The organism is Mesorhizobium sp. B1-1-8, assembly GCF_006442795.2.
Classification (GTDB): domain Bacteria; phylum Pseudomonadota; class Alphaproteobacteria; order Rhizobiales; family Rhizobiaceae; genus Mesorhizobium.
The window spans coordinates 4,395,493-4,448,065 of sequence record NZ_CP083956.1; the positions used below are offsets into that span (position 1 = coordinate 4,395,493).

Sequence of the window (52,573 nt, forward strand, 5' to 3'; positions counted from 1 at the left end):
CGACGTGCCGTTGACCGGCACCAGGATCCGGCCCGACTCGGGGCCGAGCCTCGGCATCTGGCGGCCCGCGCCTGCCGGCTTCAGCACCAGGCATAGCGGACCGTCGAAGGCGCCGGCGATCTCGTTCAAGCGGTGCGAGAAGCCGCCCTTCGAGGTCACCGAGCGGCCGAGCCCGATCAAGAGCATGCCGTAGCCCTTGCGGGCCTCTTTGGCGACCGCCTCCGCCGAGAGCGGCAAGTCCTGACGGCGGCGGGTGACGGGCGCCTCGCGGGCCGGTTCCTCGTCGATCCTTTTTGCCGCCTCGCGTCCCTCCTCAGCGCCCTTCTCGATCTCCTTCAGATGCGACGCGTCATCGGGCTCGGCCTCGCTCTCGCCATGGGTATGCAGCACCGTGGTCGGCTTGCCGGCGCCGATCACGCCGGCAAGGTAGGCGGCGAAGCGGCCGACGACGCCTTCGTCGACCACCACCAGAAGCCGCTCCAGATTGGCGACGAAGCCGCGCTGGTCGACCTCCTCGCGCTCCAGCCTGATCTTCTCGTTCTCGCCGATCGGCAGGCGGCCGAGCGCCCAGCGCAGCATCGGCGGCATGGCCAAAGTGGTGATGACGGCCATGGTGACGATCATGGTGAAGAGGTTGTGCGAGAGCACGCTCATCGACAGGCCGATCGAGGCGACGATGACCTCGGTCGAGCCGCGCGCATTCATGCCGCTGCCGACCGCGATCGCCTCGGCACGGCTCATGCCGGAAAGCTCGGCTCCGATGAAGGCGCCGCCGAATTTGCCGAGGCTGGCGATCGCCACCAGCGCCACGGTAAGCAGCGCCAGCTGCGGGTCGGCAAGCACAGTGAGGTCGGCCGAGAGACCGGCGACGCCGAAGAACACCGGCATGAACAGCGCGGTGATGACCCCACGCAGCTGCCCCTCGATATGGCGCGAGAGGATCGGCGACTCGCCGACCAGGATGCCGGCGACGAAGGCGCCGAGCACGGTGTGGACGCCGATCAGGTCGGTAATCAGCGCCATGGCGCCCATGATGGCGAGGATGACGGTGACGACGGCATATTCCGAGCGGAACGTATCGTTGGTCCAGCGGATGGCGTCGAAGACGATGCGGCGGCCGAGCGTGAAGGAGAACGCCATGAAGACGGCGACGCCGGCGAGCGTGAAGACCAGGCTGCTAAGTTCGATGCGGCCCTTAGTGGCGATGCCGATGGTGATGGCGATGATGACCCAGCCGATCGTGTCCTCGATGATGGCCGAGGAGACGATGATCTGGCCGAGGTCGCGGCGCATGAAATTCATCTCGCGCACCACCATGGCGACTATCTTGACCGAGGAGATCGACAGCGCCGTGCCGAGGAAGAGGCCGGCGACGATGCGCTCGCTGCCTTCGGCCAGCAGCGAGGCCGGCATGAACTGCGCCGCCACGAAGCCGAGCGCGAAAGGCACCGCCACGCCCGCTGCGGAGATGGAAAAGCAGGCGCGGCCGACGCGGCGCACCAGTCTGAGATCGGTCTCCATGCCGGTCAGCAGGAGCAGCATCAGCACGCCGAACTGGGCGATCGCGTTGATCATCGACTTTTGCGCGGCGTCACCTGCAAAGACCACGCGCTCGGCGTCCGGCCACAGCCAGCCGAGCAGCGAGGGGCCGAGCAGAATGCCGCCGATGAGCTGACCCATTACCGCCGGTTGGCCGAGGCGCTCGAGCAATTCGCCAATGCCGCGGCCGACCAGAAGCAGCAGGATGATTTCGAGAACGAAGATGCCTTCGCTCGACATGCCGGTTTTTTCTGCCGCCCAGGCCACAACCGGCATCAGCGACAACGCTGCCGCCGCAGTGGCGACCGACCAGCGCCGATTGAGCATGAAGGACAAGAGCTTGCACCCCCCGATTTTGCCTGGCGATAACGGTTTTGCGCCCGCATCGGTTGCACGGAAAACGAGGCTCCGGCCGCGCCCGTCGGCGCCAAGACAATTCGATTCAAATGCGGCCGTCGAAGTTTGCCTGCCGGTAAGTCGAGTCGCGCATCTTCGCGCCGTGGCGGGCAATAAGGAGAAGCTGATGAAAAGCGACTTTGCCGCCGCGCACCTGCATCTGGAGCGCGCCTGCCACTATCTCAGAGGTGATGACCAAACCAGCCGCACCACGCTTGCGGCGCTCGACCTTTTGATCGAGGCGGTGGCCGCCGCCCAATACGCCCGCCCTTTGGGCGAGGTGGTGGAATTTCCGGGATCCACCAGGCAGGGCTGGGTCCCGCTCGCCAACACCAAGTAACGGGCCAATACCAAGCAGCAATACCAAAGCCCGCCTGTTCCAAACAGCGGGCCAGCGCGAACGGCGGGAACGTTCCAGCCGGCCGCGCGTTGTGGTTTCCGGGCGATGGCCGGTCCTTTGGCCGGCCATTGCCCGTCGGGTGGCAGGGGATGTCGCAGGCTCAGACCATAAAGCCCGCCGAGGCGGCAGCGGCGCCACGCGCGTCGGATACGTTCGCGATGAAGCTCACTTCATCCGAATTCGCAGCGACGATGTCGCATTTCCATCGCGCCGAGATCGCCCGCATGGCCGGCTGGCGCGACAGGATCGACCGCACCAGCAACTGGGCGATCACGGTTGTGGCCGCGATGCTGTCGGTATCGCTGTCGACGCCCAGCGCCCATCACGGCGTGCTGCTCTTCGCCATGCTTTTGATCACGCTTCTGTTGTGGATCGAGGCGCGGCGTTACCGCTTCTTCGACGTCTACCGCGCCAGGGTGCGCCAGTTCGAGCGCTACTACTTCGCCCAGATATTCTCGCCACAGCCGGATTTCGCCTCCAACTGGCTGGCCATCCTCGGCGAGGGCCTGCGCGCCCCGCGGTTCCTGATCTCGCAACGCGCGGCGCTGATCAGGCGGCTGCGGCGCAACTACATCTTCATGTACACGATCCTGCTGCTGGCCTGGGTGCTGAAGATCACCACGCCAAGCCTGCAGCGCGACGGCTCGCCGATCGGCTTCAGCGCGTCGCTCGTCGACACTTTTAGGGTGGCGACGCTGGGCCCCCTGCCCGGCGTCGTGGTGGTGTGCGGTGTCGTGGTCTTCTATCTCGCTCTGCTCGCTGCCGCCTTCCTTCTGCGTTCCGACGACGGCGAGCTTGCCTTCGGTGACGTGCATGTGTGAGCAGCAGGCCTTGCCCTGAAGTTGGCCGCTATCGCTTTAAAAGCGCCGATTGGAATTCCCTGGCATTGTTGCGGTTTGGGTAAGGCTCGGCTGGCACTGGGACGCCGAGATGGGCGCAGAGCGGCTCCCAGCCGTCGCCGAGCTTGTGGATCAGAAGGCGCTTGGGCGGCACGGTCTTCAGCACCGCCTCGACATTGGCCTCGTAAACGGCAATCGCATGCGCACGGTCATGCGGGCGGCCGTCGAAGACCTGCTTTGAGACAAGGGCGATGCCCAACGACTCCTGATCCTGGCTGTCAATGATCGCCGGCAGGATGGTCTTTTGGAAACTCTCCCACCAGCTTTCGGGCGAGCGCCAGGTGAGGATGACGCGCGCCTGGGGGTAGGCTTCGATCAGTTCGCGCCAGTAGTGCACGGAGGGCCAGTCGACGCAGGATTTATAACCGGCAAAGAGCCGATCCCAATCCGGCGCGACACCCCTGGCGAGCGCCCGCCAGAGCCGCTTCTGCTCCTCATGCGCCATGACCTCCGACATGTGATGGCAAGGGCCGAAGCCGAGCTTCGTCAGCGCCTCGCGCATCGAGTCCGTGCCGGTCCGGCCGAAGCCAGTCCCTATCACCGCGAGAGTCATTTTTTCCCCACTTCTTCCTTGTGAGCTCGAAGCCGACGGTCAACCTCCCAGGACAGCGAGCCGCAAGCGATTGCCCTCCGGATCGGCGGCTTCAATCGCGCCACCGGCCTTTTTCGCCTGCACGTTGGCGGCGTCGAGCCTTTGTGCCACAGCGGCTAGCTCATCCTCCGAAGCGATCTCGACCGTGAAATGATGGAGGCCGGCAGCACCCGGCGGCGGCTCCTGCAATTCGTCGCGGGCCCAGATGTTGAATGCAATCATATGCGGGCGCTGGTCGGTGCCGCAGTCGAACATGCCGAAGGCTCTCGACTGGATGTGCGGGTTGAAGCCGAGGGTGCCCAGATAGAAGTCCATAAGCGCCTCGGGTGAGCGGGCGCGCATATGGATGTGGCCGATGAAGGTATCCGCCGGCAGGCGGGGCTCGACACGGCCGGAGTCGCCCAACCAGCGCGACAAGGCGACAAGATCCAGCGGTTCGAGCCCGGAATGTGCGCTGCCGTCCGTGGCGATCAGCGCGACGCGGCCTTCCGTTTGTTCCTGCCGCGCAAGGCGTTCGGGCGTATCAAAACAGATTTCGATGCCGTTGCCGGAAGGGTCCGACACATAAAGAGATTCCGAGACAAGGTGATCCTGGGCGCCGTATCTCAGGCCCGACGCCTCGAGGCGGGCGGCGGCGTGGGCAAGGTCGCGGCGGCTGGTGACATGGATCGCGACGTGAAAGAGGTCGCGCGCCTTCTGCGGCAAAGGGCCATTCGCTCCGCCGTGCAGCACGATCAGCGGCTTGCCGTCGACGCCGAGTTCGGCTGTGGAACCGTCCTCACCCAGCAAGGTAAGCCCGACGGCGTCACACCAGGTTGCCAAGGCCGCCGTGCTGTCGATCACCCGCAGATGAACCGGTCCAAGGCGTGTGGCGGTGGCCAGCAATCCTTTGCTCATTGTCGACGACCCAAGCGAAGCCGATAGACCTGTGAATGATGTGGCTGTCTCGCGTCAAGTTCGGGTTGACCGCCTTCGGATGGAAGGCGACTATCCGGGACAAGCCGCATGGCCAGGAGGAGATTTCATGGACGAGCCCGATCGCTGGCGCAACATGGCGAGCGCGCCGAGGGACGGCAGCCGTATTCTGGTCACGGTGCGCTCGTCCGAGCAGGGACCGGCCGAGGTCGACATGGCCTATTGGTCGCGCGCCGACCAGTTCGGCGAGGAAGGCTGGCGGGCCTCTGACTCTTCGCCCGGCCGTATCGTCGAATATGCCGATCCTGAGCTCAGATGCTGGATGCCGCTGCCGTCCGCCGGACGCGGGGCGATGCCCACCCCGTGGGAAGGCGACGACGTGCCGCTGGTCGATGGAGAAGGGATTTAGCGCCCCTTCTCCCCTCGTGGGAGCGTCAGAACAAAAACGCCGCCGTGGCCGGGTCCGGTCCCGTCCGCCCGTCGCGTGAATCCATGCCGCGGATGGTCTCCATATCCTGCGCATCCAGCTCGAAACCGAAGACGTCGAAATTTCCCGCGATGCGGTCCTGGTGGATCGATTTCGGGATGACGATCAGCCCTTGCCGCAGGTGCCAGCGGATGATCACCTGCGCCACCGACTTGCCGTGCTTTTTGGCGATGGCGTCCAGCGTCGGGTCACTAAGCAGCCGTCCGCTGCCCAGCGGGCTCCAGCTTTCGATGCGGATGTCATGCCTGGCGTGAAAGTCGCGCTTGTCGCGCTGCTGGAAGCGCGGATGCAGCTCAATCTGGTTGACGACCGGCGTCACGCCGGTCTCGCCGATGATGCGTTCCAGATGATCCTGGTTGAAATTCGACACGCCGACCGATTTGATCCGGCCGGCCTCTTTCAGCTCGACCAGCGTCTTCCACGCCTCGACATATTGGTTCTGGCTGGGCACTGGCCAATGGATGAGGAACAGGTCGATCCGATCGATACCGAGCTTTTCCATCGTGTCGTCGAAGGCGCGCAACGCGGCGTCGCGCTGATGGGCGCCATTGCGCAGTTTTGAGGTGATGAACAGTTCGCCGCGCGGCACGCCCGCCGCGCGGATCGCTTCGCCCACCCCTTCCTCGTTGCGATAGCCCTCGGCGGTGTCGATCAGCCGGTAGCCGGCCTCGATCCCCCAGCGCACGACCCTGGCGGTGATGCCGGGGTCGACCTGCCAGACGCCGAGGCCTATCTGGGGAATGGCGGAGCCGTCGTTCAATGCAATCTGTTCAGGCATGGTCAGTCCTTCTGCAACGGTGTTTTGCCCCGCCCTATCTAGGCTGCGCTTTCGGCAATGCCAGTTGATGACGGCGGGAATGTTTTGGTGGTGCAGGCGGGCGGGCGGCACTAATACTTCGAAGCTCTGTTGAAGGGAGTTCGGCATGCGTCCCAAAATCATATGCCACATGGTCAGCTCGATCGACGGGCGCCTGCTTCCCGGTCGCTGGACGCCGCCCGCCGCCGGCATCGCGCCCGGCTGGGAGCATCGCCATTATGAAGCGGTGGCGGCGCGGCTCGATGCCGATGGCTGGATGGTCGGCCGCAAGTCCATGCAGGATTTTGCCAAGGGGACCACGCGGGCCTCCGCAATCATTCCGGATAATCTGCGCGACACCTACGTTGCCGACCGCAAGGGCCGCGATGTTGCCGTCGGCATCGATCCGCATGGCCGACTGCACTACGGACGGGACAATGCAGGCGGCGACCACATCATCGCCGTCCTCGGCCAACAGGTTTCCGACGACTACCTGGCCGAGCTGCGCGCGGACGGCGTCTCCTACCTGTTTGCCGGCGCCGACGGGACCGACCTGCACCATGCCATGGAAGTGCTCGGCGAGGCCTTCGGTATCAGAACCATCCTGCTGGAAGGCGGCGGCATCACCAATGGCGCCTTTCTAAAAGCCGGGCTGATCGACGAGATCAGCCTGCTCGTCTATCCCGGCATCGACGGGCTGGCCGGCGTGCCGAGCATCTTCGAGTTTTTAGGCCCCGCCGATGACCGACCGGCGGCTGGAAAAGCGCTACGGCATTTCGCGACGGAGACGCTGGAGGGCGGCGTGGTGTGGCTGCACTATGCGGTGGAGGCGGCGCCCGCGGCGTGAGACAGAACATTTTGGCATGCCTGGCCAACGGACGGCTCACCCGGCCTTCTTCGCCCCGAAGCGCAAGCCATCCATCAAGAGCTTGACCAGCCGGCCGGAGCGGTCGCGCCAGTCGGGCGTGTTGGGGGCGGAGTAGATGCCGCCCAGCGCATGCAGCACGTCGGAGGCGTCGACGTCGGCGCGGATCGCGCCTGAGGCGGCTGCCTGTTCGACCAGCCCCCGCAGCGCATTCGAGACGCGGCCGGAGGTGTCGGAGAACAGCGTCGAGTTGGTGGTGAGCAGCAGCCGCAGGCTGGTGGCCAGCCCGCGCTTGGTTGCGATGTAATCGACGAAGCGCTGCATCCACAGTTCCAGCGCGACATCGGCCGGATGATCGCGGGCAAGTTCTTCCGCCGCGTGGCAGAGCCCCTCCACCTCGCGTCGATAGACCACCTCGACCAGATGCTCGCGGGTCGGGAAGTGCCGGTAGAGCGTGCCGATGCCGACCCCTGCCCTTTTTGCGATTTCTTCCAGCGAGGCGTCGACGCCGTCTTTCGTGAAAGCCGCCGCCGCAACCTCGACCAGCCGGTCGCGGTTGCGTTGCGCATCGGCGCGCAGCGGCTTTTGCGCTGGCGCGTCGCGCTTCTCGTCGGCGGTCGGTTCGAACGTCAATTTTTTCTCCACCCACGCAATATGGGGCTTGAACCCGACCGGGTCAGCCCCCACGTAAATAAACGGAGGCGCCTCCGTTTTAGTGGAGTAGTCTTATCATATAACCAGGGGAGCCGGTATGTCACGTGCTGAGAGCTTAAAGGCCAAAGCCTCCCCGTCCCGCTGGAGAATGGCGAGGCGCAATCTCCCCCCTTGAGGGGGAGATGTCGCCGCAGGCGACAGAGGGGGTCGCCGCGCGTGAAGCGCCAATCTCCATTCGTCGTAGTAGGCCGAGCCCCGTCAAACCGACCCCCTCTGGCCTGCCGGCCATCTCCCCCTCGAGGGGGAGATTACGCTCTTCGCCGCTTGCCCCTACCCTTCCAAGCGCCATTTCAATCCGCCTAGCGTCAAGCAATCGGAGCCAGACGCCTCATGACTGACCAGACCCGCCCGACCACCATCCCTCTCCATCTCACCATCAACAGCCGCGAGCATTCGCTCGAGGTCGAGCCGCGCGTGACGCTGCTCGATGCACTGCGCGAGCGGCTCGATCTCACCGGCACTAAGAAAGGCTGCGACCACGGCCAGTGCGGCGCCTGCACCGTCCATGTCGACGGCGAGCGGGTGCTTGCCTGCCTGACGTTGGCCGCCCAGGTTGAAGGCCGCGAAATCACCACCATCGAGGGGCTTGCCGCCGTGGACGGCACGCTCAACGCCGTGCAGGCCGCCTTCCTCGAGCAGGACGCCTTCCAGTGCGGCTATTGCACGCCGGGACAGATCATGTCGGCGGTCGCCTGCATCCGCGAGGGCCACGCCGGCTCCGACGAAGAAATCCGCGAATACATGGCCGGCAATCTCTGCCGCTGCGGCGCCTATCCGCACATCGTCGCCGCCGTCCGCCAGGCAGCACAGGAGCTTCGCTCATGAAAGATTTTTCCTATGTCCGCGCCGACAGCGTCGAGGCCGCGCGCAATGCATCGGCGCTCCCCGGCGCCGTGCTGCTTGCCGGCGGCACGACGCTGATCGACCTCGCCAAATGCGGCGTCGCCGAGCCTCAGACCGTCATCGACATCAGTCATATCGAGGGGCTCAGCGCTATCGACGTCGACGCCAACCGCGCGCTCATCGGCGCGCTGGCGAAGATGAGCCATGTCGCCGATCATGCAGAGATCAAGAGCCACTTCCCTGCCGTCTCGGAAGCATTGTGGCAGGCGGCTTCGGCGCAGTTGCGCAACATGGCCACAATCGGCGGCAATCTGATGCAGCGCACGCGCTGCCCCTACTTTCGTGATCCGCAGAATTTCCCCGCTTGCAACAAGCGCGCGTCGGGCAGCGGCTGCTCGGCGATCGGCGGAGTGACGCGCGGCCACGCAGTGCTCGGCACCAGCGAAGCCTGCATCGCCACCTATCCCGGCGACCTCGCGGTCGCCCTTGTCGCCTTCGAGGCCGAGATCGATGTCGGCGAGCGGCGACTGAAGGTGGAGGACTTCTTCCTGGCGCCCGGCGCCAGCGCCGAGCGCGAACATGACATCGGCCCCGGCGAGGTGATCACGGCCATCGAAATCCCCGGCTCGGCCGCGGCGCGGCGCTCGACCTATCTCAAGGTGCGCGATCGCCAGTCCTACGAGTTCGCCGCCGCAAGCGCCGCAGTCGGACTGGAACTGGAAAGCGACGGCCGCACCATCAGGGATATCCGCGTCGCGCTCGGCGGCGTGGCGACAAAACCGTGGCGGGCGCGCGCCGTCGAAGAGGCACTCAAGGGCAAGGTGCTGACCGAAGACACGGTGCGGCAGGCCAGCCTGCTCGCCATGGACGGCGCCGTCGACCATGGCGCCAACCACTACAAGATCGAGCTCGCGCCGCGCGTCGTCGCGCGCGCCATCCTCAAATTGGGAGAGACGGCATGACGGTTCATGACATGAAACACGCAGCTTCCGACAGCGCGCGCCTCGAAGCGGTCGGCGGGCGGCTGTCGCGCGTCGATGGTCCGGCCAAGATCACGGGTGCTGCAAAATATGCCTTCGAGCAGCAGCTCGACCGGCTCGCGCATGCGGTGATGGTCGAAAGCACCATTGCCGCCGGCAAGGTCGTTGCGATCGACGCGCGCGCGGCCGAAACCGCGCCGGGCGTGCTCATGGTGCTGACGCCGGACACCATCATGACGCTGAAAGGCGCATCGGACTGGCTGGGCAACCCGCCGTCGCAACAGACCTACTCGCCCCTCGCCCGCGAGGTCACCTATTCCGGCCAGCATATCGCCGCCGTGGTGGCCGAGACCTTCGAGCAGGCAGTCGCGGCGGCAGCACTTGTCAAGGTCAGCTATGATGAGACGCCGGCCATCGTCGACCTCAGCGACGCCAAGGCCGGCGACGGCATCCCGATCGATGCGATGACCAAGGAATGGGGCGACGCGGAAGCGGCGTTCGCCGCCGCACCGGTGCGCATCTGCGCGGCCTACAACACGCCGCGCGAATACCAGGCGGCGATGGAGCCGCACGGGCTGATCGCGCGCTGGCAGGGCGACGAGCTGACCATCTGGGAGCCCAGCCAGTGGCTGGACGGCATGGCGCGCACCTATGCCGAATGGTTCGGTGTGCCGTTCGAGAATGTGCGGCTGGTGTCGCCCTATATCGGCGGCGGCTTCGGCTCCAAGGCCCTGGCGCTCGCCCACAGCGCCGTGGCGGCGGCTGCGGCAAAGATGCTTGGGCGGCCGGTGAAGCTGGTGCTGACGAGGCCGCAGAATTTTACCTCCTATGGCGGCCGCGCCGCGACCCGCCAGACGGTGACGATCGGCGCCGATCGCGACGGCAGGATCCAGTCGATCGTGCATCGCGGCGTCAACGAGACCGCCGTCGACGGCATGTGGGTCGAGCCGCTCGGCTCGGTCACCTCGATCATGTATGCGACGCCGAACTTTTCCTCGAGGCAGAATGTCGTGCGGGTGAATACGGTGGTGCCGGGCGCCAAGCGCGCGCCCGGCGAAAACCCCAGCGCCTTCGGCATCGAAAGCGCCATCGACGAGCTTGCCTATGAGCTCGGCATGGACCCTCTGGAGGTGCGGCTGATCAATTATGCCGAGCAGGATCCGCATGCGAAGAAGCCGTGGTCGACCAGGCAGCTGCGCGAGGCCTTCGCCATCGGTGCCGAGACCTTCGGCTGGGCGAAGCGCTCGCCACAGCCGCGCTCGATGCGCGACGGCCACCAACTGATCGGCTGGGGCATGGCGGCCGGCACCTATCCGGTGCGGCGCGCCCATGGCGAGGCGGTGGTGAAGATCCTCGCCGATGGGTCGGTCGAGGTCGAAAGCTCCTCGATCGACATGGGCCAGGGCACCTACACGATCCTGGCGCAGACAGCAGCCGAGACGCTCGGCGTGCCGGTCGAGCAGGTCTGCGTGAAGCTCGGCGACTCGCATTTCGCCCGCGCCGGTGTGACCGGCGGCTCGCGGCTTGCCGGCGTCATGACCGGCGCGGTCTACAAGGCCGCAGGCCAGGCGCTGGACGAACTGATCGGGCTGGCGATCGCCGATCCGCGCTCGCCGTTCCATACGCTGCAGGCGAACACGCTGACGGTGAAGGACGGCCGCATCGCCTCGCCGCGCGGCGAGGGGCCGGAACTGTCGATCGCTGAGCTGATGAGCGCCGTCGGCCGCGAGCGGATCGAGGCCAAGGGCGACACCTTGCCGGCCAATTCTACGCCGGAGGAGCGCTACAAGAACTACACCACCATCGCCATGGCGATCCCGCACACCGAGGGCGACTATTCGCGCCATTCCTGGTGCGCGCATTTCGTCGAGGTCCGCGTCGACGAGGATTTCGGCACGGTGCGCGTGTCGCGCGTGGTCTCGGCGCTGGATTCGGGCCGGCTTTACAACCCGAAGCTGGCGGAAAGCCAGTGGAAAGGCGGCATCATCATGGGCATCGGCCAGGCGCTGCTTGAAGAAGGCATCGTCGACCGCCGGCACGGCCGCATCGTCAACAACAATCTCGCCGACTACATGCTGCCGACCAATGCCGACATTCCCGATATCCAGACGATCTCGGTCGGCGTCCCCGATCCGCATTCCTCGGCGCTCGGCGGCAAGGGCGTGGGCGAACTCGCCATCGTCGGCATCGCGCCGGCGATCGCCAATGCGGTGTTCCATGCGACGGGCAAGAGGATCAGGGATCTGCCGATCACGCTGGAGAAGCTGATCGGGTAATCTCCTCCCTTGAGGGGGAGATGGCCGCGAAGCGGTCAGAGGGGGGCGGTCCGACCGGGCTCGGCATTCTACGGCAGATGGAGGTTGGCGCTTCAAGCGCGGCGCCCCCCTCTGTCGCCTTCGGCGACATCTCCCCCTCGAGGGGGGAGATTACGCGCTCGGCCGCGGAACCCGCGTTCCATCGCCGGCGTTTGCAGCGGAGCACTCCACGAAAACGGAGATGGACAATGGCAAGCGCAGCCGACCGCGATCCGCGGCACCACACCCAGAAAATGCTGAAAGCCTTCCAGGAGCTGCAGGATCACCTCCGGGAAGATATAACCAAGGTCGACGAGCCCCGGTTCAAGGCAATGTTCGAAACGTCGGCGGAAGTGGTGGGCGGCCTGATGAAGGCGTTCCGCGATTATGAGCAGAAGAATGAAGCAGCCTGGCGATAGCCGGGCTCGGCCGTCGTGAAGAAGATTGACGAGGCAAGAGCCGATCCTTCCGGCAATCTGGTGGAACTGTTCCAGCCGGCCCGGTGAGGGTGCTTATCGCTGCAAGACTGCGGAACAGCGCCCCCCAATCCACGCGGCGGAGCGGACGGCCCCCGTCATTTCACGCTCAAATTCTTCACTTCGTTGGGCCGATAGGTGTCCATGGTCGCGCCGTTGCGATCCTCGTCCAGCAGCGACTTGCTGCCGAAGGAGGCGCGCAGGCCCACCAGGTATTTGTGGGTCTCGCCAATGTCGGTTGAACCGATCTTCATGTGCTCCAATTGATAGCGCGCGAACACTGACCACGGTGTGTCGTTGAACCGATACATGGCCTGGAGAGCCGCGCCGGATAGGTCCAGGTTCACCCCCTGGTCCGTTCTGCTGAAGCTGAATTCGGCGTCCAGGCGAAGGTTGTCCTGGACGAAGTAGCGTGCGACGGCGCGGACGTTCCAATGGTCGGAGTTGAGGGAATCCTCGTTTGAACGGCCAAAGGACGCCTGCCCGTAAAGGGTAAGATTGCCAAAGTAGATCTGGGCTTCCGGGCCGGCCGCCCAGGAACTCGTCTTCGCGTCGAAATCGCCAAAGTCCACCGACGTGTAGGTCGCGAACACGCCGGCGGCAAATCTGTCGGGGTCGCGATAGTATCCGTGGATCGCGCCGCCGACGCCACCCCAATGAGCGAAGTCGTCGTCCCAGATCCGGTCATAGGTCAGGTCGCCCTGGAGGTTCCAGCGCTGGGCGAACGGAATGTTGACGCGGGCGGCGCCCCCGGCGGACCGGACGGTGTCGTCGATAGCGGTGAAGCGGAGCCCGCCAAGGTAGATTTCGCCGTAGCCGGAGATATGCGGCCCCACCACTGTCTCTGCGGCCAGCGGCTGCGGTGCGTCGGCGGCGTAGGCGGACGTCGTGGCGACCAGCGACGCGGCGATGATTGAAAAGCGATGCATTAAGAGCCCCCGAATTCGAATATGCGTCCTGCGGTCCGGACAAGTGCCCGGGCCCGGTGTTGCATTGTCCGCCGTCCGGCGTCTTGGGCTGGACCGCACCGGAATTGTCCTGGAAAGCGCCGCCGCACTTGTCGCGCCAGTGTGGCCATTCGGCCACCAGCCGACAGGCCCGCTCGCCTTTCCGGCACCGGACAAACCCCCGGCGCGCGGCCGGGGTTTGTCCGGTCCGGCAGATCAGAACTTGTAGCTAAGGCCAGCCCGTACGTCGTGCGTCTTCAGATCGATGTTCGCAACGGTGCCAGGACCGAAAAGCGGCACCGAGATATCCTTTTTGCCGAAGTCGGAGTAGCGATATTCGACGCGAGCGATCCACCTGTCGGTGAAGGCGTGCTCGACGCCGGCTCCAACCGTCCAGCCAACATGGGTTTCGTCGTGGATCGGTATTGAGCCGCTGGTGGCGATCACAGTCATTTCGTACTTGGCCGCGGCCACGCCCGCGGTGACGTAAGGCAAGGTCCGATCGAAAGCGTAGCCGGCCCGCAGCCGCGCCGACCCCGACCACTGGAGTTCGGTCTTGAGCAACGCGCCGGCACCGGTGAAGGTCCCCTCCCCATCCACCTTGTTGTAGGCAATGTCCGCCTCGGCGCCGAGCACGAAGCGGTTCGCCATCTCCTGATCGAAGCCGATATGGACGCCGCCAATGAAACCGCTGGGATCGAGGGGAGCGTTAATGTCGGCACCCCCAGGGCCGGCGCCGCCGATGAAGAGATTGGACTTTCCGGCGACGTAGCCGAAGTGAGCGCCAGCATAGAGGCCGGACCAGGTGTAGTCGGCGGCCACGGGCAAGGTTTCACCGATGTCCGCGGCGCATGCCATGCCGACGGGCGCGAGAATGAAGGCTGTAGCGAGAAGAATCATTTTCATTGTTATTTGCCGCCCAAAAAGGTGTTGCGCCCCCCGCTGCGGAAATGCTTGGCGGAGGTCCGGTTGTTGCCGAGAACGCCGGTGTTACATTATTCGCCGCGCGCGTCTTGGGCTGAGCCGCACCGGAATTGTCCTGGAAAGCGTTGCCGCGCTTGCCATGCCAGTGTGGCACTTCGGCACCAGCCGACAGGCGCGCGCTCAACTTCCGGCCGGCTGCAGCGCTGGCGCCTCCCGGCTCACGCCGCGTAAAACAATTTTCAGGTGCAGCAAAAACCCGGCGCGCCGCTGTGCACGCAACCGAGATCAGCGCGGCAGCGCAAGCCGCATGTGGTCCTGCGGCCGGCGAGGCTATCGGGCGCCGCTCGGCGTCGAGCCGAAGCGGCGGCGGAAGCAGCGGTTGAAATAGGAGACGTCGGAGAAGCCGCTGAGCAGCGCGATCTCGCTGATGCGCATGCGGTCATTGCGGCGGTCGGAGAGCATGCGATGGGCCCTTTGCAGCCGCAATTCGAGAATGCGCTCGGCGAAACTCACCCCGGTTTCCTGCAGGAGATCGTGGACATAGCGCACGGAGAGCCGCAATTGCTGGGCGACCCGCTGGGCCGAGATGGCCGGATCGGCGAAATCGTCGCGCATCTTGTCGAGGATCGCCTGCAGCCTTGCCGCGCGCAGGCCGCGCATGCCGGCGAGCTCGGCGGGCTCGCCCTTGGCGCCTGTTGCCAGGCCGATCAGATCGACGATTGTTTCGGTGGCATGGGTGACAAGATCCGGCGACACCAGAGCCGGCCCAGCTTCCAGGAAGTTGCAATAGCGTCTGAGCATGCCGAGCGCCTCGTTGTCGGCCGCCACGGTCAGCGCCAGACGGTCCTCGACATGGGCGAAGGCACTCTGCAGGATCTCGCGCGGGACGACAATGTTGGCCCAGACATTGCTGTCGCCGCCGCTCATTTCCAGCGCCTCCGAGGCCGAGACCAGCGCGGCCTCGCCCTTGCCCACGCTGTAGTCGCGGCCGGCCTGGGCGCCGCTCAGCCTGGTGTCGCCATGGTTGATCAAGAGGAGATAGCCGTCGCGGCCGTCGTCGGCGATGTTGCGGGCCTTGCGGCTGGCATGCTGGATGGTTCCGGCCATCTGCCCCAGCACCACCGGTCCGACGGCCGTGGCTTCGATCGCGGCCGCGAACGGCCGATTGGCCGAGATGGCATATTCGACCGACCATATCTCGGCGACGTGGATGTCCTGCCAGAGCGCGAAGCGTGCGCCGTCGTCGAGATGTCCGGGCAGGTCGAGCGACGAGAAGACGTTCTTTTTCAAGGGCAACCGGGCCTTTCCGCGCGCGCGTCTTCACTTGGACGGGCACCGTATTGGACCAGTTCACATCTTGTCCAGAGCCTGAAAATATCTATGCATGCCAGGACAATTTGATTGCTGTTCTGGACAAGAATTCACCCGAATTTCACCGACCCGGCCGGGAAAATTTCAAAATACCTGGGAATGTCAGCGCGAATCGGCTGCGCCCTGCCGATCGCAGCGGAAAGCGTATCCAGGCTGGAGCCGGCGGCAAAGCCAATCTCCAGCACAAGCTCTTCCTACCAATCCAGCCCGAACACCAGCTTGCCAAAATGCAGGCCGCCCGCGGCCATGTGGGTGTAGGCCTCGGTCGCCTCGTTTTGTGAAAACACCTTGTCAACGACCGGCTTGATCCCGGCGGCGCCGATGGCGCGGGCGGCGTCGCGCAGGTCGGACACCGATCCGGTGTTGTTGCCCACCACCTTCAGCGCCTTGATGATGATCGGCAGCAGATCGATCGTGGCCTCGGCGCCGGTGACGAAGCCGATGGTGAATAATGTGCCGCCGGGCGCGGTGGCGTTGACGGCACGGGCGAAGGTTGCCGAGCCGCCGGTCTCGACGACGAGATCGGCACCGAGCCCGTCGGTCAATTCCAGCACCTTGCCGTCCCAGTCCGGCGTCGCGCGGTAGTTGATCAGGTGATCGGCGCCGAGCGCCTTTGCCCGTTCCAGTTTCTCGTCCGAAGAGGAAGTGATGATGACGGTGGCGCCGGCGGCCTTGGCCAGTTGCAGCGTGAGGATAGAGACACCGCCGGTGCCGAGCAGGACGACCGCCGAGCCCGGCCCGACATCGGCAGCGCGGATCGCGTTCCAGGCGGTGGTGCCGGCGATCGGCAGCGTCGCCGCCGCCTCGAAGGAAAGATGCGCCGGAACCGGCACGACCGAATTGGCCGGCAGCGCCACATATTCGGCGAGCGAGCCGGGCAGCGAGATGCCGCGCATCTGCGTCATCTCATAAGGCCTCGGCCGGCCGCCGATCCAGCGCGGCTTGGCGTGGGCGACGACGCGGTCGCCGACGCTGAACCGGGTCACACCCTCGCCCAGTGCTGCGATCTCGCCGGCGGCATCGGCGACCGGAATGAGCGGGAAGCTCGGTCCGGGATAGTTGCCGCTCGCCACCGCGATATCGACGAAGTTGAGGCTCGCGGCGCGCTGGCGGATCAGCACCTCGCCGCGCTGCGGCTCGGGCGTGGCGACGGTGGCGGCGCGGAAGGCGTCCAGCCTGGGTTGGCTCAGTTCGATGGCTTTCATGATTTCGCTCCGATGCGATGGCTGAGGGGTTGAGCGAAGATAGCTGCTGCGGTATCTCTGCATAATGCACGCATTTCACAGATGAGCTCTGCGTTTCATGCAGCAATCCCATGAACCGGCGGCACTTGCAGAAATGGCGGCCTTCGCTGCTATCGCCGAGGCGCGCTCGTTCACCAAGGCGGCGGCGCGCGTCGGGCGCGACGCCACCATTCTGTCGCGGCGCCTCCAATCGTTGGAGGAGCGGCTGGGCGTCAGGCTGCTCAACCGCACGACGCGCAGCGTATCGCTGACCGAGGCCGGCGCTGAATTCCTGCAGCGCGTACGCGCCATTCTGGCCTTAGTCGAGGAGGCCGTGGCGGCTGCGTCGGCGCATGCTGGCGGAGGCCCGCGCGGTCTGTTGCGGCTGGCGCTGCCCGGCACGTTCGGACGTATGTGGATCGGACCGATGCTGCCCGAATTCCTCGCCGAATTCCCGGATGTGCGCATCGAGGCCGAGTTCTCCAACCGCTTCGCCGATCTCGTCGCCGAGAATTTCGACGTCGCGGTAAGGCTCGGCGTGCTGGAGGATTCGCGCCTGGTGGCACGCAAAGTGGCGACACGGCGGCGGCTGCTTTGCGCCGCTCCCTCCTACCTCGCCCAAAGGGGCAGGCCGGAAACACCGCAGGCGCTTCTGGAGCATTCCTGCCTCGGCTTCTCCGGCTTCCAGACCTTTCCGGCCTGGGAGATGACCGACCGCGAGGGCCACCATGTCAGCATCGAGGTGTCGGGACCGTTGATCAGCGACGACGCCGAGGTGCTGGTCGAGGCCGCGGTGCAAGGCGTCGGCCTAATGATGAGCACAGACTGGCTGGTCGGACGCGAGCTCGCCGACGGGCGGCTGGTGCCGGTCCTGGAGGACTGGACGCTGGCCGACGAAGGGGCGGTCTATGTCGTCATGCCCTCGGCGAAGGGGCAGGCCGCCAAGACGCGCGCCTTCGTCGACTGGATCGGGAAGCGCTTTTCGCCCGAGCCTCCCTGGCGGCGGTGAGGGACCCCAGCCTGCTCGGCTGGCGCTGGGCATTCCTCATGCTGCCGCCTGGTCCGTTTGCCGGCATGGCCGCGATGCTTTCGCTTCGGCGATTGCCGGCGCGCTGAGCATGGCAGGCGGCAAGCGGTGAACATGGTGGGAGTCAAGCCTCAGCCCGGCTCACCGCTCAGTGCGCGGGAGCCGGGCTGGGAAGCCGTCAATAGTCGGTGTTGCTCTCGATGGTAACCGGACGGCGATGGTACCGGTGATGGCGTTCGATGGAGCCCGTGACCACGACAGTGTCCGAGCGGTGATGGCGATGCCAGGCGCGCCGGCCGTTGTCGTAGAATGCGACCGTGCCATGGCGGCGATGATGGAGGCGGTGGCCCTCGTCATTGATGACGACGGCGGTGCCGTTGTGATGATAGTGGTGCCTGTGATGCGTCCTGACGACGACATCGGCCTCGGCCGCGGAAGCGACGACGGGTGCCGCGACGCAGAGCGCCAAGACAGCGAAAAGCACTGTTTTCATTGAGGTATTCCTGGGTCCCGAAACGTCCCTTCGTTCCATAAACCGCTGCCTGGCTGTTTAGTTCCGGCCCGGCCCAGGCGCGCGCCATCTGCTTTCGCCGGCTGTCGAGATCGGGCGGGACGGTGCGTTAAGGACGAATAAGGCCGGTGTCGCAGTGGGTGGGGTATCGTTGGGGTAGCTGAGACACCGGCCGAAGGCGGAATGGGCACCGCCGCATGACGAAGATAGGCCTTGCGGGCAGCCGCGAAATTACGTGATCGCGGAATGGCCAAAGCGGGTGCGCTGCGCCCGCTTTTCCTTATGCCTCCGGACTGCCGTTCACGAACCGACCCCTCTGTCGCCCTCGGCGGCATCTCTCTCGAGGGGGAGATAAGGCGCAAGCCGCGCTATTTGCCTTGCTCCTTCAGGAATTGCCGCAGCAAATCCACCGGCAGCGGGAAGACCACCGTGGAGGAGCGCTCGCCGGCGATGTCGTGCAGGGCCTCGAAGTAGCGGAGCTGCATGGCTTGCGGCTCCTCGGCCAGCATGCGGCCGGCCTCGACGAGCTTCGCCGCGGCCTGCTGCTCGCCATCGGCATTGATCACCTTGGCGCGGCGCAGGCGCTCGGCCTCGGCCTGCCTGGCGATGGCGCGGACCATGCTCTCGTTCAAATCGACATGCTTGATCTCGACATTGGACACCTTGATGCCCCAGGCGTCGGTGCGCTGATCGAGGATCTCCTGGATGTCGCTGTTGAGCTTGTCGCGCTCGGCCAGCATCTCGTCGAGCTCGTGCTTGCCGAGCACCGAGCGCAGCGTGGTCTGCGCCAGCTGGTTGGTGGCGGCCATGAAGTCCTCGACCTGAATGATCGCCCGCTCGGCATCGACAATGCGGAAATAGAGCACGGCGTTGACCTTCACCGAGACGTTGTCGCGCGAAATCACATCCTGCGGCGGCACGTCCTGCACCACGACGCGCAGATCCACCCGCACCATCTGCTGGACGAAGGGCACGAGGATGATGAGGCCGGGACCCTTGACCCCGGTGAAGCGGCCGAGCGTGAAGACCACGCCGCGCTCATATTCCCTGAGGATGCGGATGGCCGCGGACAAGAACATGACCACGACCAGCGCGAGTATGAGATAGGCTATATAATCGACCATCATCGCCTTGCTCCGTTAGCAGAGCCTGTCGCCAAAAGTGCGCAGCGGTTTTGGGACAACATGCTCAAGACAAAGATTCACTTCCTGCGCCGCACGGTCAGCACGAGGTCCCTGACACCGGTCACCTCGGCGCTTTCGCCCTCAACGAGCGGCTCGTCTGCCCTCGCCCGCCAGCGCTCGCCCAGGGCAAGCACATGGCCCTCGCCGCCCTGCCAGTCGAGGATCTCGACCCGAAGTCCGCGCATCGCCTCGCCGCCGACGCGCGGCAGCCTCTTGCGCGCGGCCCAGAGATAGGTGCCGGTGAGCAGCGCCAGCCCAAGCGTCAGCGCCGCGGCCGGCGCGATGACGGCCCACGATACGGCAAAGCCCGGCCCCTCGGTCCTAAGCAGCATGGCGGCGCCGAACAGAAAGGCGGCCACGCCGCCCAGGCCAAGCACGACGGTGGGGTTGAAGGCCTCGATGACGAGGAAGGCGACGCCGAGCAGCATCAGGGCAAGGCCGGTATAGTTGATCGGCAGGAGATTGAGCGCATAGAGGCCGAGCACCAGGCAGATGGTGCCGATCACGCCGGGCGCCACCGCACCCGGGCTGGTGAACTCAAAGACGATGCCATAGACGCCGATCAGCATCAGGATGATTGCGGTGTTCGGATCGGTGATGACGGCAAGCAGCCGGATGAACCAGCCGGGCTCCAGCGTCTCGACCGGCAGCCCTTTCGTTGCCAGAACGCGCTTGGTGCCGGCCACCTCGACGGTGCGCCCGTCGGCGAGCAGCAAGAGCTCGGTCGTGTCGCGGGCGACAAAGTCGATGACATGCTCCTGCAATGCCGCATTGGCCGAGAGGCTCGCCGCCTCGCGCACCGCCTTCTCGCCCCAGTCGCCATTGCGCCCGCGCAGTTCGGCGAGCGAGCGGATCAGGGCGACGGCATCGTTGGTCACCTTTGCCATCATCGCATCACCGGCCGGCCGCCCGGTGGCGTCCTTCTGGTCCTTGCTGTCTTCGCCGCCCGGAAGCGATGGCAGGCCGCCGACCTCGACCGGCGTCGCCGCACCCAGATTGGTGCCCGGCGCCATCGCCGCGACATGGGTCGAATAGAGGATGTAGGTGCCGGCGCTGGCGGCATGGCCGCCGGCCGGCGCGACATAGCCGATGACGGGAACCGGCGAGGCCAGTATGTCGGCGATCATCTCGCGCATCGAGGTGACCAGCCCGCCAGGCGTGTTGAGCTGCAGGATGAGAACCTCGGCATTCCGCTCGGCGGCAGTGCTCAGCGCCTCCTTGAACTGGCGTGCACTCGCCGGACCGATGGCGCCGTCGATGGCGATGCTCAACGCCGCCTTTTGCCCGGTCACCGCGCCGGTGGTCGAGGAAAAAGGAAAAAGCATCGCGCCGGCCATGAAGGCCGCGGCTAGAATTGCCACCCGCGCGCGTTTCACACTCAAAGCTCCTCGATTCAATATGGGTTCGATTTTGGCGAAGTCCATGAAGGGGGCGAAGCGGACGCAGCGCCGCCTCCAATTCGAATTTAAAAACCGGCCAGCCTTGCCGCTGATAGAATTTCGCGCTATTTGTAAGATGTCGATCTTGTTGAACGAACGTTGTTTCCGCGCTTTTGCGCTGACGATCTTCCCTCTCAATTTCGAAAACAGCGACGTTTGGCGTGAAGCCAGGCGGCGGTAATTTGCGTCGATTTGAAAGGAAATCGTATGACTACTGGAACCGTGAAGTTCTTCAACACGACCAAAGGCTTTGGCTTTATCGAACAGGGCAACGGCCAGCCGGACGTGTTCGTCCACATCTCCGCCGTGGAGCGGGCCGGAATGCGTTCGCTGGTCGAAGGCCAGAAGGTGAGCTTTGACGTCGTGAAGGATCAGCGCAGCGGCAAGAGCGCGGCTGAAAACCTTCAGGCCGCATGACCGAACCGCGCCTTTGGTGTTTGACCACGGATGTACTGGCAAATAGCCGTGAGGCGCTGCAAAAGGTCGGGTTCGCCCGGCCTTTTTCATAGACCGGAACGGTTCGGCCCCTGAATCCACGAACCGCTCCAATTGTTGGGCTTACAAGGAAAACTGCGATGCCGGAATTGTTCAAGCCGAAGGGCGATGCCAAGAACGAGGCAACTACAAAGACGGCACGCGCCATAATCGACAGCGAAGCGGCGGCCAGGGATGCAAAGACGGCACGGCTGCGCGCCGCAAGGCTCGCCCGCGGCCCTGCGGAAGAGCCGCCGGCCAAGAAAAAGGCGCCTCGACGCAAGTAGCTCAGAGCTTACTGGTCTCTTCGCGCGGGAACCTCCGGCGAAGCGGGCGCCGCATAGCCGGCTGCCTCGGCGCTGCAAGGGCGCACAGCAATCCGCCTCCCGTCAGTCCGGACATGATCCCCGTCAGCCCTATGGATCTCGGCGCGCGAAAATGTATTTCTTTCTCATTTAGCTATTGCTAATAATACGGCTGGGTAACAAGGGTTATTGCGCTCCGCACCGGCCGGCGCTTTGATCCCTTTTTTGAACCTGGCCCGCGGTTCCGGCGCTAACAGACCCGTTTGGGACGGCCGGAGGCTGATGTTGAGCGACTTCAGAAAATTCGCTTGTCCGCGATGCCAGGGGGTGGGCAAGGTCTTCGAGTGCCAGACCCGAATCGCGTCCAACGGAACATGCTGTCCGGCCGGCGCCCGCCGCGATAATTGCGAGGGCCAGCGGCTCATCTGCGCGGGCTGCAACGGAACCGGTCTTCGCGGCTACGGCGCGCCAGCGATCAGCCAGGAATAGCCGCATCCGGCAAGGTGGCGCTCGGCGACAGAATATTGGCGTTGAAGGTGGCGACGCGAACCGTTTCCACCTCCTGCGCGCGGGCGCCGCCCATCAGCGCGGCAATGAGCGTCACCAGGAAGACAAGCAGCCCCAATGGAATTCGATGCAGCCAGGAACCGCGCCTGGAAAGAACCTGCAGCACCCGATCGCCCATAGCAGCCTCCCGCTCGCATCGCGCATTCTAGCATGCCAGCACGATAGCACCATGAAGCGGTTCACATTGCGAAGCGGCCCGCGAAATCAGGGTGCCCGCCCAACCTGGCGAACTGATTTGCTGCACTGCGCAAATACACCCAAAAAAAGTCAGGGGTAAACAGGGAACTTCAAAACCCTCATGTGACGAAAAACAAGCCCATTCAAGTGCATAGACGGCAACGCTGTTGTTGCCTCGCGCTGCGCTCAAAAAGCCCGGAAATCCGGCATTTGCGGGCATCCGGCAACAGCAATGATGTGATCGCGGCAGTGCGGCGCGGGTCTTCCGGAAGCGTCGGAACGCTCGGCCGCAAGCTCGTCGGGCAGCGTTGACAGGACGCAACGGCAATGGCACTCCGCAGCCACTGGTCACGCCATGACCGTTGCTGTTGGGGACGGACGGGGTTTCAGCAGCTTGGCGGCGGCGCCGGACGGGCGGGCACCCTGCGCGGTGCACCGCCCGCTCCTGGCCGGGCGCTCAGAAAGCGCCTATTATATTAATCGGTCGATACCACCACGTTGGCCGTGACGGCGGAGAGCTTTTGGCGCCTTTCGAGCGTCGGCCTGCTGTAGATTTTCTTCATGGATATCCCCCCTGAAACCACCCGGGCAAGGGAACCCAGCTCGATCTTTTTGTCAAGCTCGCGCTAAAATAGTTGCGGTGAAGCAGCAGTTCAGAAGGCAAAGCCAGAGGGCGGCACGGCTGCGGTGAGAGCCGAAAGCCTGCCGCGCTTGTCGAGCGTCGGCCTCTCATAGGTCTTCTTCATCGCCAGTTCCTAGTCAACGACCGGCCAAGGGAGCGCGCTGCGGCGACCCTGTCAAGGTACGGCAAGTGAACCGGCCAAATTGCCGGCCAGCTTTTGCGTCGGTGCGACTATTTTTGCGGTGGGTGCCGGAAGTCTTGCCAGCCTTATTGCGCCGTCCCTCAACCGCCCTCTGGGCACCTTCTCCCGTGAACTGCCCATGAACGGGAGAAGGAAGGCTCCCCTTATGTTGCACTGCGTTAGATTTGTTGCATTGCGATATGGGAGCGGAGGCGCAAGTCTTGTCCAAGGCGGGATACGAACGAACAAGGCGAGGTTCGTCTTCGTGTCAGCCCCATCGCAAAGTTTTAGGCCCGATATCGAAGGTCTGCGCGCGCTGGCCGTGGCGGGCGTCATCGCCTTCCATTTCGGGCTGACGGGCCTGCCCGGCGGCTTTGCCGGCGTCGACATCTTCTTCGTCATCTCGGGCTATCTCATCACGCGCCATCTCGCCGGCGAGATCGCCGAGACCGGCCGGCTGAATTTTTGGCGGTTCTACGCCCGGCGCGCCCGGCGGCTGCTGCCGGCGGCGCTTTTCGTCATCGCCGCCACGCTCGCCGCCGGCGCCGTCATCCTGTCGCCGGAGGAGCAGGCGCTCTATTCCAAGGGCGCGATGTTCGCCTCGGCCTACATGATCAATCTGTGGCTGATCCGCTGGTCGTTCGACTATTTCGCCAACGACGCCGCCAACAACCCGTTCATCCACTATTGGTCATTGTCGGTGGAGGAGCAGTTCTACCTCGCCTGGCCGGCGTTGCTGATGCTGGCGGCATGGCTGAAGCCCGGCCGGCGCACGATCATCCTCACCGTCGGCATTGCCGGCCTCGTCTCCTTCGCCGTCTGCGCCTGGCTCACCCAGGTGTCGCAGCCCTGGGCGTTTTATTTTTCACCGCTGAGAGCCTGGGAATTCGCCGCCGGCGGCCTCGCCGCAATGGCGCCGGCACGGCTTTTCGAGAACCGACCGCGGCTCGGCGCGGCATCCGGCCTGATCGGTCTGCTGCTGATCGCCGTCGCCTACCTCACCTTCAGCGAGGACGCTCCCTTCCCCGGTTTCCTGGCGCTGGCACCGGTGGCCGGCACGGTCCTTTTGCTGCTGGCGGGCGCGGCCGGCGCCAGGGAAGGCGTAAATGCCGCCCTGGCGCTGCCGCCCTTGCAGGTCGTCGGAAAGCTTTCCTATTCGCTCTATCTCTGGCACTGGCCGGTCATCGTCTATGCCGGCATGCTGGTGCAGGATCTCACCGTTGCCGAGCGTCTCTTCTGCCTGGCGCTGACGCTGGCGCTGTCGGTCTTCAGCTATCACCTGATCGAGAACCCGATCCGCCGCAATGGCTGGCTGATGGCCAATGCGGCGCGGGCGCTGGTGCCGGCCCTCCTCCTGACCGGCACCGGCGTCGCAGCCGCCTATGGCAACGCCAAATTTGCCGTCGCCGACCTCGATCCCCAGCAGCGCAGCATCGCCGCAAGCGCCGCTATACCGGCCACCGCGCGCGCCAGCGCCTGCGTCGAAGGCTACGATGCGGTGAAACCGAAAACCTGCGTGTTCGGAACCGGCCGGCGCGCCATCGCGCTGTTCGGCGATTCCCATGCCGAGCACTGGTCGACGCCGCTGATCGATGCCGCCAAGAAGAACGGCTACCGCGTCGAGACATGGCTGAAGAGTTCGTGCCGGCCCTCGCGCTTCTCCTTCTTCGTGGCCAAGCTCAAGCGCAACTACGACGAGTGCGACCAGTGGCGCGAGCAGGCGATCGCCGAGATCATCCAGGCGAAGCCTTCGCTGGTGGTCATTTCGGAGCTGGCGCTGACCAGCGCGCGCAAGATGGCGGCCGGCAAGGGCGAGCCGGACACGCCGGACGCCGCCTGGCGTGCGGGCCTGCGCTCGACGCTGACCAGCTTGAGCAAGGCCGGGCTGAAGATCGCCTTCATCCGCGACGTGCCCTTCAATGACGAGAATGTCGACACCTGCGTATCGCGCGCGCTTTGGCGCAACCAGGCGCCCTCGCTCTGCGACCAGACGCGCGCCGATGCCGCCAACGACAAGATGGCCGCGGTGGAGCGCGCGATCGTCACCAGCGTGCCGAACGCCAGCTATATCGACCTGACCGACCGCTTCTGCAACGCCACCATCTGCCATGTCTTCATCAACGGCAAGCTAGCCTTCCGCGATCAGCACCATCTGGCGACACCGTTCGCGAAATCGCTGGAGCCGGATGTGGAAAAGCGGGTGATTTCGAAGGTGGGAAGGTAGAGCGCTGGAGCGCCCGCCCACGTTTTCCGGCGCGCTCCCGGCCTCCTCTTATGTTGCATCGCGTTAGATTTGTTGCATTGCGGCAAGACCGCATGCGGTCAACTCTTCGCTTTGGGCGGACTGCAAACGACCAAACGCGAGGTTGATCGTGTCAGCACCGTTGCGGGGTTCGTTCCGGCCCGACATCGAAGGTCTGCGCGCGCTGGCCGTAGCGGGCGTCGTGGCCTTCCATTTCGGGCTTACGGCGCTCCCCGGGGGCTTTGTCGGGGTCGACATATTCTTCGTCATCTCGGGCTATCTCATCACCCGTCACCTGGTCGGTGAGATTTCCGAGACCGGGCGGCTCGACTTCTTCCGCTTCTATGCCCGCCGCGCCCGGCGGCTGCTGCCGGCCTCGCTGTTCGTCATCCTCGCCTCGCTGATGGCCGGCTACTTCATTCTATCACCGGAAGAGCAGGCGCTCTATTCGAAGGGCGCGATGTTCGCCTCGGCCTACACGATCAATCTGTGGCTGATCCGATGGTCGTTCGACTATTTCGCCGCGGACGCGGTCAACAACCCCTACATCCATTTCTGGTCGCTGTCGGTGGAGGAGCAGTTCTACCTCGCCTGGCCGGCGCTGCTGGTCTTCGCCGCCTGGCTGAGACCGGGCAAACGGGCGATCATGCTAACGATCGGCGTCACCGGCCTTGTCGCCTTCGCCGTCTGCGCCTGGCTCACCAGTGTGTCGCAGCCCTGGGCATTCTATTTCTCGCCGCTCAGGGGCTGGGAGTTCGCCGCCGGCGGCCTTGCCTCGATGGCGCCGGCTCGGTTGTTCGAGAACCGCCCGCGGCTCGGCGCGGCATCCGGCCTGACCGGCCTGGCGCTGATTGCGATCGCCTACCTCACCATCAGCGAGGACTCACCCTTTCCCGGTTTTCTGGCCCTGGTGCCGGTTGCCGGCTCGGTCCTTCTGCTCACGACGGGCGCGGCCGGCGCCAGGCAGGGAGCTTTGCGCAATACCGGACAGAAGACCGCCGCGGACTTTTCCTGGAATTGGGCGAATGCCGCCCTGGCGCTGCCACCCTTGCAGGTGATCGGCAAACTTTCCTATTCGCTCTATCTCTGGCACTGGCCCGTCATCGTCTATGCGGGCATGCTGGTTCCGGAGCTTACCCTTGCCGAGCGCCTTGGCTGTCTGGCGCTGACATTGGCGCTGTCCTTCCTCAGCTATCACCTGATCGAGAACCCGATCCGTCGCAATCACTGGCTGATGGTCAATGCGCCGCGGGCGCTGGTGCCGGCCCTGCTCCTGACCGGCACCGGCGTCGCGGCTGCCTATGCAAATACCAGATTCGCCGTGCGAGACCTCGACCGCGAACAGCGCGCCATTGCCGACAGCGCGGCGCAGCTTTCCACCGTGCGCGCCAGCGACGGCGGCTGCGTGCTCGATTTCGAGACGGTCAAGCCGAACCCTTGCGTGTTCGGCGCCAAGAATGCCGGGCGCTCGGTCGTCCTGTTCGGCGACTCGCATGCCGACCATTGGTCGACACCGCTGATCGAGGCAGCGAGGAAGAACAACTACCGCGTCGTCACCTACCTCAAATCGTCATGCCGGGCCTCGCGGATAACGACCTGGAACTGGCAGCTTAAGCGCGACTATACCGAATGCGATCAATGGCGCGAGCAATCGGTCCAGGACATCGTCAGGCTTCATCCGGACCTGGTGGTTATCTCGGAATTCTCGATCGGCAATGTGATCAGGGAATCGCCAGAGGAACTGAGGCACGCCAATTGGAATGAGGAGTGGAAGGCCGGCCTGCGCTGGACGCTGGGGGCATTCAGCCGGGCCGGAATCAAGGTCGCGGTGATCAGGGATGTGCCTTACAACGCAAGCTATGTCGACAAATGCGTGGCGCGGGCGCTGTGGCGAGGCCGGGCGCCGGGCGTCTGCGACACGCCCCGGACGGCGGCGGCGAATGACGACATAGCCGCGGTCGAGCGCGACATCGTGCGCGGCACGCCGAACGCCACCTATATCGACGTGACGAACCGCTTTTGCGACCAGACCACCTGCCACGTCTTCATCGACGGCATGCTGGCCTTCCGCGACCGCCACCACCTGGCCACACCCTTCGCGGCGTCGCTGGAGCCGGTGGTGGAGCACGCGCTGTTCAGGCAAGTGGTGGCCGGGAATTAGGGGGAATGCAATCTCCCCCTTGAGGGGGAGATGGCCGCAAAGCGGCCAGAGGGGGTCGGTCCGACTGGGCTCGGCCTGCTGGCGTGGAAGAGGTTGGCGCTCTACGTGAGGCGACCCCCTCTGTCGCCTTCGGCGACATCTCCCCCTCGAGGGGGGAGATAACCTCTTCACCCCACCACGACCACAAAATGCTTGGTCACCGGCTCGAGGATCTGCCAGGTGCCTTTGAAATCGGCCTCGACCACGAAGGCGTCGCCGGGGCCGACCTCGACCGGGGCGCCGCCATCCGGCGTGATGACGATGCGGCCGGCGATCATGTGGACGAATTCATAGTCGCTATAGGTGGCGTGATAGGTGCCGGGCGTAGCGCGCCAGGTGCCCGACATCACCTTGCCGTCGGCGGTGGTGTGTTGCACCGCGGTCTGCATGGTCGGCCGGCCCTCGACCGCGATCCAGCCCGGCAGGTCGCCGGCCTCGGCATGGCCGACGGCGCCGAATTTAACGATGGTATTGTTGGTCATTCGCGTGCTCCTTATCGAGGTGTCGGGGCTTGCATAGTGGATGTGCCGGCCATTTGCGCGTAGTGCCGCGACAACAGGTGGCGATATGGCGACGCCCAATCTTTCTCGGGAACATCGCCCACTCCGAAACCGTTTATCAGTCGAAGGGGCATCCATTGAAACCTCAAAGGAGGTTGCCATGAGAAAGCTCTTGCTTGCTTCGATGATCGCCATCGCCTCGGCGTTCGCGATCGCACCGGCTAGCGCCGGCAGCGTCCAGTTCGGTATTGGCGTCGGCCCGTCCTATGAGCCTTATTACGGAGACGACTACTATGGCGGGTATTACCCTCACCGCTACTACCGGCACGTCTATGATGACGACTATTACAATGGCGGTTACGTGGTGCGCTACCATCATCGCCATAATTGCCGCACCGAGCTCGTGAGCCACTGGCGCCACCACCACCGCGTGGTGGAAGAAGTGCGGGTCTGCGGTAACGGCTACAACGGTTACTAAGCGAGTCCGCATTAATCGCGCGGAAGGGCTCTCGGCCGTCCCGCGCGATCGTCCTTCAGGCACCCGGGCGTCTGGATTTCGTAACGCCTTCAAATCCTGCTGATCCCGGCACAGGCGGCGCGGCCTTTTCGGCACTCGGGCGTTATCCTGGTGAACCTTCAGGAGGAGGTTGCCATGAGAAAGCTTCTACTTGCTTCGGCGGTCGCCATCGCCTCGGCGGCAGCCTCGGCCACGCCGGCGGATGCGCGGGTATTCATCGGCAGCGGCGGCTATTTCGGCTTCGGCCCTTTCGGCGACTTTTATGACAGCTATGGGCCGTATCCGTCCTACGGCCCCTATTGGGGCGGCCCCTACTACGACTACGGCCCCGGCGCCTATAACGACTATAACGGCGGCTATGTGATGCGCTACCCGCACCAATATTACGCCTCTAACCGCTATCGCCACTGCCGGTTGGAGCGGGTGAGCCACTGGCGCCATCACCACCGCGTGGTCGAAGAAGTGCGGGTGTGCGGGTAGCCGGCGACCGGCGGCCATATTAGCGATCGGGAACATAGGGTGACCGCGACGCGTTTACCCCATGATCAGCCTTCAGGAGGAGGTTGCCATGAAAAAACTGTTACTTGCCTCGGTGATCGCTGTCGCCTCCGCGGCAGCCACGGTCGCGCCGGCGGATGCGCGCGCGTTCTTCGGTCTTGGCTTCGGTCCGTTCGGCGGCTATCCGTTCTATGGGGGCCCGTTCTACGACTATGGTGGCCGCTATTACGGCCCGCGCTATTACGACGACTATTATCCCGGCTACGTGGTCCGCTATCCGCACTACCGGTACCATAGGTATTACTACAGGTACCACTATTACAGGCACCACCATCGGTACTATCATAGGCACCACTACAGACACCACCATAGATACTATTACAGGTACTAGGTAGCACGCGTTGCGATTAGCCATCTCCCCTTGAGGGGCGGAGATCACCAACCTTGCAAATCCCTGCCGAAATGCCATCTAAGTCGCTGGCATCCAGGGAGAATTGACGTGACGCAGCGAAGCGGCAGCGCCGACCTGCCGCTGCATGGCGGGCGGGTCCCGAAATGGCTGGGCGAGCGCATGACGAAGCTCGGCGCGGTGCTGTGCGAAGCGATCATCCACCATTATGGCCGTGACGAGCTGCTGAGGCGGCTGGCGCATCCCTTCTGGTTCCAGTCGTTCGGCGCCGTGATGGGCATGGACTGGCATTCGTCCGGCATCACCACTTCCGTTATCGGCGCGCTGAAGCGCGGGCTGAACCCGCTGGCGGGCGAGCTCGGCATCCATGTCTGCGGCGGGCGCGGCGCGCATTCGCGCAAGACACCGGGCGAGCTGCTGGCGATCGGCGAGCGCGTCGGCCTCGACGGCGATGCCCTTGCTACCGCCAGCCGGCTGGTCGCCAAGGTCGACAGCGCCGCCGTGCAGGACGGCTACGATCTTTACCTGCACGGCTTCATCGTCACCGACGACGGGCGCTGGGTGGTGGTGCAGCAGGGCATGAATGGCGATGCCCGCCAGGCGCGCCGCTACCACTGGCTGTCGGAAGGGCTGACGAGTTTCGTCGACCAGCCGCATGCGGCGATCGAGGGCGAGGCTCAAGGGCAGATCGTCAACCTCACCGACCATCGCGCGGAAAAGGCGCGAAGCGGCCAGATCGAATTGCTCAAGACCATGAGCCCGGAGAAGATCCTGAGCGAGCTGGCCGTGCTGGAGCCCCCAGAAATCGCAAAAGCCAAGCCTGAACCCGCTGCCCAGCCGCTGTTGCCCAACCTCGTTATGCCGGCGCATCACGACGTGCGCGAGAGCGACGTCGTCATGCGCCGCCTGCACGGCAACATCGCGTCGGCGATCGAAAGCGGACCGAAGGATTTTCCCGAACTGCTTCTGGTGCCGGGCGTCGGCCCGCGCACGGTCAAGGCGTTGGCCATGGTCTCGGAAGTGGTGCACGGCGCGCCCTACCGCTTTTCCGACCCGGCGCGCTTCTCGCTCGCCCATGGCGGCAAGGACCGCCACCCCTTCCCGGTGCCGCTGAAGGTCTATGACGAGACGATCGCTGTGCTGAAATCGGCGGTGAGCAAGGCCAGGCTCGGGCGTGACGAGGAGTTACAGGCGCTCAAGCGGCTGGACGGGGAGTCGCGAAGGCTGGAGCGCTATGTGACGGGGCCGAGCTTGAAGGAGATCGTGGCGGGCGAGATGGACCAGTCGCATCTGCTGGGGGGACGGAGTGTGTTTGGGTGGGAGGGGGCGCCTGAAAGCGACGGGTTGGAAGAATCGAGATCGCGAAAGAAGGGCGCATAGCGCTGTTCAGAATCTGATTCACCCGCTCGCGCCAAGCGCCTGATCTTACGCGGGTCCGCACGATGTCGGCAAATCGCTACGCCCTCACCCCGCCCTCCGCCCCATCATCCCGTAGTGCACCGCCAGCAAATCCAGCCCCACCTTCAGCAGCTTCACCACCACATCCCGCCCCTCACCGGCGCGCTCTGCTAGAGCTTTCACCGACTTGCCTTCCAGGCAGACCTTGCGCACCACGTCGGCTACCTCCCAATGGGCGAGCGCGGCAGCGGCGTGAGCATGGGCACGGCCGGCGGTGAGCACGCGGTCGGGGACGCCGCCATTGACGCGGCTGCCGTCGACGCGCTCGCTCCAGGATTGCGGCTGCAGGCCCTCGCGCGAGGCGCGCTCGAAATCGTCGCGAAAACGCTGGCCGGCCTCGCGCTGCTGGCGGGAGAGCGAGGTGATGCCCACCAGCGGATCGACGTTGCGCAGGCGCACGATGCCGCCGGTGGAGGTGTAGCCGCCGTTGGAGATGTCGTACAGGCGGTTGGCTTCGGCGGTGCCGGCGGCGAGCCGCTGGCGGCCGAAGGCGTCTTCCTTCAGCGCGAAATCATGGCCGACCTCGCGGCGGATGCGCACCTGCTCGGCCTCGCCCTTCGGCAGTTTCGGCGGCTGCGGTTTTTTCGCGGTCTTACGCGGCATGGGCGGGGGTCCTTGTGATTGGGATGACGGGGCGTCTCAGAACCTAAGCGGTCACCTCATACCGCCCCCATTCGCCGGCCGTGGAAGCGCGCATGGTGATGGGCGCAGTAGGAGCGCGTCGCCGAGGTGCGCAGGCCACAGCAGAGCATATCCGATCCCGGCCGCGCGCCGGGCGCATCGTCTTCGGCATCCTCATGCAGCGCGAGGTCGAGCGGCGCGCGGCAGCGGCCGAACAGGCAATCGAGGAAGCGCATGGCCGCGACGTGCGGCTGGCGGCCGGGCTTTACCGGAGGCGGCGGCGCCGGGAGTTTGTAGAGCTGCGCTTCCGATTTCTCGCGCGTTCCCGGCGCGAGCCAGGCCGGCGGCAAGGTGCGCGCCGATTTTTTCGCCTTGGCTTTCTTCGCCTTGGGCGGGGTGGGTATGGTGACCGTGTCATCTGCATGGGCGATGACCCCATAGGCTGATACGTCGGCGGGACAGCGCCCCCCTCTGCCCTGCCGGGCATCCCCCCCACTAGGGGGGAGATCGGCAGTTGCAAGGCCGGCGGACATCCGCCCCGGCCGCTCCGCGTTCTGCCTTGGCCTTCCGCCGGCGCGGCCGCCTTTCGGGTTGGCGAAGCCGATGGCGCTTAAGCCCGCGTTGCGGTGGACGATGCCGATGATGGCGTTGCGCGACACGGGCGAGCTGCGCAGCGCGCTGAAGCGGCCGGCGATGCGCGCGGCCGATAGCCCCTCCTTCAGCCAGGCTGCGATCTCGTCGATTTCCTTTTCGGTATAGGCGGCGGCCATGTCTTGATCCATCGGTTGCAAAAGGGTTTTGGCCGAGGCCAAGCACCAGGGTTCGGCCACGAGGCCGTTTGTCGGATCGGCAAGGGCTGGGGTTCAGGCGGCGCCTGGAGCACTTCGCCGTTTTGCGGAAACGGCGAAGCGCTCCATCTCGTTGTTTTGACGCAATTCCGGACGGAAAACCGCTTCGCACTTTTCCTGGAATTGCTCAGGCGTCACGCCGATGAGTCGAACAAGTGCTGCTTCGGCGGCGGCACGGGTCAGCCCCGACACCGCCCTGCCCGTGGCGCGATCGAACAGGATGACGGTGCCGTCCTCGGTGCGGATACAGCTTGTGCCATCCAAATTGGGGGCCGGAGCCGTGGGAGGAGCGGCTCCGGCCGGTCCGGTGAACCGGGGTGCGGGCGGTTCGACCGGATCCGGGGCCAAAGCCCCGGAAAGCGTCCGGACCGGGGAGGAGGACAATCCGGACGATGGGAAATCAAAAACGGGACGCGCGTTCATGCCGCCTCCCTTTGCGCGGCGCGACTGCCCGCCAGCCATTCACAGCTGATGCCGGCAATGGCCAGCCTGAGGCTCGCCGCCACCACATGCGGCCAATGCTCGGGAGCTATACGCTTGCGCCGGTGCATCTGGCGGGCCGCCTCGTAGCTGCAGCCGACATCGACGGCGAAGGCGCCGGTGCTAACCCAGCGGTCGATGGGTCCCGAGATATTCGTGGGCGACCCCGAAACGTTTGGGAGCGATGCGGAAATGCTTGCGGGTTGTTCGATCATGCGCTAAGCGTACGTTATGTACGAAAGAGTCGCAAGCGAAATCGTACATCTTGCACGATAATTTTCAGGCATTTTGTACGATGATGGATTCACGGCACAGATTGCAGCAGGCGCGCGCCCAGGCCGGCTATGCCTCGCCGAGCGATGCCGCGCGGGCGCTTCGCGACATCAACAAGAACACGCTGATCAGCCACGAGAACGGCAATCGGCCGCTGTCCCGCAAAGCGGCCGAGAAATACGGCCGCCTGTTCGGCGTCGATCCGGGCTGGCTCCTGTTCAATGCGGATGGCGCAGAGGCGGCGCCCGTCAACCTCACCCCCTCGCCCGTCACCGTCGACGTGCCGATCGTGTCATGGATCAGCGCCGGCGAACTCGGCGGCCAGGAGGGCGTCGTCAACCTCTCCGACTATCCGACCATTCCGACCGCCGACCTCGAGGAGGGCGAGTGGATCGCGCTGCGCGTCGACGGGCCGTCGATGAACAAGATCTCGCCGCCGGATTCGATCATCTTCGTCAATCTCAGGGACAAGCGGCTGGTGACCAATGGCTGCTATGTGATTTCAGACGAGACCGGCCGGGCCACCTACAAGCGCTACCGCCCCAACGACACCCCGCCCTTCCAGCCCGCTTCCTATCTCGACATCCCGCCGCCCGCGCTCGAAGGCGCGATCACGATCATCGGGCGGGTGAAGAGGTCGATGATCGATATGTGAGAGCGTAATCTCAGATGGCCGGTCTACCCTGCGCAGCTGCTGCGGAGGACGGGGCAGGCCAGAGGGGTCGCCGCGCATAGAGCGCCAGCCTCCTTCGGGTTGCGATAGGAGGACGTGCCGACCCTCTCTGTCGCCTTCGGCGACATGTCCCCTCAAAGGGGATATTATGCGCCTAAAAATTCATTGCTGAAATACGCCTCGAAATCCGGCCGCTCCTTCAGCGCCTTGCCCTCACCGTCCAGCAAGATGCCTGCACTGAACAAATACCCGCCCATGGCCTCCACCTTCGCCTCGTCGATGGTGCCGATGGCGCCGGTCGCGCTCTTCAGGAAATGCCCTTCGTTCAGCGCCTTCAGCGAGGCGTGGACCAGCGCCGGGTTGGTGAGCGTGTCCTTGTTCGCCGCGACCAGCAGGTCGCCGGCTTGCCTCGGATGGTCGACGGCGAATTCATAGCCGCGCCGCGTTGCCTGGACGAAGGCCGCGGCCGCTTTCGGATTGGCCTCGAGGAAGGCGTTGCTGGAAGCGATGAAGGTGGTGTGCTCGTCGGGCACGCCGTAGTCGGCGTAGCGGAAGCTGCGCTGCTTCAGCCCTTTCAGCGCTGCCTCGACGCCCTCCCAGGTCGAGACTTCAAGCGTGAAATCGACCGCGCCGTTGGCCAGCGCCTCATAGGCCGAGGTGCCGAGCGTCACGGTCTGGAACTCGCCCTTGCCGCCGTCATGGCGGATGATGGTCTGTAACAGCGCGTTCTCCCAGGCGCTGCCGAAGCCGCCATAGGTCAGGCCGTCGAGATTTTTCGGGCTTCTGATCGCGGCACGATCGGCGTTGAAGACGACGCGGCCGGTCTCCGACTGGACGACGGCATAAACGGCCTTGAGGTCCGCGCCGGCGCTCTTCTGCGTAAACAGGCCGAGCGATCCGGAAATGCCGAAATCGGCGACGCGGCTGGCGATCAGCGTGCCGGAGCCGGTGTCGCCATAGGGCAGGATTTCGACGTCGAGCCCGGTATCCTTGTAAAAACCTTTGTCTCGGGCGACGAACAGGCCAACGTGGTTGGTGTTGATCGTCCAGTCGAGCGCCACGGTTATTTTCTGCGGCGTGGCCGCCCTGGCGCGTCCGGGAAGCGGCAGGCCGGCGGCCAGCGTCAGAAGCAGCGCCTGGCGGCGGGTGAAATCAGTCATGGTCATCTCCATTGGACGGTCGGGAAACGGTTTGCGGATCGGCGGCGCCAAGCAGCGTGTCGAGGATGCCGGCCTCGATGGCGGCGGCCTCGCGGGCGAGATCGGCGCGCCCGGTGCGGGGGCGCGGCAGCGGCACCGCGATTTCGCTGACGACGCGGGCCGGGCGGGCGGAAAACATATAGATGCGGTCGGAGAGCAGCACCGCCTCGCGTACGTCGTGGGTGATGAGCAGCGCCGTCCAGCGGTGGCTCTGCCACATGGCTTCCAGCCAGCGCTGCATGGAAGCGCGGGTCAGCGCATCGAGCGCGCCGAACGGCTCGTCGAGGAGAAGCATGTTGCGCTCCTGCACCACGGTGCGCAGCAAAGCCGCGCGCTGGCGCATGCCGCCCGAGAGCTCGGCCGGCCAGGCGCGCTCGAAGCCGGCGAGACCGAATTCGGCAAGGAGCGGGGTAACGCGCTCGCGTGCCGCGCGGCGGCTCATGCCCTGCACTTCCAGCCCCAGCGCCGCATTGTCGATGACGCGCCGCCACGGCATCAGCGCGTCGCGCTGCGGCATGAAGGCGAAGGGGCGGCCATCGAGCGGCGCGCCGTCGAAAAGCATCTCGCCCTCGCCTTTTAGTCCGCCGGTCAAAAGCTGGAACAGGGTCGACTTGCCGGCGCCGGATGGGCCGAGGATGGAGACGAATTCGCTGGCGGCGACATGCAGCGAAATGCCGGCCAGCACTTCGAGCGTGCCGAAGCTTTTGCGCACGTCGCGGAGTTCTAGCCGCATCATTGCCGCGCCTCCGCCGAACGCTCCGCCTTACGGTCGCGGCCGGCTTTCTCCCAAGGCATGACGAGCCGCTGCAGCAGCACGGCAAGGCCGAACAGCGCAATGGTGAGGACCGAACTGACCGCGACGGCGGCAAGCACCAGATCGGGTCGAAAATTGTTCTTGGCGCTGAGCATATAGATGCCGAGACCCTTCGCCGCGCCGGCATATTCGGCGAAGATCGCGCCGACCACAGCATAGGTGATGGAGATCCGCAGGCCGGCGAAGAAATAGGGCAACGCCGAAGGCAGGCGCGCCAGCCGGAAGATGCGCCAGCGCCCTGCCCCCATGGCGGCAAGCATCTGGGCAATCTCCTTCTCCGTGGCCGCATAACCCTCGACCAGCGCCACCATCATCGGGAAGAAGGTCACGAGCGCCACCAGCAGGATCTTTGGCAGCAGGCCGAAGCCGAACCACAGCACCGCCAGCGGCGCGATCGCCACCAGCGGCAAGGTCTGGCTGGCGATCAGCAGCGGAAACAGCGCGCGGCGCAGCCGGGGGAGAAAATCGACCAGCGCCGAAAGGACGAAGGCAGCGATGAGTGAGCAGGCAAAGCCGGCCGATGTGGCGCGGATGGTGGGGATGGTGTTTTCGGCCAAGGCCTCGCGGTTCTGCCAGGCCTGCTCCAGCACGCGCGACGGCGCCGGCAGCATGGTCGGGGCGATGCCGCCATAGCGGGCGTAGAGCTCCCATGCGGTGAGGAGCAAGGCGAAAGCGAGGGCGGCGGGGGTGATTCTGGTGAGGGCGATGGTGACGGCCGATCTCCCCCCTCGAGGGGGAGATGTCGCCGGAGGCGACAGAGGGGGTCGCCGCGCGTGAAGCGCCGACGTCGCCTGCGGCCGCAGAGGAGGTTGGCGCTCCACGGGCTGAGACCCCCTCTGGCCTGCCCGTCCTCCGCAGCAGCTGCGCTGCAGCTGCGGAGGGTGGACCGGCCATCTCCCCCTCGAGGGGGGAGATTCGCCCGCGTCGCGGCTTTCGCCAATCGCCGAAGGCGCCTCTCTCCCTTGTTGCAAGGGATCAGTGGGGGCGTCTCCCCCACGCGATGGGTTATTATACCAAACAGCCACGACAAATCCTCGACGAATGAATGGCGCCTACGCGGCTCAAACCGCGGTCGGGCTATTCGCCGAAATCGTTATGTCGAGGGTCACATGCCCGGCGCCTGGGCCGAAGCGGCAGAAGGCTTCGTTCAGCGTGGCAAAGATCGCGCCGGCATCGCCGCGCAATTTGGTGCAGAAATGTTTCGAGCGCTCGTAGACGCCGGACTGTTTCAGGAAATCGATGCAGCCGTAGATCTCGTCCATGTGGTCGCCAGTGCCCATCACATAGAGCGAGAACTGCGCCGCCGCAGGCTGCCCGGTCGAGGGCGTCGCCTGCACGGCGCGGATTGCGGCCACCTTGCGCTCGTCGAGCGGGATCGTCGGCCCGCCGATCTCGTCGGAGCGGCAGATCGGATCGTCGGGCTCGCCGGGGCAGCCGCGCGAGATCGCCGCCGAGAGCACGCAATGCCTGCCGCTCCCGGCCGCCGCCACGAACAGGTCGCGCATGGCCGGGAACAGCACTTCCGGCGGTCCGACCAGCAAGGTCGAGATGTCGTCGGTCTCGATCCTGAGCCTGCCGCGGTAAGGATCGAGCGCGCCGAGCGCGCCAAGGATGACGCCGACGAAATCGTCGGTCATGGGATAAAGAGAAATCTGTGCGCCGGAAAACATGGCCCGCCTCGCTCCGCTGGTATTATCCAGATCAGCTTTAGGGTCCGAAGGCTTGCCGCCCCCATCTCAGCCCCGACCGTACGGAGCACCCCTGTGGATGAGCGGGTTAAAGCACTGTTCGCGGCATTGGGGAAGCGATTTTTGGAGGCATCGCGAGAAAGTGTCTGGGCCAGCGCCCTATGGTGCGACACTGGCGATTGGCGAATCTCCCTCCTTGAGGGGGAGATGGCCGGCAGGCCAGAGGGGGTCGCCGCGCGTGGAAGCGTCGACTTTCTCTTCCGCCCCAAATGGCGTCGCGTCAGGACGAAGCGACCCCCTCTGTCGCCTTCGGCGACATCTCCCCTCAAGGGGGGAGATTACTGAGCTCATCATTATAAGATTTTCACCATTTTCTTATAACACTCTTGAAATCCAATTCGATAGCGCGCAGTTATAAGAAAATTGTGGAATTCTTATAACACATGGACCACCCCGGGGAGCGCGCCATGAAAACCATCGATCTCGCCTATCGCACCCTCTATGCCGAACTGGTTCAGCGCAGCCTCGACGCTTCGTTCGAGAGCGACTTTTCAACGGCGGGCAATTTCGTCCGCGTCCCCGTCAAGGGCCGCGACTACTGGTATTTCGAGGAGACTCGCCCGGTAAAGACCAGGCGCTATGTCGGCCCGGCCGAGGACCCGGAGATCGCCAAACGGGTCGCGGCGTTCAAGCAGATCAAGGGCGACCTGAGGAGCCGCCGCAAGCTGGTCGCCACCCTTGTCCGCGACGCCGGCCTGACGGCGCCGGACATTTTCACCGGCGACGTGGTCGAGGCGCTGGAAAAGGCCGGGCTCTTCCGCCTGCGCGCGGTTCTGGTCGGCACCGTCGCCTTCCAGACCTATGCCGGGCATCTCGGTGTGCGGCTGCCCGGTGCTGCGCTGCAGACGGGCGATGCTGATTTTGCCCAGTTCCATTCGGTCTCGGCCGAGGTCGAGGACAGCCTGCCGCCGGTCATCGATGTGCTCAAGGCGGTCGATCCGACATTCCGCGAAATCCCGCACCGGACGGATGCCGGGCGCACGACGCAGTTCGAGAACGCTTCCCGCTACAAAGTCGAATTCCTCACGCCGAACCGGGGCAGCGACGACCATGCGGATCGCGCAAGCCCGATGCCGTCGCTGGGGGGTGCCTCGGCGCAGCCCTTGCGCTTCCTCGACTTTCTCATTCGCGACCCCGTCAGGACGGTGCTGTTGCACCGTTCCGGCGTGCCTGTGCTGGTGCCGGCGCCGGAACGCTACGCCGTCCACAAGCTGATCGTCGCGGCGCGCCGCGAGCGGAGCGCCGCCGCCAAGCGGGAGAAGGACCTGCACCAGGCAAGCCTGCTGGTGGAGGCGCTGCGGGAAACGCGCCGGCAGGATGATCTCGCCTTCGCCTTCGCCGAAGCCTGGGCGCGCGGCGACAGCTGGCGCGACGCGCTGCGGAAGGGATTGCATCTGCTCGGGCCCGATCGGCATGAAATGGTTGAGCTGATTCTGGGAAAAGCGCTCGATGAAGCGCACATAGATCTCGAAGGCTTTACGATGCGACTCAAATAAAAGGGAGCAATCGTCCAAATTGTACGAGCAGGCTTTGACAACTATTCGTACATAAGGTACGATTTCCCCTTCTTTGAGGGGGACGTCCTTTGAACACCGCGAACCATGCCGCCTTCGCCGACCTCTCCCGCCCGCTTCTGTCGCCATTGCCGCTCAAAGAGCGCGAACGCCTGGCCGGTGCGTGGCGCATGGCCAGCCAGGACATTGCCGACGACATCCGCTTCATCCGCCAATATCTGAAGGTGATCGCCGAAAAAGACGAGCGTCTGTCGACGGGCACGCTGGTCCACGGACGCGCCTATGTCGAAGCCTGCGCGGCCTGGCTGCCGCAGACGATGGCGCGCTATCTCAGCAACCTCAGGCTGATCAGCGAATGCGAGAGCGCGATGACCGCCGCCGGGGTTCGCTTTGCGCGCTCGAGCGACGCATGGGATGAGGCATAAAGCATGTCACGTGAAAACGGATTCACGCGACATGATTTACGTCTTTTGATCTTAAGCATGTCTTTGTCCCGAAACCCGCTGCGCACTTTCGGGAGACATGCTTTAGGCGCGGTAAGCCAGAGGTGCCTGTGCGAAGGAACGGGATAAGGGCAGCCGCCCGAAAAACACCGCCCTGGCGCCCCGTTGCAACCCTTGGGCCGCGTCCTGGAAAATGCATCGTTTCACACAATTGCCAATTGGTGGACGCAGACGGGCGGCCGGTAGTTTAATTCGCTTCAGGCGAAGGAGGGCGTAGCCGCATACCAGGGAGGAATTCGTTTGATGGACCAGCAAATCGACATCGGAATACACCCCGACGATCAGCCTTACGAAGTCACCTCATTCGCCAGAAAGCATGGGCTGACGATCCCGGTCGCGGACGCGGTCCTGTTCGCCAAGGGTCCGTCGCGGGCCGCTTGCGACACGGCAGCACATGCCTTCCTCTGCGCGGTTGCCCATTACGCCAGGAAGCAAGCGGCACGCTAACACGTCTTGCCAGGCAACCCCTATTCGCCAAGCCTTCATCGTGCCACGGCGCGGTGAAGGCTTGCAGAAGCCCATCTCTGTTCCTACCAGCTGAACTGCAGCCCCGCATTGCCGCCGACCTGGCTGCCGGCGAAGGCGATGCCGAGCGTGCCGGTCAGCCGGCCGCCATGGGCAAAGCCTTCGCTCAGCACCGCGGCGCCCGTGATGCCGAAAGCGTTGGCGTCGCCGGCATTGCCCCAGTTGACGCGCACACCGAAATGCTCGCCCTGGACCAGATCGGGCGCGGCAAGGGCAGCCGAGATCGAGGCGTTCTCAAAGGCGCGCGTGATGCGATTGTCGATATCGTCCACTTCTTTTGCCAGAGCGGTCTTGCCGGTGAGTGTGGTGGTTCCGCCCTCGCCGTCATCGACTTGCCGTTTGGTCACGCCGGTGTCGGCATTGATGCAGGTGTCGGTACCGGGGCTATAGTAATATCGCGCTCCGTATATGGAACAGACTCGGACATATTCGACTGCCGCCTGGGATGGTGCCGCGACGAACGTCATCACGCCGAGAATTGCCGACGCAAGAAGATATCTGAACATGGTTGCCCCCAGCCGCTCTTACCAGGTGAGCTGCAGGCCGGCGTTGCCGCCGACCGTCTTGCCGGAGAAGGCAACGCCCGCGGCGCCCGCCAGCCGGCCGGCGCCGCCAGGCATGAAGCCTTCGCCGAGCACCGCCGCGCCAGTGACGCCCATGGCGTTGGATTGACCGGCGTTGCCCCAGTTGACGCGTATGCCGAAATGCTCGCCCTGCACCAGATCCGGGCTGGTCAGCGCCGAAGCCACCGAAGCGCCTTCGAAGGCGCGCTGGACGCGGCCGTCGATGTCGTCGACCTTGCTCGCCAGCGCGGTCTTTCCGTTGACCACGCCATTTTCGGTCGCGCGACGCGTCTCGCCGGTGTTGGCATTGATGCAGGTATCGGTGCCGGGGCTGTAATAGTATTGCGCGCCATAGGCCGAGCACACCTTGACATACTCGACTGGTGCCGCCAGGGCCGGCACTGACAGGCTGCTTGCCGCAATCACAAACGCTAATGGAATGACGTGGTTGATGCGCTGCATGCTTGTGCCCCAAAGCTCGCGTAAATGAAACCTCTGCGCGAAAGGCGCATCCGGGACGGCACTCTGTCAACGGCGCGATCAGTCTAATACCTGACTTTCACTGGGGTCATTCAGATGAGTGCGCGACTGTTGCAGCGACGCCACATCGAAAGACTCGATCTATCCAGTAGAGATCTGGTGTGCAAAGCTTATAATTAACGTTTGCTAATTTTAATCGCTCTAATATTCTGGCGATGCCGCATGCCAAAGTCGGGGTCAGGCCATCTCACCCGCGATCACAAATTCTTCGTATCGTCAGGTGTGCCGCTGCAGAGGGCGAGGCGGATGGCGCCACGGTCATGCACGGGAGGTAAGTCCCCTAAGGCTCGAACTTTTCCGGAACGCCATAAAACTGGACGCCGAGCCGTTCCCTTCTCCGCCAACGCGCCACCGCCTGGTAGATGGTCCCGTCGGCCGGAACCTTCAGAAGAAAGCGATCCGGCACCAGGCTTTCGGCAGGCACAAGCAATTCGGCGCCCCTTTCATGCTGGTTGCGAACCGAGCAATTTATCGTGGGGTCCGTCATGATGGTGGCCGTCTTGAAAACGGTCTCGCGCTGGTGAAGGCGACGCTCTTTCCTGGGTTCACTCGGTTCCATGGCGGTGTCCACCTGGCCAGACTAAAGCCTGTCGTGAAAAAGGATTCACGCGACAGGCTTTAGGTCCTTGATTTTGAGCATGTCTTTGTCCCGAGACATGCTCTAAGTCATGATCCAGGTTCGTGCCGGAAGCCTGAATCCCGGCGACGAAGCCGACCTTGAAAAGACGCGCAGTTTCCAATTTGTCCGTGGTCGAGGTCGCGACCTTCTCAGCCCTTGGCTTTTTGCTTGGCGGACGCCTTGGCCTTGGCCGGCTTTTCCGCCTTGGCCGCCTTTGGCTTGTCCGCCTTGGCGGTGGCCGCCTTCCCCGCAGCCTTGGTTTTCGGCTTCTTCTCGCCGTCGACCTCTGCCGTCGCCTGCTCCCAATGCTCCATATGCGCGCCTTCCGGACGGCCAGCCTGTTCCCAGATCTCGTGCGCGCGCCGGCGAATGCGTTCCTGCCTGTCGTCCGTCACTGTCGTCTCCTTGAATCGGGACCGTTCCCCGGCGGAAACATTAGCCGAATTTTCAAGCGCCGTCTTGCACGGAGACGTGACGGGCGTCCCGCTTTTCGCGCGAATGCCTTCAATGTCGGTCGGAAAGAACCGTGATGCCAAGATAGGCTGCCTTCTTGGCAATCAGCCCAGCCAGATCGGCGTCGGAACGATCGGTCCCCGTCCGCTGGCGCAGCAGCGCGATCGCCTCTTTCATCGACAGGAGGCCCGCACTGCGCTCGGTCAGCAGCTTGTCGACCTGTTGGGCAATGCTGGGTGATTCGACATGGGGGTGGTGCATGGCAACGACTCCTTTCCTAGGAGCCGACATCCTCCCGCCGAGGACGGCGGGAGGATCGGGGCTCATCGGCACGCTGGCGTCACTCGATAACCTGGACGACTCTGCGCGTGCCTGGATCGATCAGCACGGTGTGGTCGTTGACGACAGCATACCGATACCGAACGTCCGGCACCTGCTGCAGCTCAACCGTATCCGGCACCGTCGAGCCTACACCAAGCTCGAGGCCGAGAACGTTGACCGAGGCGATCGGGTGCTTGTGGACGTATTCCTTGACGACGGTCTGCTGCTCGGGGGTCACGATCACCTCGTCCGCAGCTGCGAAGCCGACGCCGGCAGCCAGGGCGAGACCGGCGACAGCAGGAATGAGAATGCGTTTCATCATAAGTCTCCTGTTGCGTTGGCGAGCTCCGCACTGCCTCCGCGCAAGGCGAAAACACCGGCAAGTCGAACATAGGAGCTCCGCAAGCAAACGCCCCCGGTTAAGTCTTGTTCCGCCAGCATGGACTAATTCATCCGATCCGCCGGTTCGACGGGAACCCTGGCGGCGACTTCGCATTGAAAGGTTTTGACGACTCAAGGGCTTGATCATGAATGAAATTCTTCTCAGGAGCGACGTGCCGCTTCGCGCCCCGGTGGCAATTGCTGTCGGCGCCGGCTTCAAGCGCGAGATCGCCTCGCTGACCGCCATGCAGAACTTCCTCAAGGAGTGGGCAGCCGGCAATGCGCGGGAGAAAAGACGGGCGGCCATGCGCGCCTGCGAGGCGGCGCGGGCCGGGCAAATGGAGCTCGATGAAGCACGCCAGGCCTTCCTCGGCTTCGCCGAGAAGGCCGGGATCCTGTGGACCGGCGTCGATCCGGTCGCGGCGCTGCGTGAAGCGAAGATCAGTCGCGCCAGAGTTCGGCGCGACAGCCAGGCGCACCCGCAGAGAAAAGCCCCACGCTTTGGCCGTCGTTGAAGGCGTGACGAGTAGCCGCCGCGCCGCACGGGATCAGTCGATCAGGGAGCTGGGAACAGCTGCCGTCACCAAGGACAGCGCTCGTTTAGCAGCCGCCTTTCATAGGCTTTTTCATCTTGAACCCGCTGCCCGTTTTCAGCCCCACTACGCGCAACCAGCCGCTGTCAATCTGCGGACCGCACGACAAGGTTGCCGGCGTCGGCCGCGGCAGATATGCCACCAGCCGTCGCCGCGGCGGCGGAGCGCCGGGCAATCAGGCAGAAATCGGGGACGGGACGGCTGTCAGTTCAGCGACGATTCGCCCAGCGTCTCGGTGAGGAAGGACGCGGCGATCAGATCGTCCGCGTCGATGCGTAGGGAGCCCTCGCCGTCCCCCATGATGGCCGCGACCTTCTGAAAAGTCTTTATCTCGTGTTCGGTAATGCTGGCGTTCCGCATCCTGGCTCTCAGATCGGCGACACGCATCCCGAGCGAACGGGATGTTCCGATTTCTCTGTTCGACATTTTGGTCAGTCCTCCTCCCCCGTGCCCGTTTCGCCGCCGCCCGATCCGCACTGCCCATAGCTTGTGTCGTATATGAGGCAACGCGAATACAGAGCCGCCAACGCACTGTAGAACGGAAGGTTCCGTCAATTCGTGGTAAATATTGGGTTAACGGCCCGCCGCTCGTCGGAGCGACGGGCCAGTCCGACATCACTGAAGGATCTTGACGATCTTGCGTGTGCCGGGATCGACGATGACCGTCTGGTTATCGACGACGACATAGCGGTATTTGACGTTCGGCACTTCGTGCAGCTCGACCGTATCGGGAAGGACACTGCCGATGCTGAGCTGGACGCCCGGTACCTTTACCGAGGCCAGCGGCTGCTTTTGCACATATTCGCGGATAACCGTTTCCTGCTCGGGCTGGATGACGACATCCTGGGCGGCGGCGGCGCCGACGCCGGCGAGAAGCAGGAACCCTGCCGCGGCAGTGGCGAGGTGCATTTTCATTGATCGTCTCCTTTCGTGGGTGTTCGCCTCCTCCGCTGCGCCTGCGATTCTCCACAGCCGGTCGGCAATGGCCCTAACGCCATTGGCCAAGGCTTGTTCCTGAAAAATTCAGCAGCGGCGCTTGCGCCAAAGAATTTCGGAACAATGGCTTCCAGCCCGGGTTAGTCCAGCGAAGGGACAGACTTTCCGAGGAGAAATCAGATGAAACATCTTCTGATCACAAGCATGATCGCGCTGGGCGTCAGTTGCGGCGCCGCGATGGCGCAGACCGAATCAGCGCAACCGAGCGGTGGCGACAATTGTGCCGCCGGCCAGACCGACTGCCAGAAGGGCGGCAAGGCCGGGCAGGCCCAGGGCCAGATGAAGTCTCAGACCGAGCAGAATGCCCAAGGCAAAGCTGGTGCCAAGACCAATGAGCAGGCTCAGGGCAAAACGCAGATGAAGACCAATGAGCAGGCGCAAGGTCAGGCTGGCACCAAGACCGAGGAGCAGGCTCAGGGTACGGCCAAGTGCCAGACCGGCATGGCCAATTGCCCGAAGGGCGCCAAGACGAACGAACAGGCCCAGGGCAAGACCAAGATGAAGACCAATGAGCAGGCCCAGGGCAAGACCGGCACCAGCACCGAGCAGAACGCCCAGGGCACCACCAAGATGCAGACCCAGCAGAATGCTCAGGGCAAGACGGGCACCAGCACCCAGCAGAATGCTCAGAGCAACACCAACGTCCAGACCGACCAGAACAAGACGGCCTCGATCAACAACGTGACCGTCGAGCAGAAAACGCAGGTCACGCAGATCATCCGCGAGACCAGGGTCGAGCCTGTGACGAATGTCGATTTCGACATTTCGGTCGGCATCGAGGTGCCGCGGCATAAGGTGCGCCTGCATCGGCTGCCGGCCCGCATCGTCAAGATCGTCCCGGCCTACGAAAATTATGAGTATTTCGTGCTGGCGGATGGACGCATCGTCATCGTCGATCCGGACACCTACAAGATCGTGCTGGTCCTGACCTGATCCGGACGGCATCTCGAGAAACGGCTCGCTGCGCTTCGCACGGCGAGCCCTTTTTTGCCCTCGATTCGAGTTTCTTCATGTTTGGCGCCTTGTTCGCGCGACATGTTTTAGCCGACAAGGATCCCTACTGCTGAAGGCAAAGACGGTTCCCGGAAGCCAGCGCGCTTCATGCATGCTGCGTTCCATCAACTTTTCCCCAATTGATACGACAATATGGAACGGGATGCCGTTTTGCTGGTTCCTGAAGCAGAGGTCTCCTCGACCAAAGGTCCTCGCGCCATGGGCCGAAAGACCGATGGAAGGACGGCCGCCGGCAGACCTTGTTGATGCTTGCGATCCAGCCGGAAAAAGTGCATGGGTCGAGGCGGGTAGAGAAATGGGCGAGATCGCCACGACCAGGTCGTCGCGGCGCTCGGTTGGGCAAATGTATTTTCCGCAATTTCTTGTGGGAATGACGGCAACGCTACTGGTGATCCTCGGCTGGACTTATGCATCCACCGGATCGCTCGGGCAGTCGCTGGGCTGGACGTTCCTCGCAGGCGTGATACTGCAGGCAGGTTACTTCGCGGCGGTGTTGTGGCTCATCCGCAGTCAAGGCCGCGCGACGGACGAGGCGAAAGCCGACAGCGGCGTCGCGCCGGCCAAGCTGCCAGGCCCGTTCGAGCGGGACGGCATCATCCAGTCGCTCATTTCGCGGCTGTTCCCGAGGCTGCCTTAAGCCGGCGGTTTATCCGCTGCCGGGCGGCCCGTGTGGCCACCCGGTTCGGACCAAACCGTCAGCGGGCCGCGGCAGGCGTTGCCGAGCGCACCGTTTCCGAAGACGAGAACACCACGAAGGCAAAGACCAGCACGGCGGCGGCAACGATCAACGAGCCGACCGCCACGACCGGTTCGGCCTCGGGATGGGCCTGCGCCAGCATCCAGTAGAGCGCCGGCAGCATGATGACGATGCCGAGCGTATAGAGGCCGTAGTGGATCATGGCGACACGGCGCTCGGCCTTGGCCGGATTGAGCGCGTAGTAGCCGCCGAAGATGGCGCTGGTGACCCAGCCGAGAAGGTTAATGTGGGCATGCGCCGGGAAGGCGCCGTGATCGCCCGAAATCGCCATCTGCAGCCCGGCCGCCACGCCCAGGACGAGAAAGACGATCGCCGTCTTGAAGAAAAGTTCCGCTACCCGTGGCATCTTGTTGTCCTCCCAATGCCGTTAAACCCGACTCCGTTAAGTCTACACGCCGAAGGGCAAGTTGGCCAAGGAGTGATTTTTGCACAGGGTCTTTGGGAAGCCCTTCGGATGACGGCAGCCGCCTTCCGGCCCGGGAAACAGGGCACTCAGTCTTAAAGCATGTCTTTGCCCGAGACCGCTGCACACTTTCGGAGAGTCATGCTTCAGTTGTGTGATTTTCTCACGGCCGCGAGGTTTCTTATGGCCCGGGAACGCGGCGGCTAATCTCTTCGCCCGGTTCACGAGTGGTTGTCTGCTTGAGAAACAGCCTGGCGTATTCTGCCCAATCGGAAGCTGAGACCCCGCGCTCGCGAGCGCATTTTTGGAAGACCTCGCGCAAAGCGTCGAGATCGAAGGCCGAAGGCCACTCCGCTTCATCCATCGCCGTCTCTACCCCAGAGGCTAGCAAGGCCATTCCATATGCCCGGTAAGTTCGTGCCTTCAAGACCAAGGCCTTGACTTCTTTTGGGTGCAAACACGGATCGGGGGTTTGCTTCGCGCAAAACAATGCCGCCGAGCCAAAGGCCCGGCGGCATCTCGGTTCACCCTCTGGCGGCGATCGCCCTTACGGCGTCGTCATCGTTGCGGCTTGCTGGTCGATCTTGCCGGAGAGGACATCCTTGGCCCAGCCGGTGACGTCGGCGTCGACCGGCTTGTTGGCCATGTCCTGCAGGGCGGCGTCGAGCGAGGCATCATCGGGCGCAGGCGCATTGTCAACCGCGGTCTGGGCGTCCGCGGCCGCTTGGGTATCATCGGCGATTGCCGTGTTCTGCGCGTCGATCTGCGCCTGGACGTCGGCGATCTGCGCGTCGAGAGCCGCCTGCTGTTCGGGCGTGAAGCCGGTTGTGTCAGTCGCATTGAGGTTGTCGAGCTGCGTGGTGAGGTCGGCGAGCGTGGCCTGGTCGGCGGCCAGCTTGGCGTTCGCCGCATCAAGCTTGGCCTGCGCGTTCTGGGCTACGGCTGCCTGCGTCACGTAGGCCTGAATGCCAGCGAATTTCTTACTCTTGGAGTTCATGTAGGCGTTGATGTTGCGCTGCAGCGAGTTCAGCCGGCCGAGCTTGGAATGGATGTTCTTGTCCTTGGGCGTCGCGGCCGTGGTCGTGTCATCGGTGGTGGAATCGTCGGTGGCGACGTCGTCCGTCGCGGCCTTCGCCTGGCCCGGAGCCGACGCCGACTTGCCGTGCGAGGCGCTGCTGTTGCCCTTGCCGCCGCCATTGCCGTTGCCGTTAGCACCGCTGCTGCCGTTGCCGCCGCCATTTCCGTTGCCGCCGCCATGGCTGCCGCCATTGCCGTGGCCGCCTCCATTGCCGCCGGCCGCGGCCAGCGCGGGCGCGGCCGCGAGCGCTAGAACCGCAAGTGAAGCCAGAAGTGTCGTTCGCATTGTCATCATGTTTCTCCGCAGGTGAATCGCCAGCACTGCCCAACCGCTAGGCCGCGTCTTATGAGAATTCCCTAACGGCTTGGAGTAACTTTTAGTCAAAATCAGTCGCGACAAGGGAGTGATCGGAGTAATACCTCCATCTCAGAGCCAGCGTATGTGTTAACTCACTGAAATTAATGGATAATATTTGGTCGAAGCCAAGGTCGGCCCTCTGGAACAATGAAGGCCCATACACTGTCGGACTATAGGCCTAGCGCCATGCAGCTTGCCTTGCTTGCCTTCGCTGAAGGGCTTGAGTTCCTTGTTTATGTGGGGTTTTTCGCGGATGACGTTGTACCCGTTTTTTGCGCGCCAGGCACTAACGCCGTCAGGTTCGTCCCGAGGCGCGCTGGCAGTTTTGATTTTGGGATTTCCCCGGGCTGACGTCGGTATATACTGTTATATACTGTCGGCATATACTGTTATATACTGGCGACAGATTCCCCTAGCTGCTGATCAGCGGCACCGCCACGGTCGTCGAGTATTTGATCGGGAAGGCGCTGAAATAGGGGAAATCGATGACGAAGGCGTAGCTGGCGTTGACATGCGCCATTTTGAAGCCGCCGCTCGCCGGATCGGTGGTGATCGTGACGTTGACGTTCTTCAGGCCGAGCGCCTGCAGTTTTTGCGTCGCGATCACCTGGATCTGGGATTGGGTCAGCGTGTTGTTGAGCTGCAGTGAGCGCGCGGACTGCTCCAGCGCATAGCGGACGCTGGAGGCGGAATTCATCGACCAGCCAAAGGCGAAAATGCCGAACAGCAGCATGATGAGGAAAGGCACGACCAGCGCGAATTCCAACGCCGCCCCGCCCGAAGTGTTGCCGGCAAACGCCTTTGGCTTTCGCATAAAGCCGCCGCGCACCTTTCCTGGAATTGCTTTAGCGGACACGGATCACCTGCTGATGCCCGATCGCTTTGTTGCCTGGAAAGACACCGAAGGTGAAAGGCGGGGTCCAGGTGGCGGAGGCCTGGATCTGGATATAGGTCGATCGCACCTTCGGCGCGCTGCACAAGGCCCAGGTCGCGGCATCGACCACGGTCGTGTCGCATTTATAGATCCGGCTCAGCGTGACCTTGCCGTCAGCCGGCCGGTTGTTCCAGCTCGAGACCGCCATGGCCTGGGTCGCGGTGTCGTCGGTTGCCCCGGCCATCACCAGATTTGCCGCCGTCTTCACACCGGCCCGCATCGCCAGCGAGCCGGTGACGTAGGACCAGCCATCGGCGATGCCGAAGAGCGCGGTGCACAGTACCGGCAGCACAAGCGCCAATTCCACCGCGGCGGCGCCGGAGCGGTTCTTGCGGAAGCGGATCGCTGCCGGCCCCATGCCGCTACTCGACGACCGCAACCGACGGCGCCGCCGGGATGTCGTTCATGCCAAGGCTCTTGCAGTCCTGGTTGATGGTGGAATTGCCCGACCACTGGATGGTGTCGGCAACGACCTGGGTGCAGCCGTTCTTGCCCGAGAAATTGCCGAGATAGTCGACCTCCTGCCTGGGGAAGTAGATCGCGCCGGTCAGCAAGGAGTTTGCGGTGCCGTTGAAGTTGCTTTTTGCGCTAGCGCCGGTCCTGTCGCCGTAGAACAGCACGCCGGAATAGGTGCCCGAGGTCGGCGCGCTCAGATTCACGGTGGCGTTGCCGTTCATGCTCACCGTCGAGCTGCCGGCCATGAAGATGGTTACGCCGTTGGTGCAGGGTGCGGCGCAGGTGATGACCGCGCCGGCGTTGATCTTCAAATTGCCCTGCACGACATAAGTGCCGGTAGAAAGCGCGACATTGCCGTTGAGGTTCATGCCACTGCAATAGGTCCCGGCCAGGATTGTTTGCGTCGTCTTGTTGCCGTTAATGCTCCTGCACGGGTTGGTGGCGGCGGGCGCCGGCAGGCTGGAGAACGGATCCGACGCCGGCAGAGCCTGGGTGATCGGGGACTTGCAGACCGTGGTCACCGGGTTGCTCAGCGAAACGCCGCCGGCCGAGATCAGGCAGTCGGCCTGGAGCCCGGCCGAGCCCTGCACCTTGATGGCATCCGCGGCGGTCGAATTCGACATGACCGAGCAGCCGGTCAGCTTGACGCTGGTGCTGCCGGAAAACAGCGCTGCCTGCGAGGCCGACTGATTGAGCGCGAGCACGCATGCCTTTGAGGCGTCGGTGATGAGCGCCACTGCCCTCGCCTTTTCGGGAACTTGGCCCCGAACGAAGATCGAGGTGAAGATCCGGTCAAGCTTCTTGGTGAGGATCACCTCGACCGCCTTGTTGGCCGTGTTCGGTCCGGAGGTGGGCGGTGTGTGGACGATGATGGTGCCGGTGCCCAGCCCGTTCGAGGCAGCCGACTGGGTGGCCGCCGTCGTAATTGCCGCGGTGTTGGATCCGGCGATCTTCTCCAACGCTCCCGCATAGGCGGCCGCGTCCGCCGTCGCCTGCAGCTTCAAGCTGGAATAGTACCAGTAGGACGTCTCGACACCGAGCCCTGCGCCGCCGACGACAATGGGCAAGGTGAAAGCGAAGATGATCGCGACGTTGCCGCTCTCGCCGCTTCGCGAACGACGGGACAGGAAGTTTCTGAAGATTCGATCGAATGTGGCCATGGCCGAGCGCGCCCAAGCTATCCCGACCATTACGTGAACCACTAGTCGATAAACGAATGGCTAATTTTTTCGCTCGACTTATGCCGGTCAGACCCCAGAGCGCTGTTTCGCCCTTTTGCTGACGAACACTCTAAGACTTAAGGCCCAACTTATGTCAGACTTATGGCGTAAGCTGCGGAGAAGTTTGTCATTTTAGCGTCTGCTGCATTTTATCTTTTTCGGAAATCGGTCGTTGAGACGGCTGGGATACCTCTCTGTGATTTCTCGGTGATTTCGGGCGAGGGTGCTCCCATGATTGGACGGTTCTGGGCTTCGAAGCGCGGCAATTTCGCGCTGGCGACCGCGGTCGCCATGGTGCCGCTGATGCTCGCGGTGGCCGGAGCCGTCGACGTGATCGGCACGAGCGACGATGCGGCGCAACTGCAGAACTCGCTGGACGCGGCCGGGCTCGCGGTGGGCACGAAATACCAGCCGGGGATGTCGGCCGGCGACGTGCGCCAGCTCGGCCTGACTATCTTCGCGGCCGATATGAGCGCCGCCGACACCGGGGAATATTCGGGCGCCGTCGACGCCTTCCAGGCAACGGCCGGCGGCGATCCGAGCGCCTATATGATTTCGTTGTCGTCCAGCATCAGCCGCCCTGCTTTCGTCAGTGGCGCGCCCGCCTGGCGAGCGTTCCGCTCCGCCGCCATCAAGGTCAAGCCCGGGGCGCAGGCGTGTGTGCTCGCGCTTGATCCGCACGTCGATGACGCGGTCGACCTGCAGGGCTCGACCAACGTCGCGATGAAGGGCTGCGTGATCGCCGCCAACTCGGACGCGGCCGACGCCGTCAACCGGGGCGGCTCGGCGATAGTCAGCGCCGGCTGCGTGTCGACGGTCGGCGGGACCTCGGGGATCATGCCGCCGAACGCCACACTTTCCTGCGGCGCGCCGCTCACCAACCAGTATGCGTCCTTCGATCCGCTGGCCAACATCACCCCGCCCGCCTATGGGCTCTGCCAGTCGATGCCCAACGGCAAGACCGTCACGCTCTCGCCCGGCACCTATTGCGACAAGACGTGGTCGGGAAAGATCACGCTCAATCCGGGCATCTACGTCCTGCGCAACGTCACCATAAAGCCTGGCGGCAACGGCAGCCTGGCAGGCCCGGGCGTGACGATCTTTCTGATGGAAAACTCGCAGCTTTACGTCAACGCCAATGAGACGGTGAACCTCTCGCCCACGACCAGCGGCCCCTATGCTGGCATCACCATCTTCCAGGACCGCGGCAACACGCAAGCGCTGACGCTGAACGGCGGATCCGGCTCCATGGTGAGCGGCTTCATCTACGCCCCCGACGCGGCCATCACCTATGCCGGCAACTCGGATATGAACGCGCAAGGCAGTTGCCTGCGGCTGGTCGGCAAAACAGTGAAGATGACGGGAAACTCGGCCGTGAAGGCGGATTGTACGGCCGAACTCGGCAATCGCGAGATGTATGCCGGCAGGATGATAACCCTGGTGAAGTAGCGCCAAATCTCCCTAGAGGGAGACCGTAACTCACCCCACGATATCCGCGCCCGGCTGCTCGTCGAAGAGCACTGCGCAGCCGCGCTCCAGCGCCACCTGACTCAGCGCGTTCGCTGCCGCTTCATCCGACGAGACGAAATCGCCCGTCAGCACGCGCAATTCCTCCACGGCCTGGGACATGGAGATGAGCCGGCCCGCGGCGCGGTCGCTCGCGCAGGCGTCGACGATGCAGAGAAGATCAATGAGTTCGAAGCTGCTATCCATGGCGG

64 protein-coding genes and 1 riboswitch (1 of these 65 cut by a window edge) are annotated in these 52,573 nt (G+C 64.2%); of the genes, 26 read left to right on the forward strand and 38 right to left on the reverse strand.

Annotated elements, in window-relative coordinates; translation table 11 throughout:
* Positions 1-1,779, reverse strand: partial view of a cation:proton antiporter gene (locus tag FJ974_RS21495; protein WP_226891329.1) — the 5' portion only. The gene continues 420 nt to the left of window position 1, outside the view; the window shows 1,779 of its 2,199 coding nt (coding positions 1-1,779); its start codon is at positions 1,777-1,779; its stop codon lies off the left edge, out of view.
* Here FJ974_RS21495 and FJ974_RS30435 point away from each other — a divergent pair.
* Together FJ974_RS30435 and FJ974_RS21505 are read left to right on the forward strand one after the other, a co-directional pair.
* Complete coding sequence (locus tag FJ974_RS30435) at positions 1,763-2,275, forward strand: hypothetical protein (RefSeq protein WP_413468318.1); 513 nt, start codon at positions 1,763-1,765, stop codon at positions 2,273-2,275. The two genes, FJ974_RS21495 and FJ974_RS30435, sit on opposite strands and share 17 nt — an antisense overlap.
* Positions 2,276-2,493: 218 nt before the next feature.
* Entirely contained in the window at positions 2,494-3,156 is a 663-nt protein-coding gene (locus tag FJ974_RS21505; RefSeq protein WP_226891330.1) for a DUF2270 domain-containing protein, read from the forward strand.
* Positions 3,157-3,184: 28 nt separating this feature from the next.
* Here FJ974_RS21505 and FJ974_RS21510 read toward each other — a convergent pair whose 3' ends face one another.
* Positions 3,185-3,787, reverse strand: a complete 603-nt coding sequence (locus FJ974_RS21510) for a sulfotransferase family protein (protein WP_140539073.1) — start codon at positions 3,785-3,787, stop codon at positions 3,185-3,187.
* Between the two features lie 39 nt (positions 3,788-3,826).
* Positions 3,827-4,723: a VOC family protein gene (locus tag FJ974_RS21515; protein WP_140539074.1), complete on the reverse strand. Its 897-nt coding sequence runs from the start codon at positions 4,721-4,723 to the stop codon at positions 3,827-3,829.
* 127 nt (positions 4,724-4,850) lie between these two features.
* Here FJ974_RS21515 and FJ974_RS21520 point away from each other — a divergent pair, with 127 nt between their 5' ends.
* Positions 4,851-5,150, forward strand: a complete 300-nt coding sequence (locus FJ974_RS21520; protein WP_140539075.1) for a hypothetical protein — start codon at positions 4,851-4,853, stop codon at positions 5,148-5,150.
* Between the two features lie 25 nt (positions 5,151-5,175).
* On the opposite strand, the gene FJ974_RS21525 is transcribed toward FJ974_RS21520, so the two are convergent.
* Positions 5,176-6,006 (reverse strand): aldo/keto reductase, encoded by an 831-nt coding sequence (locus FJ974_RS21525; RefSeq protein WP_140539076.1) that lies wholly within the window; start codon positions 6,004-6,006, stop codon positions 5,176-5,178.
* Positions 6,007-6,151: 145 nt separating this feature from the next.
* On the opposite strand from FJ974_RS21525, the gene FJ974_RS21530 reads away from it, so the two are divergent.
* Positions 6,152-6,871: a dihydrofolate reductase family protein gene (locus FJ974_RS21530; protein WP_140539077.1), complete on the forward strand. Its 720-nt coding sequence runs from the start codon at positions 6,152-6,154 to the stop codon at positions 6,869-6,871.
* A gap of 36 nt (positions 6,872-6,907) precedes the next feature.
* On the opposite strand, the gene FJ974_RS21535 is transcribed toward FJ974_RS21530, so the two are convergent.
* On the reverse strand, positions 6,908-7,522 hold the full coding sequence (locus FJ974_RS21535; RefSeq protein WP_140539078.1) for a TetR/AcrR family transcriptional regulator: 615 nt from the start codon (positions 7,520-7,522) through the stop codon (positions 6,908-6,910).
* A 411-nt stretch (positions 7,523-7,933) separates the two neighbouring features.
* Between FJ974_RS21535 and FJ974_RS21540 the strand changes: the two genes are divergently transcribed.
* From FJ974_RS21540 to FJ974_RS21555, 4 genes are all read left to right on the forward strand, one after another.
* A complete protein-coding gene (locus FJ974_RS21540) occupies positions 7,934-8,428 on the forward strand; it encodes a (2Fe-2S)-binding protein (RefSeq protein WP_140539079.1) in 495 nt (164 codons plus the stop codon).
* Positions 8,425-9,408, forward strand: a complete 984-nt coding sequence (locus tag FJ974_RS21545; protein WP_140539080.1) for an FAD binding domain-containing protein — start codon at positions 8,425-8,427, stop codon at positions 9,406-9,408. Before FJ974_RS21540 ends, FJ974_RS21545 begins: the two co-directional genes overlap by 4 nt.
* A complete protein-coding gene (locus tag FJ974_RS21550; protein ID WP_140539081.1) occupies positions 9,405-11,702 on the forward strand; it encodes a xanthine dehydrogenase family protein molybdopterin-binding subunit in 2,298 nt (765 codons plus the stop codon). The genes FJ974_RS21545 and FJ974_RS21550 overlap by 4 nt, the downstream gene beginning before the upstream one ends.
* A 227-nt stretch (positions 11,703-11,929) precedes the next feature.
* A complete protein-coding gene (locus tag FJ974_RS21555; RefSeq protein WP_140539100.1) occupies positions 11,930-12,139 on the forward strand; it encodes a hypothetical protein in 210 nt (69 codons plus the stop codon).
* 155 nt (positions 12,140-12,294) lie between these two features.
* On the opposite strand, the gene FJ974_RS21560 is transcribed toward FJ974_RS21555, so the two are convergent.
* The 5 genes from FJ974_RS21560 to FJ974_RS21575 all read right to left on the reverse strand — a co-directional run bounded on the left by FJ974_RS21560 (position 12,295) and on the right by FJ974_RS21575 (position 16,643).
* Positions 12,295-13,125, reverse strand: coding sequence for an outer membrane beta-barrel protein (locus FJ974_RS21560; protein ID WP_140539082.1), 831 nt, complete (start codon positions 13,123-13,125; stop codon positions 12,295-12,297).
* A gap of 234 nt (positions 13,126-13,359) precedes the next feature.
* On the reverse strand, positions 13,360-14,049 hold the full coding sequence (locus FJ974_RS21565; protein ID WP_140539083.1) for an outer membrane protein: 690 nt from the start codon (positions 14,047-14,049) through the stop codon (positions 13,360-13,362).
* A gap of 348 nt (positions 14,050-14,397) precedes the next feature.
* A complete protein-coding gene (locus FJ974_RS21570) occupies positions 14,398-15,357 on the reverse strand; it encodes an AraC family transcriptional regulator (protein WP_140539101.1) in 960 nt (319 codons plus the stop codon).
* A gap of 131 nt (positions 15,358-15,488) precedes the next feature.
* Positions 15,489-15,623, reverse strand: coding sequence for a hypothetical protein (locus FJ974_RS30205; RefSeq protein ID WP_264296778.1), 135 nt, complete (start codon positions 15,621-15,623; stop codon positions 15,489-15,491).
* Positions 15,624-15,632: 9 nt separating this feature from the next.
* Positions 15,633-16,643, reverse strand: a complete 1,011-nt coding sequence (locus tag FJ974_RS21575; protein WP_140539084.1) for a zinc-dependent alcohol dehydrogenase family protein — start codon at positions 16,641-16,643, stop codon at positions 15,633-15,635.
* 97 nt (positions 16,644-16,740) lie between these two features.
* On the opposite strand from FJ974_RS21575, the gene FJ974_RS21580 reads away from it, so the two are divergent.
* Positions 16,741-17,670, forward strand: coding sequence for a LysR family transcriptional regulator (locus FJ974_RS21580; RefSeq protein WP_140539085.1), 930 nt, complete (start codon positions 16,741-16,743; stop codon positions 17,668-17,670).
* Positions 17,671-17,866: 196 nt separating this feature from the next.
* Here FJ974_RS21580 and FJ974_RS21585 read toward each other — a convergent pair whose 3' ends face one another.
* From FJ974_RS21585 to FJ974_RS21595, 3 genes are all read right to left on the reverse strand, one after another.
* The gene (locus FJ974_RS21585) at positions 17,867-18,181 is read right to left on the reverse strand and encodes a hypothetical protein (protein ID WP_140539086.1); all 315 of its coding nucleotides are present in this window, start codon (positions 18,179-18,181) and stop codon (positions 17,867-17,869) included.
* A 386-nt stretch (positions 18,182-18,567) separates the two neighbouring features.
* Positions 18,568-19,326: a slipin family protein gene (locus FJ974_RS21590; RefSeq protein WP_140539087.1), complete on the reverse strand. Its 759-nt coding sequence runs from the start codon at positions 19,324-19,326 to the stop codon at positions 18,568-18,570.
* Positions 19,327-19,400: 74 nt separating this feature from the next.
* Entirely contained in the window at positions 19,401-20,759 is a 1,359-nt protein-coding gene (locus FJ974_RS21595; protein WP_140539088.1) for an NfeD family protein, read from the reverse strand.
* Here FJ974_RS21595 and FJ974_RS21600 point away from each other — a divergent pair.
* The 3 genes from FJ974_RS21600 (at position 20,641) to FJ974_RS21610 (ending at position 21,583) form a co-directional block, all read left to right on the forward strand.
* Complete coding sequence (locus FJ974_RS21600; RefSeq protein ID WP_181177340.1) at positions 20,641-21,003, forward strand: hypothetical protein; 363 nt, start codon at positions 20,641-20,643, stop codon at positions 21,001-21,003. The two genes, FJ974_RS21595 and FJ974_RS21600, sit on opposite strands and share 119 nt — an antisense overlap.
* A gap of 26 nt (positions 21,004-21,029) precedes the next feature.
* A complete protein-coding gene (locus tag FJ974_RS21605) occupies positions 21,030-21,239 on the forward strand; it encodes a cold-shock protein (RefSeq protein ID WP_140539089.1) in 210 nt (69 codons plus the stop codon).
* 158 nt (positions 21,240-21,397) lie between these two features.
* Positions 21,398-21,583 carry a hypothetical protein gene (locus tag FJ974_RS21610; RefSeq protein WP_140539090.1) on the forward strand — a complete coding sequence of 62 codons (186 nt, stop codon included), beginning with the start codon at positions 21,398-21,400 and terminating at the stop codon, positions 21,581-21,583.
* A gap of 493 nt (positions 21,584-22,076) precedes the next feature.
* Here the strand turns inward: FJ974_RS21610 and FJ974_RS21615 are convergent, their stop codons facing one another.
* Positions 22,077-22,286, reverse strand: a complete 210-nt coding sequence (locus FJ974_RS21615) for a hypothetical protein (RefSeq protein ID WP_140539091.1) — start codon at positions 22,284-22,286, stop codon at positions 22,077-22,079.
* A gap of 712 nt (positions 22,287-22,998) precedes the next feature.
* A complete protein-coding gene (locus FJ974_RS21620) occupies positions 22,999-23,091 on the reverse strand; it encodes a putative RiPP precursor (RefSeq protein WP_140539092.1) in 93 nt (30 codons plus the stop codon).
* A gap of 322 nt (positions 23,092-23,413) precedes the next feature.
* On the opposite strand from FJ974_RS21620, the gene FJ974_RS21625 reads away from it, so the two are divergent.
* Positions 23,414-25,372: an acyltransferase family protein gene (locus FJ974_RS21625; protein WP_226891331.1), complete on the forward strand. Its 1,959-nt coding sequence runs from the start codon at positions 23,414-23,416 to the stop codon at positions 25,370-25,372.
* A gap of 160 nt (positions 25,373-25,532) precedes the next feature.
* On the forward strand, positions 25,533-27,551 hold the full coding sequence (locus FJ974_RS21630; protein WP_140539102.1) for an acyltransferase family protein: 2,019 nt from the start codon (positions 25,533-25,535) through the stop codon (positions 27,549-27,551).
* A 167-nt stretch (positions 27,552-27,718) separates the two neighbouring features.
* On the opposite strand, the gene FJ974_RS21635 is transcribed toward FJ974_RS21630, so the two are convergent.
* The gene (locus tag FJ974_RS21635) at positions 27,719-28,072 is read right to left on the reverse strand and encodes a cupin domain-containing protein (protein WP_140539094.1); all 354 of its coding nucleotides are present in this window, start codon (positions 28,070-28,072) and stop codon (positions 27,719-27,721) included.
* Positions 28,073-28,250: 178 nt separating this feature from the next.
* On the opposite strand from FJ974_RS21635, the gene FJ974_RS21640 reads away from it, so the two are divergent.
* The 4 genes from FJ974_RS21640 (at position 28,251) to FJ974_RS21655 (ending at position 30,894) form a co-directional block, all read left to right on the forward strand.
* Positions 28,251-28,568 carry a hypothetical protein gene (locus tag FJ974_RS21640; protein ID WP_140539095.1) on the forward strand — a complete coding sequence of 106 codons (318 nt, stop codon included), beginning with the start codon at positions 28,251-28,253 and terminating at the stop codon, positions 28,566-28,568.
* Positions 28,569-28,742: 174 nt separating this feature from the next.
* Complete coding sequence (locus FJ974_RS21645) at positions 28,743-29,087, forward strand: hypothetical protein (protein WP_140539096.1); 345 nt, start codon at positions 28,743-28,745, stop codon at positions 29,085-29,087.
* A gap of 88 nt (positions 29,088-29,175) precedes the next feature.
* Complete coding sequence (locus tag FJ974_RS21650; protein ID WP_140539097.1) at positions 29,176-29,496, forward strand: hypothetical protein; 321 nt, start codon at positions 29,176-29,178, stop codon at positions 29,494-29,496.
* Between the two features lie 108 nt (positions 29,497-29,604).
* Positions 29,605-30,894: a DUF763 domain-containing protein gene (locus FJ974_RS21655; protein WP_226891332.1), complete on the forward strand. Its 1,290-nt coding sequence runs from the start codon at positions 29,605-29,607 to the stop codon at positions 30,892-30,894.
* Between the two features lie 84 nt (positions 30,895-30,978).
* On the opposite strand, the gene FJ974_RS21660 is transcribed toward FJ974_RS21655, so the two are convergent.
* The 4 genes from FJ974_RS21660 to FJ974_RS21675 form a co-directional block, all read right to left on the reverse strand.
* Positions 30,979-31,575 (reverse strand): DUF6456 domain-containing protein, encoded by a 597-nt coding sequence (locus tag FJ974_RS21660; RefSeq protein WP_140538794.1) that lies wholly within the window; start codon positions 31,573-31,575, stop codon positions 30,979-30,981.
* A gap of 56 nt (positions 31,576-31,631) precedes the next feature.
* A complete protein-coding gene (locus FJ974_RS21665; protein ID WP_226891333.1) occupies positions 31,632-32,363 on the reverse strand; it encodes a GcrA cell cycle regulator in 732 nt (243 codons plus the stop codon).
* Between the two features lie 93 nt (positions 32,364-32,456).
* Entirely contained in the window at positions 32,457-32,864 is a 408-nt protein-coding gene (locus FJ974_RS21670; RefSeq protein ID WP_181177323.1) for a hypothetical protein, read from the reverse strand.
* Positions 32,861-33,136, reverse strand: a complete 276-nt coding sequence (locus FJ974_RS21675; protein ID WP_140538796.1) for a hypothetical protein — start codon at positions 33,134-33,136, stop codon at positions 32,861-32,863. Before FJ974_RS21675 ends, FJ974_RS21670 begins: the two co-directional genes overlap by 4 nt.
* Before the next feature lie 80 nt (positions 33,137-33,216).
* Here FJ974_RS21675 and FJ974_RS21680 point away from each other — a divergent pair, with 80 nt between their 5' ends.
* Positions 33,217-33,849 carry an XRE family transcriptional regulator gene (locus FJ974_RS21680; protein WP_140538797.1) on the forward strand — a complete coding sequence of 211 codons (633 nt, stop codon included), beginning with the start codon at positions 33,217-33,219 and terminating at the stop codon, positions 33,847-33,849.
* A gap of 164 nt (positions 33,850-34,013) precedes the next feature.
* Here FJ974_RS21680 and FJ974_RS21685 read toward each other — a convergent pair whose 3' ends face one another.
* The 4 genes from FJ974_RS21685 to FJ974_RS21700 form a co-directional block, all read right to left on the reverse strand.
* Positions 34,014-35,027: an ABC transporter substrate-binding protein gene (locus tag FJ974_RS21685; RefSeq protein ID WP_140538798.1), complete on the reverse strand. Its 1,014-nt coding sequence runs from the start codon at positions 35,025-35,027 to the stop codon at positions 34,014-34,016.
* Positions 35,020-35,802 (reverse strand): ABC transporter ATP-binding protein, encoded by a 783-nt coding sequence (locus tag FJ974_RS21690; RefSeq protein ID WP_140538799.1) that lies wholly within the window; start codon positions 35,800-35,802, stop codon positions 35,020-35,022. The genes FJ974_RS21685 and FJ974_RS21690 overlap by 8 nt, the downstream gene beginning before the upstream one ends.
* A complete protein-coding gene (locus FJ974_RS21695; protein WP_413468363.1) occupies positions 35,799-36,587 on the reverse strand; it encodes an ABC transporter permease in 789 nt (262 codons plus the stop codon). The genes FJ974_RS21690 and FJ974_RS21695 overlap by 4 nt, the downstream gene beginning before the upstream one ends.
* 354 nt (positions 36,588-36,941) lie before the next feature.
* A complete protein-coding gene (locus tag FJ974_RS21700; protein WP_140538800.1) occupies positions 36,942-37,550 on the reverse strand; it encodes a YkoF family thiamine/hydroxymethylpyrimidine-binding protein in 609 nt (202 codons plus the stop codon).
* Positions 37,541-37,653, reverse strand: a riboswitch (TPP riboswitch). Its footprint overlaps the gene before it by 10 nt.
* 382 nt (positions 37,654-38,035) lie before the next feature.
* Here FJ974_RS21700 and FJ974_RS21705 point away from each other — a divergent pair.
* From FJ974_RS21705 to FJ974_RS21715, 3 genes are all read left to right on the forward strand, one after another.
* Positions 38,036-39,124, forward strand: coding sequence for a GSU2403 family nucleotidyltransferase fold protein (locus FJ974_RS21705; protein WP_140538801.1), 1,089 nt, complete (start codon positions 38,036-38,038; stop codon positions 39,122-39,124).
* Positions 39,125-39,213: 89 nt separating this feature from the next.
* On the forward strand, positions 39,214-39,567 hold the full coding sequence (locus tag FJ974_RS21710; RefSeq protein ID WP_140538802.1) for a hypothetical protein: 354 nt from the start codon (positions 39,214-39,216) through the stop codon (positions 39,565-39,567).
* A gap of 321 nt (positions 39,568-39,888) precedes the next feature.
* The gene (locus FJ974_RS21715) at positions 39,889-40,092 is read left to right on the forward strand and encodes a hypothetical protein (protein ID WP_140538803.1); all 204 of its coding nucleotides are present in this window, start codon (positions 39,889-39,891) and stop codon (positions 40,090-40,092) included.
* A gap of 83 nt (positions 40,093-40,175) precedes the next feature.
* Here FJ974_RS21715 and FJ974_RS21720 read toward each other — a convergent pair whose 3' ends face one another.
* The 6 genes from FJ974_RS21720 to FJ974_RS21745 all read right to left on the reverse strand — a co-directional run bounded on the left by FJ974_RS21720 (position 40,176) and on the right by FJ974_RS21745 (position 42,985).
* On the reverse strand, positions 40,176-40,676 hold the full coding sequence (locus FJ974_RS21720; RefSeq protein ID WP_140538804.1) for a porin: 501 nt from the start codon (positions 40,674-40,676) through the stop codon (positions 40,176-40,178).
* A gap of 18 nt (positions 40,677-40,694) precedes the next feature.
* Positions 40,695-41,195, reverse strand: a complete 501-nt coding sequence (locus FJ974_RS21725; RefSeq protein WP_140538805.1) for a porin — start codon at positions 41,193-41,195, stop codon at positions 40,695-40,697.
* 358 nt (positions 41,196-41,553) lie between these two features.
* The gene (locus tag FJ974_RS21730; RefSeq protein WP_140538806.1) at positions 41,554-41,832 is read right to left on the reverse strand and encodes a PilZ domain-containing protein; all 279 of its coding nucleotides are present in this window, start codon (positions 41,830-41,832) and stop codon (positions 41,554-41,556) included.
* A gap of 209 nt (positions 41,833-42,041) precedes the next feature.
* Complete coding sequence (locus FJ974_RS21735) at positions 42,042-42,287, reverse strand: DUF2934 domain-containing protein (protein WP_140538807.1); 246 nt, start codon at positions 42,285-42,287, stop codon at positions 42,042-42,044.
* Between the two features lie 109 nt (positions 42,288-42,396).
* Positions 42,397-42,606, reverse strand: a complete 210-nt coding sequence (locus tag FJ974_RS21740; RefSeq protein WP_140538808.1) for a hypothetical protein — start codon at positions 42,604-42,606, stop codon at positions 42,397-42,399.
* Positions 42,607-42,685: 79 nt separating this feature from the next.
* Positions 42,686-42,985 (reverse strand): DUF1236 domain-containing protein, encoded by a 300-nt coding sequence (locus tag FJ974_RS21745; protein WP_140538809.1) that lies wholly within the window; start codon positions 42,983-42,985, stop codon positions 42,686-42,688.
* 208 nt (positions 42,986-43,193) lie between these two features.
* Between FJ974_RS21745 and FJ974_RS21750 the strand changes: the two genes are divergently transcribed.
* The gene (locus FJ974_RS21750; protein WP_140538810.1) at positions 43,194-43,562 is read left to right on the forward strand and encodes a DUF982 domain-containing protein; all 369 of its coding nucleotides are present in this window, start codon (positions 43,194-43,196) and stop codon (positions 43,560-43,562) included.
* A 282-nt stretch (positions 43,563-43,844) separates the two neighbouring features.
* Here FJ974_RS21750 and FJ974_RS21755 read toward each other — a convergent pair whose 3' ends face one another.
* Together FJ974_RS21755 and FJ974_RS21760 are read right to left on the reverse strand one after the other, a co-directional pair.
* On the reverse strand, positions 43,845-44,066 hold the full coding sequence (locus FJ974_RS21755) for a hypothetical protein (protein ID WP_140538811.1): 222 nt from the start codon (positions 44,064-44,066) through the stop codon (positions 43,845-43,847).
* 189 nt (positions 44,067-44,255) lie between these two features.
* Positions 44,256-44,555: a DUF1236 domain-containing protein gene (locus FJ974_RS21760; protein ID WP_140538812.1), complete on the reverse strand. Its 300-nt coding sequence runs from the start codon at positions 44,553-44,555 to the stop codon at positions 44,256-44,258.
* A 201-nt stretch (positions 44,556-44,756) separates the two neighbouring features.
* Between FJ974_RS21760 and FJ974_RS21765 the strand changes: the two genes are divergently transcribed.
* Together FJ974_RS21765 and FJ974_RS21770 are read left to right on the forward strand one after the other, a co-directional pair.
* Positions 44,757-45,569: a DUF1236 domain-containing protein gene (locus FJ974_RS21765; protein WP_226891335.1), complete on the forward strand. Its 813-nt coding sequence runs from the start codon at positions 44,757-44,759 to the stop codon at positions 45,567-45,569.
* Between the two features lie 376 nt (positions 45,570-45,945).
* The gene (locus FJ974_RS21770; RefSeq protein WP_226891336.1) at positions 45,946-46,287 is read left to right on the forward strand and encodes an exopolysaccharide production repressor protein; all 342 of its coding nucleotides are present in this window, start codon (positions 45,946-45,948) and stop codon (positions 46,285-46,287) included.
* 58 nt (positions 46,288-46,345) lie between these two features.
* Here the strand turns inward: FJ974_RS21770 and FJ974_RS21775 are convergent, their stop codons facing one another.
* From FJ974_RS21775 to FJ974_RS21795, 5 genes are all read right to left on the reverse strand, one after another.
* Positions 46,346-46,753 carry a cbb3-type cytochrome c oxidase subunit I gene (locus FJ974_RS21775; RefSeq protein WP_140538814.1) on the reverse strand — a complete coding sequence of 136 codons (408 nt, stop codon included), beginning with the start codon at positions 46,751-46,753 and terminating at the stop codon, positions 46,346-46,348.
* Between the two features lie 604 nt (positions 46,754-47,357).
* Positions 47,358-48,173 carry a hypothetical protein gene (locus FJ974_RS21780; RefSeq protein WP_226891337.1) on the reverse strand — a complete coding sequence of 272 codons (816 nt, stop codon included), beginning with the start codon at positions 48,171-48,173 and terminating at the stop codon, positions 47,358-47,360.
* 484 nt (positions 48,174-48,657) lie between these two features.
* On the reverse strand, positions 48,658-49,059 hold the full coding sequence (locus FJ974_RS21785; RefSeq protein ID WP_140538815.1) for a TadE/TadG family type IV pilus assembly protein: 402 nt from the start codon (positions 49,057-49,059) through the stop codon (positions 48,658-48,660).
* A gap of 31 nt (positions 49,060-49,090) precedes the next feature.
* Complete coding sequence (locus FJ974_RS21790) at positions 49,091-49,537, reverse strand: TadE/TadG family type IV pilus assembly protein (protein WP_140538816.1); 447 nt, start codon at positions 49,535-49,537, stop codon at positions 49,091-49,093.
* A gap of 4 nt (positions 49,538-49,541) precedes the next feature.
* Entirely contained in the window at positions 49,542-50,795 is a 1,254-nt protein-coding gene (locus FJ974_RS21795; RefSeq protein ID WP_140538817.1) for a TadE/TadG family type IV pilus assembly protein, read from the reverse strand.
* Positions 50,796-51,086: 291 nt separating this feature from the next.
* Between FJ974_RS21795 and FJ974_RS21800 the strand changes: the two genes are divergently transcribed.
* A complete protein-coding gene (locus FJ974_RS21800) occupies positions 51,087-52,304 on the forward strand; it encodes a TadE/TadG family type IV pilus assembly protein (RefSeq protein WP_140538818.1) in 1,218 nt (405 codons plus the stop codon).
* Positions 52,305-52,334: 30 nt separating this feature from the next.
* Here the strand turns inward: FJ974_RS21800 and FJ974_RS21805 are convergent, their stop codons facing one another.
* Positions 52,335-52,568 carry a hypothetical protein gene (locus FJ974_RS21805; protein WP_140538819.1) on the reverse strand — a complete coding sequence of 78 codons (234 nt, stop codon included), beginning with the start codon at positions 52,566-52,568 and terminating at the stop codon, positions 52,335-52,337.
* Positions 52,569-52,573: the final 5 nt, after the last annotated feature.

What these genes read in the sequence shown, in the direction of transcription:
- FJ974_RS21525 (WP_140539076.1), bottom strand. Translation starts at nt 6,006, where the DNA reads ATGCCTGAACAGATTGCATTGAACGACGGCTCCGCCATTCCCCAGATA.
- FJ974_RS21745 (WP_140538809.1), bottom strand. Translation starts at nt 42,985, where the DNA reads ATGAAACGCATTCTCATTCCTGCTGTCGCCGGTCTCGCCCTGGCTGCC.
- FJ974_RS21510 (WP_140539073.1), bottom strand. Translation starts at nt 3,787, where the DNA reads ATGACTCTCGCGGTGATAGGGACTGGCTTCGGCCGGACCGGCACGGAC.
- FJ974_RS21520 (WP_140539075.1), top strand. Translation starts at nt 4,851, where the DNA reads ATGGACGAGCCCGATCGCTGGCGCAACATGGCGAGCGCGCCGAGGGAC.
- FJ974_RS21800 (WP_140538818.1), top strand. Translation starts at nt 51,087, where the DNA reads ATGATTGGACGGTTCTGGGCTTCGAAGCGCGGCAATTTCGCGCTGGCG.
- FJ974_RS21775 (WP_140538814.1), bottom strand. Translation starts at nt 46,753, where the DNA reads ATGCCACGGGTAGCGGAACTTTTCTTCAAGACGGCGATCGTCTTTCTC.
- FJ974_RS21575 (WP_140539084.1), bottom strand. Translation starts at nt 16,643, where the DNA reads ATGAAAGCCATCGAACTGAGCCAACCCAGGCTGGACGCCTTCCGCGCC.
- FJ974_RS21795 (WP_140538817.1), bottom strand. Translation starts at nt 50,795, where the DNA reads ATGGCCACATTCGATCGAATCTTCAGAAACTTCCTGTCCCGTCGTTCG.
- FJ974_RS30435 (WP_413468318.1), top strand. Translation starts at nt 1,763, where the DNA reads ATGCCTTCGCTCGACATGCCGGTTTTTTCTGCCGCCCAGGCCACAACC.
- FJ974_RS21540 (WP_140539079.1), top strand. Translation starts at nt 7,934, where the DNA reads ATGACTGACCAGACCCGCCCGACCACCATCCCTCTCCATCTCACCATC.
- FJ974_RS21665 (WP_226891333.1), bottom strand. Translation starts at nt 32,363, where the DNA reads ATGGCCGCCGCCTATACCGAAAAGGAAATCGACGAGATCGCAGCCTGG.
- FJ974_RS21660 (WP_140538794.1), bottom strand. Translation starts at nt 31,575, where the DNA reads ATGCCGCGTAAGACCGCGAAAAAACCGCAGCCGCCGAAACTGCCGAAG.
- FJ974_RS21725 (WP_140538805.1), bottom strand. Translation starts at nt 41,195, where the DNA reads ATGCAGCGCATCAACCACGTCATTCCATTAGCGTTTGTGATTGCGGCA.
- FJ974_RS21750 (WP_140538810.1), top strand. Translation starts at nt 43,194, where the DNA reads ATGAATGAAATTCTTCTCAGGAGCGACGTGCCGCTTCGCGCCCCGGTG.
- FJ974_RS21560 (WP_140539082.1), bottom strand. Translation starts at nt 13,125, where the DNA reads ATGCATCGCTTTTCAATCATCGCCGCGTCGCTGGTCGCCACGACGTCC.
- FJ974_RS21585 (WP_140539086.1), bottom strand. Translation starts at nt 18,181, where the DNA reads ATGAAAACAGTGCTTTTCGCTGTCTTGGCGCTCTGCGTCGCGGCACCC.
- FJ974_RS21730 (WP_140538806.1), bottom strand. Translation starts at nt 41,832, where the DNA reads ATGGAACCGAGTGAACCCAGGAAAGAGCGTCGCCTTCACCAGCGCGAG.
- FJ974_RS21700 (WP_140538800.1), bottom strand. Translation starts at nt 37,550, where the DNA reads ATGTTTTCCGGCGCACAGATTTCTCTTTATCCCATGACCGACGATTTC.
- FJ974_RS21705 (WP_140538801.1), top strand. Translation starts at nt 38,036, where the DNA reads ATGAAAACCATCGATCTCGCCTATCGCACCCTCTATGCCGAACTGGTT.
- FJ974_RS21545 (WP_140539080.1), top strand. Translation starts at nt 8,425, where the DNA reads ATGAAAGATTTTTCCTATGTCCGCGCCGACAGCGTCGAGGCCGCGCGC.
- FJ974_RS21565 (WP_140539083.1), bottom strand. Translation starts at nt 14,049, where the DNA reads ATGAAAATGATTCTTCTCGCTACAGCCTTCATTCTCGCGCCCGTCGGC.
- FJ974_RS21785 (WP_140538815.1), bottom strand. Translation starts at nt 49,059, where the DNA reads ATGCGAAAGCCAAAGGCGTTTGCCGGCAACACTTCGGGCGGGGCGGCG.
- FJ974_RS21590 (WP_140539087.1), bottom strand. Translation starts at nt 19,326, where the DNA reads ATGATGGTCGATTATATAGCCTATCTCATACTCGCGCTGGTCGTGGTC.
- FJ974_RS21530 (WP_140539077.1), top strand. Translation starts at nt 6,152, where the DNA reads ATGCGTCCCAAAATCATATGCCACATGGTCAGCTCGATCGACGGGCGC.
- FJ974_RS21780 (WP_226891337.1), bottom strand. Translation starts at nt 48,173, where the DNA reads ATGCGAACGACACTTCTGGCTTCACTTGCGGTTCTAGCGCTCGCGGCC.
- FJ974_RS21715 (WP_140538803.1), top strand. Translation starts at nt 39,889, where the DNA reads ATGGACCAGCAAATCGACATCGGAATACACCCCGACGATCAGCCTTAC.
- FJ974_RS21515 (WP_140539074.1), bottom strand. Translation starts at nt 4,723, where the DNA reads ATGAGCAAAGGATTGCTGGCCACCGCCACACGCCTTGGACCGGTTCAT.
- FJ974_RS21675 (WP_140538796.1), bottom strand. Translation starts at nt 33,136, where the DNA reads ATGATCGAACAACCCGCAAGCATTTCCGCATCGCTCCCAAACGTTTCG.
- FJ974_RS21790 (WP_140538816.1), bottom strand. Translation starts at nt 49,537, where the DNA reads ATGGGGCCGGCAGCGATCCGCTTCCGCAAGAACCGCTCCGGCGCCGCC.
- FJ974_RS21765 (WP_226891335.1), top strand. Translation starts at nt 44,757, where the DNA reads ATGAAACATCTTCTGATCACAAGCATGATCGCGCTGGGCGTCAGTTGC.
- FJ974_RS21640 (WP_140539095.1), top strand. Translation starts at nt 28,251, where the DNA reads ATGAGAAAGCTCTTGCTTGCTTCGATGATCGCCATCGCCTCGGCGTTC.
- FJ974_RS21550 (WP_140539081.1), top strand. Translation starts at nt 9,405, where the DNA reads ATGACGGTTCATGACATGAAACACGCAGCTTCCGACAGCGCGCGCCTC.
- FJ974_RS21610 (WP_140539090.1), top strand. Translation starts at nt 21,398, where the DNA reads ATGCCGGAATTGTTCAAGCCGAAGGGCGATGCCAAGAACGAGGCAACT.
- FJ974_RS21580 (WP_140539085.1), top strand. Translation starts at nt 16,741, where the DNA reads ATGCAGCAATCCCATGAACCGGCGGCACTTGCAGAAATGGCGGCCTTC.
- FJ974_RS21555 (WP_140539100.1), top strand. Translation starts at nt 11,930, where the DNA reads ATGGCAAGCGCAGCCGACCGCGATCCGCGGCACCACACCCAGAAAATG.
- FJ974_RS21605 (WP_140539089.1), top strand. Translation starts at nt 21,030, where the DNA reads ATGACTACTGGAACCGTGAAGTTCTTCAACACGACCAAAGGCTTTGGC.
- FJ974_RS21615 (WP_140539091.1), bottom strand. Translation starts at nt 22,286, where the DNA reads ATGGGCGATCGGGTGCTGCAGGTTCTTTCCAGGCGCGGTTCCTGGCTG.
- FJ974_RS21805 (WP_140538819.1), bottom strand. Translation starts at nt 52,568, where the DNA reads ATGGATAGCAGCTTCGAACTCATTGATCTTCTCTGCATCGTCGACGCC.
- FJ974_RS21720 (WP_140538804.1), bottom strand. Translation starts at nt 40,676, where the DNA reads ATGTTCAGATATCTTCTTGCGTCGGCAATTCTCGGCGTGATGACGTTC.
- FJ974_RS21770 (WP_226891336.1), top strand. Translation starts at nt 45,946, where the DNA reads ATGGGCGAGATCGCCACGACCAGGTCGTCGCGGCGCTCGGTTGGGCAA.
- FJ974_RS21600 (WP_181177340.1), top strand. Translation starts at nt 20,641, where the DNA reads ATGGCGATGCTCAACGCCGCCTTTTGCCCGGTCACCGCGCCGGTGGTC.
- FJ974_RS21690 (WP_140538799.1), bottom strand. Translation starts at nt 35,802, where the DNA reads ATGATGCGGCTAGAACTCCGCGACGTGCGCAAAAGCTTCGGCACGCTC.
- FJ974_RS21685 (WP_140538798.1), bottom strand. Translation starts at nt 35,027, where the DNA reads ATGACTGATTTCACCCGCCGCCAGGCGCTGCTTCTGACGCTGGCCGCC.
- FJ974_RS21505 (WP_226891330.1), top strand. Translation starts at nt 2,494, where the DNA reads ATGAAGCTCACTTCATCCGAATTCGCAGCGACGATGTCGCATTTCCAT.
- FJ974_RS21620 (WP_140539092.1), bottom strand. Translation starts at nt 23,091, where the DNA reads ATGAAGAAGACCTATGAGAGGCCGACGCTCGACAAGCGCGGCAGGCTT.
- FJ974_RS21755 (WP_140538811.1), bottom strand. Translation starts at nt 44,066, where the DNA reads ATGTCGAACAGAGAAATCGGAACATCCCGTTCGCTCGGGATGCGTGTC.
- FJ974_RS21645 (WP_140539096.1), top strand. Translation starts at nt 28,743, where the DNA reads ATGAGAAAGCTTCTACTTGCTTCGGCGGTCGCCATCGCCTCGGCGGCA.
- FJ974_RS21670 (WP_181177323.1), bottom strand. Translation starts at nt 32,864, where the DNA reads ATGAACGCGCGTCCCGTTTTTGATTTCCCATCGTCCGGATTGTCCTCC.
- FJ974_RS21680 (WP_140538797.1), top strand. Translation starts at nt 33,217, where the DNA reads ATGATGGATTCACGGCACAGATTGCAGCAGGCGCGCGCCCAGGCCGGC.
- FJ974_RS21635 (WP_140539094.1), bottom strand. Translation starts at nt 28,072, where the DNA reads ATGACCAACAATACCATCGTTAAATTCGGCGCCGTCGGCCATGCCGAG.
- FJ974_RS21760 (WP_140538812.1), bottom strand. Translation starts at nt 44,555, where the DNA reads ATGAAAATGCACCTCGCCACTGCCGCGGCAGGGTTCCTGCTTCTCGCC.
- FJ974_RS21740 (WP_140538808.1), bottom strand. Translation starts at nt 42,606, where the DNA reads ATGCACCACCCCCATGTCGAATCACCCAGCATTGCCCAACAGGTCGAC.
- FJ974_RS21650 (WP_140539097.1), top strand. Translation starts at nt 29,176, where the DNA reads ATGAAAAAACTGTTACTTGCCTCGGTGATCGCTGTCGCCTCCGCGGCA.